This is a genomic window from Desulfotruncus alcoholivorax DSM 16058, from assembly GCF_000430885.1.
Taxonomy (GTDB): Bacteria; Bacillota; Desulfotomaculia; order Desulfotomaculales; family Desulfallaceae; genus Desulfotruncus; species Desulfotruncus alcoholivorax.
Genome location: NZ_AUMW01000002.1, coordinates 1 through 57,671, shown reverse-complemented (window position 1 = coordinate 57,671; position 57,671 = coordinate 1). Strand labels below are relative to the sequence as shown.

Sequence of the window (57,671 nt, the reverse complement as noted above, 5' to 3'; positions counted from 1 at the left end):
GCGCAATAAGGCTGGAGAGAACTTCCGCAACGGCTACAACTGTGCCGAATCCATTTTTGATGCTTTCAGGGAATTAATTGAACCAGATTTGGATAGAAAACTGGTCAGGCTGTTTACCGGTTACGGGGGAGGTCTGGGTCATGCCGGGTGTATGTGCGGCGCTCTCACAGCATCCGCAGCTATTCTGGGCATGCTGAAGGGCCGGACTTCTGCCGAAGAAGACAGAGAAGCCTGCTATGATTTGTCCAGGGGGTTCCATGATAAGTTTGAGGAGAAGTTTTCAGTAACCTGCTGCCGGGCGTTGAACCCGCATCCTTTTGACACTAAGGAACATTTGAGGCACTGCTTGAAAATTACCGGCAATACCGCCAAATTATTGACAGAATATTTAATTGAAAAGAACCTAATTCAGCAGAAAGCATAGGACTCATAGTTGTCTCAGCAAAGAAGGAGCCTGGGAATACAAGGCGAGGATCTAGCCGCGCAATACCTACAAAAGAAAGGGCTGGTAATTCTCGAGCGCAATTTCAGGTGCCGCCTGGGGGAAATCGATATTATTGCCAGACATGGCGACTGCATTGTGTTTATTGAAGTTAAAACCAGAAGCAGCGACAAATTCGGTTTGGCTCAGGAGAGTGTCACCAGGCAGAAGATCTATAAATTAAGGCGACTTGCGCAGGCTTATTTGGCCCAACGGTCGTTTTCGGGGCTGAATGTACGATTTGATGTGGTAGCTGTTAATTCAGCCCGAGAAACAAAGGTAACACATATTGAAAACGCATTCTAACAGGCTTAGACGCTTAAAATGTATTCTAAACACCTTTTTCTGACAATTAAAAGGCTAATTATTGTTTGTGCCCTCTCCGGGTTATAAAATTATGTTAATAATTTTAAGGAGGGCTAATTATGGCACCGTTAGCCAAAGGTAAAGAAGAGGTTTGTCTGGAATGCACACTTTGCAGCTTTTACTGGGGAGAAACTTGCCCCGGTATTAAGAGCTATACAATAGAGGATTGTATTGACCTTGGCAAGTAAAATCAGTGGTAAGGTTTATTTTACTACATGGCTGTGCATTAATGATTGAGGCAACTGGTACACAAGTAATGTGTTAATCAGTTGCTTTTTATATTATTTGGATATCCAAAAGTTGGAATAAAAATTAATCCTGAATCCGTGTTGCAACACCTATGCTGTTTTCTATGGGACGTTCAATGGCTCGTTGGGTGTGCATTACAATTTTATGCTGATTATTACTTCGCTTTTAAATGTCGTTTTCTTTTTTTACCTGGTAAAAGTTGTTGGGGACATTGCTATAAGAGAAAAAGCATTAACATGATAATAATGGTTTATTTTCACATGTTCAAAAATATATGCTGAATTACCAAAAGCCACCTGTGCTGGAATAATTAGAGGAGAAATTTTTGTCGGATGTACATTAATTCTACCGAGCAAAGGACTATTTGGCAGAAATGAGTTTGAGCAAGGCCACTTATTAATATAAAATAGTAGAAAATAATATTAATGGATGGGATTGAAACATTTGCTTGTAGAAAAAGACCTTGAAATAGCTAGCTTTGTAATTCTCAAAAAAGAGGTTTTACACAAAATGAAATTACGCGGCTGGTTTAAGCTAATAAAGGAAGTCTTAAACAAGTGACTGGACAGATAGTTATTGTTGTTAATCAGGTCATTATATTTACAATACTTATGTCAATAGGATTTATTGCAGCAAAAACAAACGTATTAACAAAAGATGCACTAGATTCTCTATCTAAGCTTATAGTTAAAATCATTCTTCCCACTTTGATATTTAGTATTGTTGCAAGCGGAGTTACAGCAAAGGAGTTTTTGATTAGCGGCAGATTTGCCATAGGGGTAGTACTTTGTTTTTCACTTCTTATCCTTGTCGGGATGGTAATGAGTAAGCTGTGCCAGCTTAAAGGTAAGACTGCAAATATCTTTGTGGCTCTTACGACCTTTGGTAATATGGGCTTTATGGGGATACCGCTTATCCTGGAAATATTTAAAGAGCCGGTTGCGCAGGTTTGTATATCTATTTACACAATAATTGACATGGCGCTGTTGTGGACATTTGGGGTTTACTTATGCAGCAGACATCAAAAAAGTTCAAATTCTTTGAGTGCTGTCAGAAATATGATAAATCCTACCACTGTTGCACTGTTTATTGCTTTTATCGTAAATATTTTTAAGATTCCGGTGCCGGATTTACTTATGAATTTAATCTCAGGAGTAGGAGGCACCAGCAAGTATTTAACTCTGATGTATTTAGGTGGCGCTCTGGCTTACGTTTCGGTGGAAAAAGTGATTAAAAAGCCAAGTATATTTGTTTTGCCGCTAGGAAAAATGCTGATAATGCCCATTATTGTATATTCTCTTCTAGGCTTTTTCTTGCCACAAACTCCAAGAGCAATTTTAACAATAATTGTCGGACTTCCGTCTATGACTACAGTTGCTATGATAGCCACATCCTATCAATCGGATGTTGAATATGCAACAGAAATGATTTTTGTTACTACATTAGCCAGTATAATCACCATTCCTATTGTAAGCGTTATAACAAGTATGATGTAATGCATCCATATTATCTCAATGACTAATAAATCAAATTCTTGCCGCTTTTACCTGTTAAACTAGCCTGAGAACCCCGGTCAGGCTAAACCATTATTAATCATCGTCAATACGCGGTTTGGTAGGGTCACAGGTGGGGTTTTTAATCTCTGAAACCATTGCAAGTTTCATAAGATAGTAGCATTCCTCCCGTAACATATGGTCTGTAACGAGTGGAGTAAGAATTGACGAGGCTTTTTTACTAAGAATAAGTTGCTGTAGCTCATTAAGAAAATCAGAAAAGTATTTAATTTGGTGTTCCGCTTGTGAATTAAAAAAGCTTAAGGCAGGAAACTGATTTAAACCTGTTCGAAATAAACCTGCCATTTCCACTGCTTTACTATAAAGGTCGTCAAACACCTTACTGAAATCAATACTTATCCTCGTAAGTTGTTTTTCGACTTCATCCAGGCTGCTGGTTATGTAGGACGCGTGACCTATTGCATCCAGCAGCCAGAGAAGGTGAAGGTGTACCGGGCTAAAAATCGGTAGCTCTTGTTTTTCCAGGTGATCTATAACCCGCAGGTACTCTTCTAATTCGTTCACCATATGGTTAACAAATGTGGGGGCTAAATGGATTTGAATATTCCCCGTTAGCTGTCGATTGATTATGCCAAGTTTAAAAGCCCTTAACTTTTTTGCCTGATTACATGCCTGTTGGGTCAGAATATCAAGCTGGGCGCTAAATAGGTATTTGCGTGCCTCAGCTGATAATTGATCAAAGATTGATATAAATTCTTGGGCTGTCTTTATTGTTTCAACTTCTTTGGGGGAAAGACTATTATAAATAAACCGGGCATGATCACCCAGTATTTGTAACCAAAACCGGTGTTCAAACAGAACTGAACCATCAAAAGATTGCCTGTTCATGAAAACCGCCTCTCCTGGTAAAATATACCGTATACTATGCTGCTGTATTGGTTAGTGATACTTATTAGGTACATTGGTGTACAACAAAAAATCCGTACCATCCCCGTACGGATTATATTCAGCAGCCATGTTCAAAGTCCGCAATTATTATCCCACCTACTAGTTGCTTACCATATTTATAGAATATTATTTATCCAGTCCCAAACATATTCAACTGCATCTTTCCATCCAGGTTTACCTATTAACCAATTAGCATGGTTTTCAAATTCTTTATAAGGAGAAATACTCATATTCATCCTTTCGCGTAAATTAGCAGAATGTCCAACGCTGACTAATTATTGCGAAAGGAGTTTTATTGCGGATAATAAACATATTAACAGGAGATTCATTGGCGATGATGGAAATATCGCAAGAACAAATTGATATTCAACAAACTTTCAGTTTTCATTCAGTTTTGTTTCAGTTGTAACCCAGATAATATAATCATATTGACGCTATAAAGGTGGTTGGCCGCAAAATGCAACAATTAAAGGGAATCAAAATATTATTAGTGGACGATGAGCCGAATATACTGCAATTTTTAGAGCTGGGTTTGCAAAATGAGGGATTTGAAGTACAGACCGCCCAAGATGGCATGACAGCCATCACACAGATGAAGCAATTCCAGCCCCATGTCGTCATACTGGATGTTATGATGCCCGGAATGGATGGTTTTGAAGTGTGCCGGATGATCAAAAAAATGGAGAATGTGGCAGTGATCATGCTGACGGCCAGGGACGAAGTGGATGACCGGGTGAAGGGTCTTAATCTTGGGGCCGATGATTACATGGTAAAACCCTTTAGTTTTGAGGAGCTCCTCGCCAGGATCTATGCCAGAATACGAAATCAATTTCCAAACTTATTCGGGGAAGTCATGATCGGGCCGTTTCATATTGATGACCGCCGTAAAGAAATCAGGTTCGAAAACCGGGTTTTGGAGCTTTCTCCAACAGAGTATGAACTCCTTAAATTTTTAGTTCTTAATCACGGGTTGGTTTTAAGTAAAACAATGATTTTAGATAAAGTATGGGGCTATGATTTCGCAGGAGAGGAAAATATCGTTGAAGTGTATATAAGGTCATTGCGGGATAAATTACACGACAAAGACCGTCAACTAATACGAACATTGCGCGGGTCGGGATACCGGGTTGATTTACCATGAACCAAAACAAAAGCACTCGATTTAAATCTTTTTTTGCTCCCAACTCACTCAGAATTCAACTGTTATCCCGGTCATTGCTGATCCTCGCCGTTTTGCTTGTGCTTATTGGCCTGCTGCAATATGTTTTTATGCAGGAGGTTATTTACAGAAATAAGGCTGCCAGCCTGCAGAGCCAGATCATGTCGATTCCCCGCTTTGCCTGGCAGTATCCCGGCACAAGCCCGTATAATGACACCGGGCGCCCCCCGCGTATTTTTATTCCAGAGGCAAGTTTAGCCTTTATAGATGTGGAGGGGAACTATTCCGTATTGTCGACCGGGCCCGGCGGCATCAAGCCTCCGAGATTGGATACCCAGGAGTATTTGGCTGAATTGAAAAAAATCCCCCGGGATGAACTACAAAGAATTCATGATGCCGGAGGAAACGGGCCCGGCAGCATGGAGCACCCGGGACCGGATACGCCGGAGCATTTGGATGTATGGAAGAAAAAGCCGGGGCCGAACTACAAAATAATTGATGCCGGAGGAGCGGAACAATTACTGGTACTGCAGCCGGTTATTGACCGCGGACAGCTGCTTGGCCTCGTTCAAGCAAGCACTTTGACCAGCCCGCTCAAGGAACTGCTGATTCGTCAACTGCTCACTTTTTTGTTCCTTTCGCTCATTGCCATGCTGATTGGTTTGCTTGGTTTTTCACCGGTACTCAAAAGAACTTTGGTTCCCTTATTTAACATGGTGGATACCGCGGAACAAATCGATGCCGGCAATTTAGCAAAGCGTTTCCCAACCCGGCAAGGACAGACGGAGATCGATCGTTTGGCGGAATCCTTCAACGGGATGCTGGAGAGGCTGGAAGCCTCTTTTGAAGCAGAGAGGGAGACCAAGGAACAGATGCGCCGTTTTATAGCGGACGCCTCGCACGAGCTTCGTACACCGTTAACCTCCATTCACGGATTTTTGGAGGTGCTGCTCCGCGGTGCGGCCAATCAACCGGACCAACTGCATAAAGCGTTAAAAAGCATGCACGGTGAATCGGAGCGCCTCAATAAATTGGTGCATGATCTTCTGCTCCTGGCCAAACTGGACCGCACACCCCGCCTCGAACTTACAGAGGGTTGGCTGGATGCGGTTATCCGGGATATGGAGCCGCAGCTGCGTATTCTGGCCGGCGGTAGAAGGCTTGACTTGCAGATCGAACCAAACATGAAATGCAAATATGATCCGGATAAAATGAAACAGGTGGTTTTAAATCTGTTTCATAATGCGGTGCAGCATACCGACCCTGAAAAGGGCCGGATCCGGATTTCATTGTCTAAAAAGAGAAGTGGTGTGGAATTGTCCGTGCATGATAACGGACCGGGGATCAGCGATAGCCATCTTCCCCACGTTTTTGACCGCTTTTACCGTATTGACACCTCCCGGACGCGCAAATATGGCGGGGCCGGGTTGGGGTTATCCATCACCAAATCCATCATCGACGCTCATGGAGGAACCGTTGGCGTTGAAAGTAAAGAGGGAGAAGGCTGTACATTTCATGTATGGCTCCCCGGATAAGCTCCAGTGTTTCAAAAAAATCATCCCGGCCCAACTTCAATTACGGCATTCTTACGCGGTTTTATCTGTGTATGAATGCCGTTGTTTTTTCAGCATATATTCAGCCATTATTCAATCAATGTTCAGTTATTATTAAGCGACAATTCAGCAATAGGGGTTATTATTGTAAAAGAAAAAGGCCCGGACATCACGTGGGGCTGCCTATAGCTGCAATAAGACAAGATGAATCAAAGGGGGAACCTGACAATGAGACCAAAGCAAGGCCGGCGTATAGACATAATCCTGACAGGCATTGCTGTATTAGCCGCTTTCTTAAATATTTACAATATCTGGAATAATCGGTACGCCAACGCCTATTATACTTCAGCCGTAACCAGCATGCTGCAAAGCTGGCACAATTTTTTCTACGCTTCCTTTGACCCGGCCGGGTTTGTAACGGTGGATAAACCGCCGGTGGCCTTTTGGATCCAGGCCATATTTGCCTATATTTTCGGAGTCCACGGCTGGAGCGTAATACTCCCACAGGCTTTGGCCGGCGTCGGTTCCGTTTTGCTGATGTATCGCTTGGTTAAGCCAACTTTCGGTCAAACGGCTGCCCGGCTCGCCAGCCTGATTATGGCATGTACGCCGGTTGCTGTTGCGGTGAGCCGCACCAATAATATTGACAGCTTATTGGTATTTACGCTCCTTCTCGCAACCTGGATGTTGTTTCGGGGGATTGGTGATCAGAAGCTGTTTTGGGTTCTTGGAGCCTTTGCCATGATTGGTGTCGGCTTTAATATGAAGATGCTGCAAGCTTACATGGTTGTACCGGCTTTTTACTTGTTTTACCTGCTTGCCTTCAAGCGCGAGTGGAAAAAGAAACTGGCCGTCCTTGCGGCGGCAACCGTTGTAATGGCCGGTGTATCCCTGTCCTGGGCGGTGGCGGTCGATTCGATCCCACAGGAAAACAGGCCATACATCGGAAGCAGTCAAACAAACTCCGTATTGGAGCTGGCTTTGGGCTATAACGGGTTATCCCGCCTTACGGGAATGAACAGGGGAGGCGCGGGTCGAAGCGCGACACAGCAGGACGGAAACAACATGCCCGGCCGGCAGCAAGTGCAGCAGGATGTCAATAACATGTCCAACCCGCCGCAAATGACCCAGTACGGTAACAACAGGACGGAGGGCACCGGTCCGGACGGTGCCGGAAGGCCGGGACCGATGCCGGGCGGTGGCGGACCTCAAGGACGAGGGGGCGGCGGTATGTTCGGAACCGGTCAGGCAGGTCCGCTGCGTCTGTTGCAAACCGAACTTTCCGGGCAAGCCAGCTGGTTGCTGCCCTTTGTAGCCTTCGCCTGCGCTGGCTTGCTGGCAGGCATTGGCCGCCGAAAGCCGCTCACCGCCAAACAAAAGGAGACCTTGTTTTGGCTGGCCTGGTTGCTTCCGGTTATGGCCTTCTTCAGTGTGGCGGGCTTCTTCCATCAATATTATCTGATCATGCTCGCCCCGCCCGTTGCGGCACTGGCAGGAGCCGGTTGGGTGGAGCTTTGGAACCAATACAGCAACAAAGAGGGCTGGAAAATGTGGCTGCTGCCATCAGGCCTTCTGATTAGCACGGCTTTTGAACTGTATGTTCTGCAGCCATTTCAAAAACAAATCGGCATGGGATGGTCAACCGGCATTGGGGCGGCGGGAACCGGGTTATCCCTGATATTGTTCCTTGCCGTAAAGAAAGAGAAACTGTCATCGATGGCCGCCATGGCCGGAATGCTGGTATTGCTGGTGGCGCCATTGTACTGGGCGGCTACTCCGTTGCTGTATGGCGACAACAGCATGCTGCCGCAGGCCGGACCGGTTCAACAAAGGGGACCAAATCAACCGGGGGGACCGAATCAACAAGCCGGGTCAAATCAACCGGATGGACAAAATCGACAGCGTATGGGGGGCGGGCCGGACTCCGGTATTAATACGAAACTGCTTGAATATCTAACCGAGAATAACACAGGGGAAACTTACCTTTTTGCCTGCACCGATTCCCACACTGCCGCGCCTTATATCATTGAAACCGGCCAAGCCGTCATGGCCATGGGAGGGTTTTCGGGCTCCGACCCTATTCTAACGGTTGACAAATTAAAAAAATTGGTGGCAGACAAAGAAGTGAAATATTTCTTGATACCTTCGGGCTCCGGCTTCGGAGGTGGAGGCGGAAGAGGCAGCAGTGAAGTGCTGGAGTGGATTCGGGCAAACAGCACGGAGGTCCCCCGGGAAGAGTGGCAATCGAACTTCACTCAATGGGATCTTATGGGTATGAGGAACGATGAGACATTATATATAATCGACCTTTAAAAATAAGTCATATGTTTAAAGGTTAGGGAGTTGATTTTATGAACTCTGAAGTGACCTATTCGATTGTTGTTCCGGTTTTTAACGAAGAAGAAGTCATTGCAGTTACCTATGAAAGATTAAAGAAAGTGATGGATAAAACGGGCCGTCCATACGAATTATTGTTTGTAAATGACGGCAGTGTGGATAAAACAGCTCAAATTCTCAGCCAAATATGCCAACAGGACACCAATGTAAAACTTATTAATTTCTCCAGAAACTTTGGGCACCAGATTGCCATCAGCGCAGGCATGGACAATGCCCTGGGGCAGGCCATTGTGGTCATTGATGCGGACCTGCAGGACCCGCCTGAGATCATTTTGCAAATGATCGAGAAGTGGCAGGAAGGTTATGAGGTTGTTTACGCCACACGAAAAGAGCGCAAAGGAGAAACCTTCTTTAAAAAATGGACGGCGGCCATGTTTTACAGGCTGCTAAGGTCCATAACGGATGTTGATATCCCGGTCGATACCGGTGATTTCAGATTGATTGATCGCAAGGTCTGCAACGTTATGAAAAATATTAAAGAGAAAAACCGGTTTGTACGGGGGCTGGTCAGTTGGGTCGGTTTTCGCCAAACGTCCGTCGAATACGTTCGGGAGAAACGTTTTGCCGGTGAGACCAAATACCCGCTTCGCAAAATGATTAAATTATCTTTGGATGCGCTGACCTCCTTTTCGCACAAGCCGCTCAAACTGGCAATTTACCTGGGGTTTTTATTTTCGTCCCTGAGCTTCCTCTATTTACTCTTTGCGATCTTTGAGAGACTATTTACACCCTATACCGTGCCTGGCTGGACATCCGTCATGGCAACCAGTTTATTTTTCAACGGCACCATCTTAACCATTTTAGGGATCCTCGGCGAGTACATCGGACGGATTTACGATGAGACTAAAGACAGACCGCTCTATATTATCAGCAGTAAAGCAGGCTTCGGCCGGGGAGGGGAATCCCATGAATAGCAGCGATCAGGCAATAAAACAAAACGCTCGCTCCCTGCTTCTCTTTTCCCTGGTGGGTCTGTCCAATACGCTCATTGATTATCTTGTGTTTTTTCTGCTGTACCACTGGTTCTACGATTATTACCTGGCGGTTCAGGTGATCTCTTACTGGTGTGGGATGGTAAACAGTTATCTCCTTAACAAGTATTGGACCTTTCAAAGTAAAAATGTCCCGAGCAGGGCGGAGATCTTGAAATTTGTCACGGTCAACGCTTTGGCCCTCTCGGTATCATCCATCACTCTTTATGTTGTCAGCCATAACTTTGGCTTTAATATGTTCATCTGCAAAACAATGGCTACGGGAATGTCCCTTGTTGTGAACTATACCGGCAGCAAGTATTGGGTGTTTAAAGATGAAAAATATTCTTACGCGAGGTGATAACAATGAAAATCCGCAAGGCCAGGCATTGGCACTGCCGTCATTTGCAAAGAAAGTTTAACCAGGGGAAGTAGGGATCATGCATTTCTGTTCGTCATTTGGGGCTTGACAGCTAAAAGCATTTCCTATAATATCCTTGTTAGTTAATTTAATATTTTTGTTTTACAGGTGCCCGGGAGGGAGAATAGGGAACCAAGTGAGATTCTTGGACGGACCCGCCACTGTGAGGGGAAGCTTGTTGCAAATGCCACTCCGTTTTGGGGGAAGGTGCAATTAAGCGATGAACCCGAGTCAGGAGACCTGCCTGTAAATTACCACGCTGCCTCGAGTATAGGTGAGCTTAGGTGAGGATGATGGCTAAAATCCACACCCGATTGGGATGTGGATTTTTTATTTTTTTACACAAATTTTAAGGAGGGAAAACCATGCAGGAAACAACGTATCAGGAAAAAGTTTTGGAGGTGGAACCTTATGGCATTGAACCGATCCCGAAAGAGGAACGGCACGGCCGGCCAAGTCAAATGTTTACCATTTGGTTTGCCATCAACCTGAACGTAGTCACCTGGTTTACAGGTTTTTTGGGGGTTGAGTTCGGGTTATCAATAAAGTATGCCATCCTGGCGATTATTATCGGCAATATTGCCGGAGCGGCTTTCCTGGCCTTAAGTTCATCCATCGGTGCGGAATTAGGCCAGCCGCTGATTCCTGCCAGCAAAAGAGCCTTCGGGAAGGCCGGCGTAATCGGATTATCCTTTCTAAACCTGGTGAATAACATCGGTTGGCTGGGAGTTAATCTTGTTCTTGCGGTTATGGCATTGCAAAAGATTTTGCCCTTGGGCTATCATTCCTCGTTATTGTTGATTACCGCCGTTACCTTGCTCGTCGCTGTGTACGGCTATAATTTCATTCACGCCTTTGCCCACTGGATGTCGTTGGTTACCGGCGCGCTGTTTGTTATCATGTCTGTGATAACCGTGCAAAACCTACCTGATATTTTGAGCCATTCGTCTTCGGGAACAGGTGGATTCAATTTGGGGATGTTCATCCTTGCCATAGCCGTTACGTTTTCTTACCAGATTAGCTACTGCCCCATCAGTACGGATTACGCCCGGTACCTGCCGGAAAATACACCGAAGAAAAAACTTTGGCAGTTTTCTTTTGGGGGAGCTTTGTCTGTTTGTATTTGGTTGGAAATTTTAGGCGCCTTGACAGCGACACTGGGCATGCATACGGGACCCATGGATTTCTTTGCCGGGCTGATGGGGGTGTTCACGATACCAGCTCTGATCACGGTAATTATCAGTATCCTGCCGGTCAATGCGATGGCCATGTACAGCGGGGGACTGGCTGCCTTGGCGATGGGTCTCCCGTTGAAACGATGGACTTCAGCCCTGATTACCGCCGGCCTCGGTGCGCTGATTGTATCCTTCGGGAGCGGTAAACTGGCCGATACCTATACCAATTTCCTGCTCCTGCTTTCATACTGGATCGCTCCCTGGCTGGGCGTGGTGCTGAGCGACTTTTATTATCACAAGGCCAATCCGTTGCGGAAAAATGATCCAAAGGGATGGATTGGCATTGCTTCATTTCTTTGCGGTGTGTTAATCTCCATACCTTTTATGAGTTCGGTTCTGTACACCGGGCCCGTCGCCAAAAACTACCTGGGGGGAGCGGACATTAGCTACTTCCTGAGTCTTTTTGTGAGCGTAGTGGTTTACCACGCGGCAGTGAAAATAACGCAACCGTCCGTCATGGCTGAAACCCATGCCGGGGTCAGGCACTAAAGTTATCTAAATCGCGAAACATGGTGGCATATAAGCCCGCCTTCCTTTAAAGGAAATGCGGGCTTTAGTTATCATATCACAATCCCAGGGCAAATGCCGGCCAGCTGATGTTCCTGGTCAACATGCTCAGTAAGATGAAGCACAACACAGCGCTGGGCAGCCGTATCGCCGAGGTACACAACGGCTCGTCGCTTTTCACGGGCGATGCCGGCCAGGGCGAGAGCAACATCCGGCGCTGGATTATTGAGAACGACTGGCTGGAGGCCGTCATCGCAGGACAATTATGCGTTTTTCGTCGAGGATCTTCGGCCGATCCAACTCAGCCGGTTTGATTTTGAACATACTCACCGGCACCTTGTTCACATGGTCAGGAACGATGAAGCGTTTCCAACCGGTATGTCTATGCGTTTTGTGAGAAGCATCCCGTGTACAACGTACTTCTTGAGGTAAATATTTTTCCGGGCATTCAAAATAACTGTTGAAATCTGGGCAGTAAATTGGTATTCTCATGTTGAGTTGTGGCTTTATGTCATCGTGCAGCATAGGGATTGATCCGCCAAATTCTGGATCCCTTTGTTGCGCCAACGATGACAAAGCCGTCTCCTGCTTGATTTTTGAAGCATGAGACGGCTTTTCTGCATTCATTGTCATTTTTCCTGCAGCATGGTATAATTTGTTACCCACCGCCATTGGCAATGATTCCATTACCGACAATTTGTATGGGCAGTAACATGTTATCTCTTGCGGTCCTTCATATCCACCCGCATTGTCTTTGGCCTTGGTAATCACGTGGAGCAGGCGCCGGCCATCTTTGCCAACACAGTCCCCGTCTATTAAAAAAGTCGGCCTCACCGCAAAGTAGGCATCCAAGATCACCATGCAGGGTTTTCAAGCGCCGGGCCAGGTTGCCGGCCAGGGAAAGCATCAGGGTAACAATGGTGACACTTTCCTCACCGTCCACTGGCTGCGGGCTTTTAATTTTGTTCTGAAAGAGATTTGTGCTAAAATGAGGAAATACAATAATGGACCCAGGAAGTCGGACAACGAAAAGCCAAATTTAAGATACAATTAACTTATGAGAAAACGTTGCACAGATGTTTTCAAGGCTCATATTCATATTGTTCTCGAGCTTACCCTTTGATATTATTGGGGTTGGAAAATACTATCGTCAATAATAATAAAATAAAAATACCAAGGAATGGAAAGGAGGTCCCTTTCTAATGGGTCCACTTTAAGCACCCATATCGGAGTCATCGGAGCTGAGGCTTTGATAAGGGCAAAAACCGTGCCCCGGTCTTCCTAGTAAGGTATGGTTTGGAGGGACTAATTATGTGCGAACTCATCGAGAATCAGATCGAGCGTTATGAAACGATGCTGAGGGAGATGTGGACTGAGTCGGCGAAGTATCTTGGAACGTTTTCTGTGAACCTTTTGGTGGAAAGGGTTGTGTGGGAGCTTTCCCAGGAGTATAAGGAAATAGAGTTGCTGCAGTACGGCCAGGATGGGATAACGTGCGCAGGGTTAGCTGCCGGTTTGAATAAAAACCCGGACTTGCCGGTCGATGATATGTTCGTGAAGTTTATCATCAGGTATTTAGAAATTCTGGCCAGGCTCCTTGGTCATGAAAAAACGGAAAAAATAGCGAAGAGGCTGAACGAAGAATTTGGCAGGATTCCTTTTGACTCCAAGGAGGAATGAGAGATGGATAAATTGCAAACGGGCATAAAGAACCTTGATCATATTCTTGACGGCGGTATACCTGTATATTCACTGAACATCGTTTCCGGCTCTCCGGGTAGCGGAAAGACGATATTTGTCCAAAACATTATATTTAATACCGCGAGGAATGGTCTCAAAAGTCTATACTTGACCACTATATCAGAATCACAATTCAAGATGGTAAGGCACCTGCAGGAGTTCGAGTTTTTCTCTGACGATTTCCTGGGGGACAAGGTTGTTTACGAGGATTTGGGAACTGTTCTGCGCAAACAGGGTGCGGACAAAGGGCTGGAGTACCTGACTCAAATGATCAAGAAACATCTGCCGGACATAGTTATAATCGATAGTTTCAAGGCCATAAGAGACTTCTTTTCGGACGAAAAGGCTTTTAAGGCTTTTGTTTTCGACCTGGCTGCTGCTCTATCGATATGGGAGGTCACTGTATTTCTCGTCGGCGAGTACAAAGAACAAGAACTGACGCTTTTGGGTGAATTTGCCGTTGCCGATGGGATTTTTCACCTTTACGGACAGGAAGAAAAGCGGTTTCAAAAAAGGTATTTGCGTATTCTGAAGATGAGGGGGGCCAATTTTGAGCAAGGGGAACACCTGTTTCAAATCAGCCATATGGGAATAGAAGTGTACCCGAGGATGAGGCCGGAAGGTGAAAAACTCCAGTACGAGGTCAGGTCGGTGAGAAAGGGATTCGGGATCACGCGCTTGGACGAGATGTTGTGTGGTGGGTTAACAGAAGGGACTATCACGCTCATTTCCGGTGGTACTGGTACGGGCAAAACCGCGCTTGCCCTTAAGTTCTTACTGGAGGGGGCGGAAAAAGGCGAAAAAGGACTATTCCTTTCTTTTGAAGAGCCTGCGGCTCAACTTCAGGTTGTTGCCCGTCACCTGGGATGGGAGATAGATAGATATCTGGCCGAGGGTCGACTCGATATCAAGTTTATTTCTCCCATAGAACTGGACGTAGATAAGCACGCTTTTGAAATACTGGACATGGTCAGGGAAAAGAATGTGGAGAGGTTTGTCATCGACAGCATCTCTTCTTTTGAAAGCAGCGTTTCTGATATACAAAAGTATAAAGATTATCTCTGGGCGATAGGACAGCAGCTTAAAAGGCGGCATATCACTACCATATTCACGGCGCTCAACGAAGAACCCTTTTCACCGATCGTAGTAACGAAAGCTCAAATATCTTTAATGACCGATAATATAATCATTCTGCGGTACGTGGAAGATGGTTCAAACATCAAGAAAGTCCTTGGCATCCTTAAAGCCCGTGGAAGCAACCACGACAAGGCCCTGAGGGAATATGAGATTGCCCCGGACGGAATAAATATTCTCGGCAAATTAGATAGAGCAGATATGTTGAGATGAGGTGCTACTAGATGCCGGCAAACCTTCTCCTTAGCATTTCGGTAAAATACTGGCAGGATTTTCAGGATACGCTGGCCAAGGTTATGGATGCAAACATTTACATCTTTGATGTAAATGGCGGCTCTTTTTCCCGGTTCAGCCGGCCCGTCGAATTATGCCAGGAGGTAAATAAAGGAGGAAAGATCAGCAACGAAAAATGCATCAATTTTTATAAGTCCGCCCTCGGTTCGTTAGAAGATAAAGACATGCTTACCTGTCCTTACGGGATTAGACTTTATGCGTACCGCCTGGGCACCTACGCCCAAAAGATAGGGTTCCTTGTCATTACTCCTACCAGGAACGAAACCCGGGTGGAAGGTGAGGAAAAAAATACTTTTGTCACCAAAGCAAATAGCATTTACCAGACGATAAATGAAATTCTTAAGGCCATCCTGGAAAAAAATCTGTTGGGATTACGGAGGCTTGAACTGAACAGCATCTACGAAATCAGCCGCCTGATGACTTCGATCGTCGAACTGGACAAGGTCCTGGACCTCATAACGAATTCGCTGATCATAATTTACAAGGTCGAGCTGGGTTTTGTCGGCCTTCGAGAGGGTGATAAAATCAGGGTTGCGCAGGCTAAAGGTGAATACGGCCACCTGTTGATTGGGAAAGAATGGCCGATGGTCCAGCCGTTGATTGAGCAGGTATTTTCAAAAGTTGAGCCGTCAACTCTGCGTATTGAGGAATTAATGACGCTACCGGGTCTCACCGGTTTAGAGGTTGCTCCCGGGAATGAAATCATGGTTTACCCCCTCTGGACTGCTTTGGGCGCCGTCGGGCTGTTAGGTATAGTGGCCCCTGTTTCCCTGGATGACAACGGTAGCAAAAACCTGCAGATATATGCGAACTTCGCCGCGGTAGCCCTGGCTAACGCGAAGCTTATACACCGCCTGGAAAGAGAAGCCGAAACCGACTTCTTGACCGGTTTCTTTAATAAGCGTGCCCTGCGAAACTTACTGATCGTCGAAATTGAGAGGACAACAAGGTACGGTACCCCCCTCTCGGTTATTTTCCTGGATATAGATGACTTCAAGACTTACAATGATACCTTTGGCCACGTGGCCGGCGATGTGGTGCTGCAGAAGACGGCAGAGATAATAAGAAACTCCATCAGGCTGGTGGATATTGCGGGCCGTTACGGGGGCGAGGAATTTGTAATCATTCTACCAGGGACAAAAGAGGAAGGTGCTGTAGCAGTGGCGGAAAGAATACAGAAATCTATAGAGGCTTTTCCTTTCCCTCGCCGCCAGGTTACCGCAAGCCTGGGGATAGCCTTAGCGAAAAACAACGATTCTGTTGATTCTTTGCTTGAAAGAGCGGATCAGGCCTGCTATCAGGCGAAGAAACAAGGGAAAAACCGCTTCTGCCTGGACCCATCGTAACAATATTCCCTTCAATTGCTTGCGGGAGATATTGAAAGCAGCGTACAGCAAAATGATATAAGCCCTTTTGGTACTCCTGCTACTGGCGGCTATGAGGAAAACTCCTTGATCCGAGAACAACCCCCTGGGGTTGAAGGGAAAAGACCCTCTGGCCGAAGCTATAAAAATGAGAGGGGTGTTGACATTGTCCGGAATACCTAAAGGTGCAGAATTCAGCGAAGACGAAGCTCGCTTTTTAAGCGTCCTTCGTACAAGCCTTGCCCTTGCCATGGACCGGGGTCTGGAGGAAAACGCGGCAATGCTCAAGAAGCTTATTGAGGTCGGGCAGCTGATATCTTCCAGTTTAGAAATGGACATGGTCATTGAATATACGTTGCAAAGCCTGAAGGAGGTCGTAGGTGCTAAGTGGTGTGTGCTGGGGCTGCGTGACAAAGAAACAGGAGAAATGGTGCTGAAGGTGAGCCCGGGACTCAGCAAGGAATTGCAAGGAAAGGCTGAGCGAGTGCCGGCAGAAGGTACGCTCTTGGGCGAGGTGCTGAAAACGGCGCGGCCGCTGATCGTGGAAGATTTGGCAAAGTACGATCGTCCTTTGCGCCTGCCATATTGTAGCAAGGATATACGTTCGGTTGCCGTGGTCCCCGTACAGGCCAGGGGAAAGACACTGGGTACGCTGATAGTATACATGCCTTTACCTAACCGCTGGGAAGAAAATGAGGTCGGTTACCTGTCGATCATAGCCAGTCAGGTGGGCCTGGCGATAGAGAACGCACAGCTTTACGAATCGTTACAGGAATATTACATGAGCGTTGTAAGGGCGCTGGCCGCAGCGTTAGAAGCAAAAGATAAGTACACGCAGGGCCATTCTTTGCGGGTGGCGCGGTGGGCGAAGGCTGTAGCTGGAGAAATGGGGCTTTCTGACAAAGAACAGGAAATGGTTTATATAGGGGGTCTCTTACATGATATAGGAAAGGTTGGGGTAAAGGAGGATATACTGCTCAAGACGAGCGGGCTTACACCTGCAGAACAAAAGGTAATACGGTCCCATCCGGGCGTGGGAGCAAAGATCCTAGAACCGGCAAATCTTCCTAAAGAAGTAGTTGAAGCGGTTCATTACCACCACGAAGACTATGGCGGCGGTGGTTATCCGGAAGGCATCGCTGGTGAAAAGATACCCCTTCTGGCCCGGATCATCAGGGTGGTGGACTCTTATGACGCCATGAATTCGGACAGGCCTTATCGCAGGGCGTTTTCCCAAAAGTGGGCAATAGAGGAACTAAGGCGTTGTTCCGGGAAGCAGTTTGACCCGGCAGTGGTAGAAGCAATGAAAAAGGTTTTAGAGCGAGATGAATCGACACGCACCTAAAGATTCGCAAAGACGGCCGATTATGTTTTTTACACGCACGTACCTTTAATTGAAAGGAGTAGGTTAAAATGGATAACAACCGGGTAGAAATGCTTGTTGAGGAGCTGGAGGCTGGTAGTAAGCACGAAGAGAAACTATGGCGCAAACTTTTGCCGGGAGTTGTTTCGGGTGCCACCGGAAATAATTTGCGTGAGACGATACGGGAACCCTTGTTTGGGTTGCTTCATGAACTAGGAGAAACGGCGCTGGGGGTAAAGCTAAAGCTTGTTATCGAGCGTACACCAACTTTTCCGGCAGCCGAGCTTTTGCCGCTAGTTCTAGAGCTTTGTGGTGAGCTGCGCCACGACAGCGAGCAGGCTGTTCGCGAGCTTGAGCGCATACTTTCGGAGCTGGCAACGCCGATTATCCGCATTTGGAGGGAGATACTGTTGGTGCCGCTGATTGGTGGCCTGGATAGTGACCGGGCGCAGGGTATGGCAGAAAGGCTTTTGGATCGCGTCAGTGCCACGCGGGCCAAAGTGGTAGTTGTGGACGTCACCGGGGTCCCCACGATTGACACTGCAGCGGGTGGTTTTCTTATCGAAACGTTTAGTGCAGTGAAGCTACTGGGAACGGAGGTTATCCTAACCGGCCTTAAGCCCGAAATCGCCCACACACTGGTTAAGCTGGGGATCGATTTCCGCATGGTGGCGATAGCGCGTGACCTTGAAGATGCTCTACGCCAGGCTATAGCCATGATCGAGGAAGATAGGAGCCGGCAGAGGAAAATCGTATGGGCGCGGGGCAGTAATTTTCCAGGTGAAGGTGAAGGTGGAGAACACGATGGCATTTAAAGAAAAGGTGGTCCCAACCATAAGGATTGGTGATTCTTTGTTGGTGCCCATCCAGATAGACCTGGACGATAAGACTGTGGAGCAGCTGCAAGCACAGCTATTGGCGGAGATTCAGGAGCACAGGGTACGGGCGGTTATTCTGGACGTACGGATGGTGGAGGTAATCGACAGCTATATATCCTATACTCTTACGGAGACTGCTGCCATGGCCCGCCTGATGGGTTGCCGCACGGTGATCTGCGGTATTCAGCCTCCTGTGGCCCTAACCCTGGCACAAATGGGGATAGAACTGCAAGGTTTTTGGGTTGCCCGTGACCTCGAACACGCTATAGGTATGGTATGTTCACCTTGAGAGAGGGGTAGTGAATCTTGGCTGGGAAACTAAGGGAGTTGCTGGATATTTCGGAAAACGACTTTGACGTGGTGGTGCGCATCTCCCGGGAAGAAGATATTGCCATAGCCAGACAGATGGCCAAGCAACTTGCCCAAGAGCTTGGTTTTTCTCTCGCTGATGTAACCAAAGTAGCCACTGCGGTTTCTGAGCTTGCACGCAATATCTATCGCTATGCACAACCTGGTAAAATAATGATCCGTAAACGGCCCGAGGAGAGAGGTGGGCCTGCCATACAGGTGGTGGCGGCTGATCGTGGTCCGGGCATCGAGAGCGTAGAAAGGGTTCTGACAAAAGGCTATACGACACATGAGCGCAGTCTGGGCATAGGCTTGTCGGGAATAAGGCGCCTTATGGATTTTTGTGAGATTGCCTCCGAAGTCGGCACGGGTACCGTGGTGAGTGTGGAAAAGAGGAGGCGCAAGTTTTGAGATTTCAAGTTGAAAAACCGGAAGCTGACGAGCAGGTACGAGAAGGCTCCGGGTGGGAGGTATTCGCTTATTCGCGTCCCCACTGGCGGGAGAAGGTAAACGGCGACCTTTGTTACACTAAAGAATTTGGTACCCACGCACTTGTAGTTGTAGCAGATGTGCTGGGCCATGGGGAGGGAGCACACCGCGGGGCGGTGGTCCTGGCGCAGGCGATGCCACGGGCCACGGGTGTTTTGCAGCAGACATACTCCGTTCTGGAAGAAGCGGCTTCACAGACGCGGGGATGCGCTCTTTTCCTGGCCCTGCTTGACAGGAAAGCGATAGAATACATCTTGGTCGGAAACATCAGAGGGTGGGTACTGACGCGAAAAGGTACGGAGGTCCTGGTGGGACAGCCGGGCATTGCAGGCAAAAGAATGCTGAATCCTGCCATCCGCCGGCTGGAGCTGCCGGGGCCTGCTCTTCTTCTGGTTTGTACCGACGGGATCAAGCGCAGCTTTTCGCCCGTAGGATTGCAATGGCTCCGGGAAGAATGGGAAGGGGAAGAAACAGCATGCCGTGTGGTAGAGAGATACGGCATCGCTGAAGACGATGCCAGCGTGCTGGTAGGGAGGAGGTATGTCTAGTTGCCGGGGGAATTCTATTCAACTTACCGCAGTTATCTTGAACGTTATATGTACGAAGGGGCTACGGAGGGGGTGCTGCTGGAAGCGTACCAGGATCTGCCGCGCTGCCTGGACGAGAGCGAGGTGCAGGCCGCCAGCATCTTGGACGTGCATACACGGGCACTGCGCGAGGTTTTGGGAATCAAGCGGGACAGCGACAACGTGCAGTGGATATACATAGGCCGGGCGACCGAGTTTTTGGCCCAGATCCTGATAGTTATTGATACGTTCTTCCTCCAGCTGAAGGAAAGGGTTGAGCGCGATCACCTTACCGGGCTTTATAACCGGCTGGCCCTTTATCGTTTGCTTCCCCGGATGCTCGAAGAAGCACAAAAACAGGGTAAGCCGCTTGTTGTGGCCATGCTCGATTTGGATGATTTTAAACAAATAAATGACCAGTACGGCCACCAGGCTGGTGACGAAGCACTCCGTTCCGTAGCTGGTTTTATCAAAAAAAATTTGCGGAATGATGACTTGGCCGTCCGCTTCGGCGGTGAAGAATTTGTAATTGTCCTTCCGGCGACGGATTTTGCTAATGCCAGGATTCCCCTGGAACGGATTCAGTCCCAAATAGCAGCGGAAAGGATACTGCCGGAGGTGGAGGGGCTTACGGTAAGTATAGGAGTTGCCGGGTATGCCGGCCGTGGCTCTGTCGATCCCGACGAGCTAATCCGGCAAGCGGATGAAGCGATGTATCGAGCCAAAGGATTGGGCAAAAACAGAGTGAACATTGCCAGGGGCGATGATGGGGAGTGAGCGTACATGAGGTTTTCAAAGGGAATGCTGGAGCTTATTGAAGAACTAAAATTCCAGGCTGGTCAATTGCCCTTGGATTGGGTAGAGGTTACTGGAAAGGCGGCGCAATCATACGTTGACCGGCTGCGGACCTTGCTGGAGCAGGCAGGGCAAGAGGCGAACGAGGCGGAACTGCGCGGAGCAGCGAGCGACTTATTGGCGTTGTTTGCTGGAAAACATGACGAGGAACTCTTGCGGCGGCGTATAGAACTCGGAAGAAAGCTGGGCGTTGCAGAAGTGTCGCTGGAGCAAATGGTAACAGCCTATGGGTTCTTTTTCGGGCGTTGGTGCGACGAACTGGTCCCGGTTATCCATACCCTGGAGAGAGAACTGAAAAGCTTTAAGTACGGCGGAACTTCGTTGCTTATTGACCTCGGCCTGCTGCTCCTGGGATACAGGGGAGAAGTAGCGCGCCAGATGCAGATGTTTTCGACAGTAGATGTCCTTACAGGCCTTTTGAGCCGCCGCAAGTTTGAAGAAGAGTTGCAGCAGGCAATCGAGTTTGCGCGGTGCACAAAACGAGAGTTTTCTTTATGCTGGATAGACATTGATAATTTTAAGCTGATTAACGACGTTTACGGTTATACCGTAGGGGATATTGTACTTAAGATTGTGGCTGGCTTCCTGCGGGAGTCGTTCCCCGACGCCTTTACTATTGCACGCATAGGCGGTAACGAGTTTGGGGTTATGTTGATGGATACGGGTCCTGCTGAAGCGCTGGCAAAGGCGCAGGTGCTGTGTCATGGCATTGCCGAGTTGCAAAGTCGTCCTTTGGGGGATGAGGGCATTTTCATTACAAGCAGTATTGGCGTGGCTTCGTACCCCTACCATGGGCAAGCGCTGGCCGACCTTATGTTAGCCGCCGAGGTCGCTCAGGTAACGGCCAAGAGGAAAGGGAGGAACCGGGTGCAGCTCATAGATGCGGTCGACGATAGTACTAATCCTACTGTGGTTCACGAGAGAATTCTTCTCTTGCAAGAAGCTCTGCGTTCGAAGGAGTGCATCGTCCCCTTTTATCAGCCGATTGTAGATTTAGAGACTGGCAAGCCATTAGCTTACGAAGTGCTTGCTCGCGTGAGGAGAGGTGAAAAGTTTCTTTCTGCCGGGCTTTTTATAGAGGCGGCCGAGCAATCCGGCCTTATGAAGGATATTGGTAGTATCGTCATAGAGCAGGCCATGCGGGAAAAAAAGAGCTCTTGGGCGAAGGACAAGCTTTTCTTTATTAACTTCTCCATGCGCGAGGTGGAGAACAGAGAAACTCCACAGTTCCTGGCTGACCTGTTCAACCGCTACGGCATACGTCCGGAAGAAATTGTGGCCGAAATTACCGAGCGAGAAGCCGTGCTTGATATTAATGCCATGCAGGCTTTCGTCAAGGAGCTGACAGATCTTGGTGTGCGCCTGGCGGTCGACGACTTTGGAAGCGGTTTTTCCTCATTTATTTATCTTCGTTACTTTGACTGTTACTTTGCCAAGATTGAGGGCTCCCTGGTGCGTGAGATAACCAGGAGTGGACGCTCCAGGATGATTGTAGAAAACATGGTAAAACTTTTGCAAGGGCTTTCGATAGAGGTGGTGGCCGAGTTCGTTGAGAACCGTGAAACAGCTGAAATTTTGCGCCGTGCCGGCGTTCGATACGGGCAGGGTTATATTATCTGGGCATGCCCTTACGGTGTCCTGGTAACGGGGATTAGCGTCAATGTTTAATTTCTGCGCCGGTTTCACCGGACAAGGGCAGCGGCAATGAAATTGGGGGGGCCATAATATTCCCGGCCGGCGAATCTAATCAGCACGGTATCAGGCCGCATTCTTCCAGATGCTTCCCCCTTCCTTGCCGGTAAGAAATTCAATAAACGCCCCGGCCAGGTTTTTTCGCTGGGAGTGCCTTGCTGCCGCTACCGCAAATTCGATGGGAACGCCTTTTGAGGATGACCGGTTTGGGAGAGTCTCTTTCTTCCCATATCACTACCGTGGCCTCGCTGTAAAAATCGGCGTAGGCGGGGTTGGAAAGATTGATTCTCGAAGGCAACTGTTGCGCATTCCACATATTCTGGAACTACATCCTGGTCCTGATCCTCTCAACGGCCCTTTCGGTGTTTTCCCTGGTACCGAAGGCGGTTAACCTGAAGTATCCCTCTCCGTTTGCCCCAAAACCGGCACCGGGGGTCCCCACCACGTTGGCGACCTTCATTAGCTTATCGAAAAAGTCCCATGATCACCCCGATGCCTAGTCTGATAATGCCGGCGTCAGGGTTGTCCTTTCTATATAGCCCCAGGGAAGCGGTACGCTATCAAAGGTTTGCAACCCTTTGTCCTGCACAGTCGGAAGTGAACCTCCCCACCTATATGGATTCATTTAGTTTTTACTAAAACCAAGTGCAGACAGGGCAGCGCCCAGCGCCGCTGTTATTTCCGGCTCCGGAGGAACCGAAAGAGTGCAGCCCAAATGCCTGGCCAGGGCGTTGACCACACCATTGTTACGCGCCACTCCGCCGGTAAAAACAACTTCCTGTTCCAATCCTGTCCTGGCGGTCATCGAGGTTACCCGAGCCGCCACGGAATCGCAAACTCCGGCTACGATATCAGGCTTGGATTTACCGGCAGAGATATGAGAGATAATTTCGGATTCGGCAAATACGGTGCAAATTGAGGATATGGGACAGCTTTCCCCGGCCCGGGCCGCCAGGTCACCCAGTTCTTCAACCTTTACCTCCAGTGCTCCGGCCATAACTTCCAGGAAGCGGCCGGTCCCCGCTGCGCATTTATCGTTCATGGCAAAATCAGCAACTTTTCCGCCGGGCAACAGCTTTATTACCTTACTGTCCTGCCCGCCAATATCAATTACAGTTCTGGCCCTGTTGAACAAATGGGCTATGCCCCTGGCCTGGCAAGTGATTTCCGATATCTCCCGGTCAGCCGGAAAAGTGACCCGGCCATAACCGGTGGCAACAGTTGCAACCACTTCACTGGTTTTTAGCCCGTTGTTTTCCAGCAAACCCGCCGCCAGGCGCATTGCTATCTCTTTTCCGCTATATCCGGACCTGCCGGTTGCCCGGCCCACGATTTCTGCTGCATCATTAATTAAGACAATCTTGGTAGTGAGTGATCCAATATCGACGCCCAGATAAAATTTTGCCATTTATTACACCTCCGGTCTGGTCAATCACTTAATGTTTCTAAAAACGCCTGGACCCGGTTGCGTATGGGTTCTTCTGCGAAAGCCCGCGGGTCAGCCATATCCGCCTCGACCACCAAACCGGGCACACCGGTTTCCTGCATGACCCGTTTTCGAATAACCTCTTGCACTAACGAATAAGGTTTGCAAGAACGGTTGGAATGCATTACAAAACCATCAGCTTTAAATTCTTTGATCAGGTCAATAATTTGCTTGGCCCGGAATTCCGGTGAGCGGTTTAAAAAGACTTCGGTATATGTAGCCGCCAGGCTCTCCAATGGATCCCCCGGCGCTATTTCCATGGACCAGCCTCCAGTGTATGTGTCTGTTACAAAACAGGCGCCCCGTTCGGAAAACATTTTGAAAAATTTAAACATGTTGCTCCAGATGGCAATGTTATCCCAAACCAGGCGGATCTTTTCCTCTTCAAGTGCGCTTTCTTCACGCTCCACCCTTTTCTTCACTTCATCCTTAAGCAACCTATAATAATCCGCAGCCTCCCGGGTGCCCCGCAAAACCACAATCGGTGCCATATGGATAAATAAATCGGGGCCGTTTAACGGTGAAGGCTTGGCCCGGCACAAACCTCTAATTTCCTTCCAGAGACCGACAGCTTCATTGCTTAAATCACTGATTTTGCCCAATTCCCCGGGGTTGAAATTCCGGCCTGTAAGCTTTTCCATTTGTGAAATTAAATCCTTGAATTGCTCTAAAACATACTCTTTGGCGTGGTCTGTCATGTCTCCGGTCAGAAACGGCGTGTCAATGACGATGAGCGGCACTTGAAAATGGCGGGCCAACGCTTCATACCACTTAAGCACCGTGCCGCAAATGTTGTTGCAGGCAACCACCAGGTCCGGCTTGGGTAGCCCCTTCATCGGGGCAATGTCTGCTTTTAATACTGAACCAATGTTGGAGGTGGCGTAGGAGCAAAGGTCGGGCGAGTAGCCGGCGGCTTCAGCCTCCTGGCAAAGCCCCAAAGTGGCTTTGCTGGTGCTGCAAAGCGCCCCATACTGCTCGGGGTAAACAGAATGTATTTTAAAGGCCCTGAGCAATTCAACAGGCGCACCGCTGGTTACCCAGGCCAACGGCCGTTTGAGCGGTCTGCCCCAGAGCCGGTGATAACGGGAAAGAGCGTAATACCTGGTTATTAACTTTTTTAATTGAGCAGTGCTTTCGAGTTGTTTATAACGCCGCTGTTGTCCCATGGCTGATTTCCCTCTCCTTTCATATTTGTATTTATAGACTTTCGATGAATGCTTGCAGCCGTGTGCGCTCCTGACCGCCAACACCGGCGCCTTCCAATTCCATAACCAGCACCTGAATGCCCGCGTCCCGCAGGCCCTTGGCCAGTGGAACCGCATCCCAGGCATGGGGGTCGCAATATTTTCTGATTAATATTATCGCTGCTGCCGCCCCGCGCCTGCGGGCCAGGCTTTCAAGATAATTTAATCGTGTATCCAATCCCCTGTTGCGGCAGGGACAGGGTGGCATTTCTATGTAGCGGTTGATCAATGTTTGCATCAGATTTTCGGTTTCCTCTTTTATTGGAGGCTCAATGAAATGACGGTATCCGGTACAGGTATCGTCAGCTACAACCCGGCCGCCCAGTTCTTCCACCATGCTGAAGAAACTGTCGTTTTCCAGTACGGCGCCCGTTACCAGCAGCTTTTTGCGGGCGCCGGCTTCCTCAGCCTTTTCCTTAAGTACCGGTAATGCATTTTGCAGCGCGGAGACATACTCCTCCCGCGGCATTACCTGTCCAGCCCGCAGCAGTGCGGACACCAGCTGTGAAGGCAGCATTGGCCGCAATTGGTCAAGTTCCCCGGCCAGTTGCCTGACCTGCCGGCAAAGTTTTAAAGCAGCGGCAACTTCACTATTGCCGGGGTTGCTTTTATTGAGTTGGCCAAGAGCGAATAATAAGTTTTCAGCTTCTATCCGGAAATATTTGTCGGCGCCTGGTGCTCCAAGCATTACCGGCGGAACTATCATATAAGTTTTATCCTGGCTTACAATATCTTTCCAGATCCCACCGAGGCATTGCATAGTATCGCAGGTATGGACAAAACCATAACCGGCCAGGTCATCATAAGTGCCAGGTTTGGCCAGGCTTAAAGTGCCTTTGGCCAGCGAACAGCAGTATGCCGGCAGTTCCGCCGGAGTGCCCTGAAGGGAGGAGGGGAAAAGGCGTAAAGGTTGCATGCCTGCAGCCAAAACCAACTCTTCCGGCAGATAGCTGCAAAAAAAACCATAAAACTTACGGTCCGGGTAACGTTCCCTGCGTTTATCTCCATTCAAACCAGCTTCATCGATTAATAAATCAATCTGATCAATTCCCTTAAATTTCTGATCCATGTTTAACATCTTCAGACCTCCAGATTATGATTTGGTTGTCTCAGTTTCCTTTTCTCTTAAGGATCTTTTAAGAATTTTACCTATGGCTGTTTTAGGCAATTTATCGCAAATTTCTATTTTACGTGGAACTTTATAAGGCACCAGGTGTTCTTTGCAAAAGGAAATAATATCTTCGGAACGCGTCACGCTGCCTTCCTTCAAGGTTATAAACGCTTTAACCATTTCGCCCCGGTAATCATCCGGCACTCCAATTACCGATGCTTCACGCACGGCCGGGTGCTGGTACAAAACGTCTTCCACCTCTCGCGGGTAAACGTTAAACCCACCGGTTATAATCAGATCTTTTTTGCGATCTACTATATAAAAGTAGCCGTCCTTGTCCATGCAACCAAGGTCGCCGGTATAAAGCCAACCGTTTCTAATGGTATTGGCAGTTTCTTCGGGCCGGTTAAAATAGCCCAGCATCAGGTCAGGGCTTTGAATTACAATTTCACCAATTTCCCCTGTGGGCAGTTCCTTTTCACCCGATTCAACATCTACGACTTTCATTATTGTGTCCGGGAAAGGAATGCCGATGCTGCCGGTTTTATTTATTCCACGGTAAGGGTTGGCGCATTTTGCCGTAACTGCTTCCGTCAGGCCGTATCCCTCCATCAGCTTTCCTTTGGTTAGCTCTTCAAATCTCCGCTTAACTTCCGGGGCCAGAGGCGCGGCGCCGACAAAGCATCCTTGAAGGGAGGAAAGATCATATTTTGCCAGACGGGGATGGTTGATTAATGCGATGTACATAGTGGGCACACCGGCAAATAGAGTTGGGCGAAAACGATGAATTGTTTTTAACGTTTCTTCAACGTCAAATCGAGGTAAGAGAATTATAGATGCTCCTGCGATAACGGGTGCGTTCATGCATACGCTCATGCCAAAACCATGGAAGACGGGAAGAACGGTTAATAGCCTGCTACCGGTCGATATACCCACCCAGGCGATGTTATGGTGTGCGTTAACCACCAGCGCGTAGTTGGAAAGCATAACACCCTTGGGTTTTCCTGTGGTCCCGCCGGTGTATATAAGGACGGCGGGCTCATTAAAAATATTAACTCCGGGAGAACTGATCAGTTGTGCCGGCTCTTTGAGCAAATCTGAAAACTTGCCGCATTTAGCCAGCGTGGCTTTAATTTCAGGGGCGATTTTTTGTTTTAAAGGATACAGCAAGTTTTTGGGCAACGGTAAAAAATCACGCATAGAGGTGTAAAAGGTATGTTCCAACAGGTGGTGTTTTCCTTCTGTCCGGCACCGGTTCCTTACAGCTTCCAGCCTGCCGGCCAATAGGTCCAGGGCAATGGCGGCCTTAACGCCACCGTCCTTAACAATATGTAAAAGTTCTGATTCAGTGTTGAGGGGGTTGGTGGGAACAACTGTTGCGCCAAGCATGAGCAGAGCATAATAACTTATAATGTATTGCGGGCAATTGGGAAGGAGCAGGGCAACCCGGTCACCCGAACCAATGCCTTTATTCATAAGGGCACAGGCTACGCTGTCAACGTATTCTCCCAGTTCCCGGTAAGTAATTCTTCGGCCTAAAAAGTACAGTGAAATTACATCAGGCTTATCACGGATCGTTTTTGAAAATAGTTCAAACACCGGAACCTTAGGATAGTTCAGAGTTTGTGGAACATCCCGGTCATAATGCCCGGCCCATGGGAGAGATCCTGTCGCAGGTGGATGCGCCAATATAATCAACTCCTTTACATTTTCTAGGTTAACAGTACGTTGAACGCTCCTTTAAGATGTCGTTCCATTTCTTTGTAAGCCTGTTCCTCATTTCCTGAACATATGGATTGTGCAATTAATTGGTGGCCGTCGGCACATTTTTTTCTTCGTTCAGGGTATAGGTGCAGCGCATGGGCGTATTTTTTCATAATAATCCACATAGAGGAAGCAACAGAAAATAACACCGGGCTTTTTCCCAGTTGTGCCACCAGTAAATGAAATTCCTGGTCCAAGTTGGTGAATGTGTCTATATCGTCATTGTCGGGCTTCATCTGCCGTACAAGCGCTTTGAGCCGGGCAAGGTCTTCTTCCCCGGCCCGGCGGGCTGCAAGCCTGGCCATGCTGGATTCAACGGTTACGATGGCTTCGCATACTCCCTGCAAGGATTCCTGATCCAGGCCGTCTTCGGCCAAAAAGCGAAAGACTACCGCTTCCAGGCTTGATTCCCTGGCCGGATCGCGTACAAAAACTCCCTCGCCAATTCGCTTTTCTACAACCCGCATAAATTCAAGTACCCGCAGCGCTTCCCGCAGTGATCCGCGGTTCACACCAAGCTGGGCAGCCAATTCCCGTTCGCCGGGCAGCTGTTGTCCCGGTTTGTAATATCCTTCGGAAATGCTTTGCATAATTTGGCTGGCAATTTCCTCGTATAGGTTCCGTTTCTTAACTTTATGCAGCATGATCAATCACCAGAGCATTGGAATAGTTGAATGGTTGACTGGTTCGACCACTAATAAGCTTAAATTAACACAACTGCCATTTAGCGTCAAGTTAAAAGCGCACGCATTGGTGAAAATGACAGGTGTGCGTTTTACTTACCGCATTGGTATTATCTCCGCGTACTGGCCCGGATCAAAATTAACATCATATTCAACATCTGAAAATACATCTGGATAGCCTTTTTTCAGGTATAACAGCACGGGGATCATAATTTGCTTTAGCCCGGCAGGCGAGCCGGGTAAGGTTGTTATTTCAAGTAGTTCCAGCCACTGGGCTAGGGTGTATCGATATATTAGCCTGGTTTTAGTGGCCCCTGCCGTTATTTCCGTGGGAAACTTAAATTTAGTTTCTCCGTCAAAAACCCTTTGGGTTGCAACTGGTAAGGGAACTTGCACGTCCTTTCCATATACTGCTATGGCAATGATCTCTAAGTTGTTGAATTCGCCGGAATATTGCTTTTCCTCACTTAATTCCTGGATCAAAAGCACAGGTTTGCCCATTAATCGCACTCCATTTCCTATATTGCTAGAACCTGATTCTAAAATCAGTGAAGTGTCCTTCTGCAGGTTGCTCATTAACTTCAATACCGGTAACGCTGGCATTGGGTGACCCGTGATTGCACCATTCCAGCATATTGTCAACAGCTGCCGGGTCTCCCTCAAATACTGCCTCAACCCGGCCGTCCGGAAGGTTTTTTACCCATCCTTTGATCCCCAATTGTTCCGCTTGTCTGCGGGTGTATTCCCGGTAATACACTCCTTGCACCCGCCCGGAAATATAAACATGCTTCCTGACCATATGTTTCACCTTTCTTATGCATTTTATCTTTGTCCTGCTGTACGACGGGCTATTCATTTTCCTCCTGCAGGTGTTTTTTATTAGCAGCGGGTAATTGCACAACAAGTGCCGCTAAAATAATCAGGCTTGCTCCAAGTATTTGAACAGTCTCCAGCACCTGGCCGAAAACAAAGTAGGCCAGGATTGCGGCGGCTACAGGTTCAATCGTGGCTACAATGCTGGCCCTCCCGGGCTCGGTATTTTTCAAAGCTGTATTAAAGCAAAAATTTGCAAACAAGGTAGGCACCAGGCCGATATAAAGAATTGTAAACCATACACCGGCGTCATAACCCCTGAAGAAAACAGCTGCGGGAAAATGCAGTAATGATAAAAACAACAGCCCAAAGCCCTGGGAGTAAAGAATAACTGTCCATGCATGATAATCGGTGGACGTTTTTTTACCAAACAGGGTGTAGGTGGAATAGAAGAATCCAGCCAGCAATCCCATAACAATGCCGGTTTGATTTAATTTTAAATTATTGACGTCGTAGGCTTTTACCACCAGGACACAGCCAAGGATAGTCAGGAAAACGCATAAAACTTTAATAGTGCCGATTGATTCCTTGAATAAAAAGCGGGAGAGGATTACGACCATGGCCGGTGAGGTATAAAGCAAAACGGCCGCAACCGCAACACCGGTTTGATCAATCGCATTAAAATAAGAATAATAGAAAAATGCCACACTAAAGAGGCCATAGAGAACAAAAATTGGCCAATCTCTCCGGTTAATGAACATGCGGGACCGGTTAAAGATTAAGCAGATTAGAAAAATGGCTATAAAGCAAACGGCACATCTAAACCAGATTAAATCCTGTGGTTCAAAACCATGATTAAACAATACCTCTCCGGCGATACCGATGCTCCCCCAGGTGATGGCCGCAAAAACAATTAACAGGTAAGATAAGTTCATTTTTTCACCGGCAACTAAAGATAATTATGAAGCAACTTCTTCAATGCTTATTATATTCCTGCTTTAGGCGGGTTATTTTTTAAGCTGATAACGGGGACTTAGCATAAAACCCACGCACAAGGCGTGGGCGTTTTGACTAATCCTCATTAATGAGAAGGGGAGGAGTTTTAATTATCCATAGAAATTTCATTCAGTTTGAAGCAGCTAATGGTTTTCTAATATTCGTTTTTTTGATGCGGCTCTCATTATTAACGATGATTTCGACTTTCTTTAGGAGAGACGAAGCATGGTCAATTTCCCTTAATACAATTCCCAGATAGTTCCGAGACCATTTTATATGCTCGGCTTCTTTAGCTAATTGGGTATAACCTTTGATAATAGTCATAGAATCTATGAGTTTGTACAGCAAATCGTTTTTGGGTGATTGGGTCATCGGCTCTCCCTCCTTTTAAAGAATAATAAACTGTAAATATTAACTGATGATTACAAGGTTATAACAAATTGATTAATATTCAAAGGAAGGCATTAAAAAAACGGTATGCGGCGGGAGGGCGGGTAAATGCGCGCTCCTTTTTAATGCTTATATTACAGATAAATGCAGGGATTTCCATTTTCTTCGGCGAAAGAATTTGTCGGAGGGATTGGTAATGCTGACAATTGTAAGAAGCCTGGCGCTAAACGGTCTCGACGGGTGTATCGTTCAAGTGGAAGTGGATGTATCAAGTGGTCTGCCCGGGTTTGATATAGTGGGATTACCTGACGTTGCCGTTCGTGAGGCAAAAGACCGGGTTAGAGCGGCCATTAAAAATGTTGGCTATGAGTATCCTCCCAGGAGGATAACCGTTAATTTAGCTCCCGCTGACTTAAAAAAAGAAGGCCCGGTTTATGATCTTGCCATATCCCTTGGCATACTGGCCTCAACGGAACAGATAGACCCGGTGCTGCTGCAGGGTTATGTGTTTTTAGGCGAACTTTCTCTGGATGGCTCGATTCGCGGTGTTAACGGAGTTTTGCCCAGGGTGGCGATGTTGCCTTCCGGCGGATACCACCGGGTGGTTGTGCCTGCAGAGAATGCCGATGAGGCCGCGATGGTGCAGAATATAGAAGTTTATCCTGCGCGCAGTTTGGTGCAGTTAATTGACCACCTGAAAGGTGAGGAACAAATACCTCCTCATTTTGTAAATACGGAGGAGTTATGGAAAGAAAATGGGTATAAGGCGGACATGTCTGAGGTCAGGGGACACCTGGCGGTTAAGCGGGCTTTGGAAGTAGCCGCGGCAGGGGGACACAATGTGCTAATGCTGGGCTCACCCGGCTCCGGCAAAACCATGCTGGCCCGCCGCTTGCCAGGTATACTCCCGTCACTTGCCCCCGCCGAGGCTCTGGAAATAACCAAATTATACAGCCTCGCGGGTCTGTTGCCTCCCGGCCGGCCTTTAATTACTGAACGTCCTTTCAGAGCCCCTCATCATAATGTTTCAACCTCGGCTCTGGTCGGTGGGGGAAAATACCCCAGACCGGGAGAAATCAGCCTGGCCCACAGGGGGATTCTTTTCCTTGATGAAGTGGCGGAATTTAGACGGGATGCCCTTGAAGCTTTGCGTCAACCGCTGGAAGATGGCATTATTACTGTTTCAAGGGTACATTCATCAGTTACTTATCCAGCCGGAATAATGCTGGTTGCTTCTATGAATCCTTGTCCGTGTGGATTTTTAGGTGATCAGGAAAAAGAGTGCTCTTGTACTCCCTTGCAGGTGCAGCGATACCTGAATCGTCTGTCCGGGCCGCTGCTGGACCGCTTTGATTTGCAAGTAGATGTTCCCCGCCTGTCATTTAACGACCTGGAAAACAGCGCTCATGGCGAAAGCTCCGAAGCTATTCGACTGAGGGTTAAACAAGCCAGAGCAGTCCAGATTGAACGGTTTGGAACTGAGATGACCAATTCCGAAATGGCTCCTGCTCAGATAACAAAATATTGTCCATTAAATCAAGAGGCCCTACAGCTGCTTCGTTCTGCTTTTGACAGGCTGGATCTGAGCGCCAGGGGCTATAATAAGATAATTAAAGTATCCCGCACTATTGCAGATCTGGCCGGGGAGAAGGAGATTAAGGTTGAACATATAGCCGAGGCAATTCAATACCGCGGTATGGAAAGAAAATATTGGGGCTAGTTTTGAGATATCTTCTTCAGTTTGCTTATTGCTTCTTCTGGATCCTGGGTGGCTAACTTTGCAAAGGTTTTTAAAATTACTGTTTTAGAAGGAGATGCATTTACAGAGAAACTGACATGGCTACAAAACCAAAGCGAACTGGACATAAAAATAATTTATGTTAAGCAAGAAATGGGAAGGGTGATTAGAAAATGAACGGTAAAATTTTAGCCAGTGAAATAGTGACTACTGATGTTATCACTTTTAAACCCGTTCCCAAAAGAACGGGTTTAAAAATAACTGTTATAACAGACATATGTGTATTAACTGTTTACATTTAATCTTCCAAAGTAAACTCCCAGGCGCAGTAACACCCTTCCTCAGGTTGGTCGGGCGGACAACAGATGCAACGGGTTTTAATCCGCGGGTCAATGGTTTTGGCGAAACCGCTGTATTCCACAATGCCAACCGGCTTACAAGGGAAAAAGGGCATTTTTTTGCGTTCTCTGGCGTTCTGCACCCTGCAGTTAATCATTCTGAAAACAAGTTTATTCGGTCCTTCCCAAATGGTCTCTTGCTGGTTAATAAAGGCGTAGAGACGAAATCTCAGCGCCTGGTCCAGTGCCTTCAAACCGCCCTGCTCCGGTAGGTTTAAAAACTGCTTAATTCTGTTAGCCTCAATTACTGTGAATTTCTCCCAGGCAGCGGCATCAGCTTCAATAGCTTCTTCCATGCCACGTTTCTTTTCTACGGCTTGAAACCACAGGCCGTCATGGGCGAGCCAGCGTTTGCTCAAATCTGTTACGAATTCGACCAGTTGCTCCTTTGTTAAATCCTGGATATTGTTGATTGGCAACGTAACTCCTCCTTCCTGTTAACGGGTATAAAGATTTAAATTTATAAATGAACTAATGCAAAGATCATGCCAAAATAATATGGCAGGCAGCTGTTGATACAAGTTGACAGTGTGCTTGCTAATTTTGCTGTTTAATGTAACTTATTTATAATTTTTCAAAGTTTTAAAGGAATTAGTGGAATGAATGTAGTAATTAGTGAAATTTAGCATGGTATTTGTATTTGACGGGCCGAAAGAAGGGAACTGTGTGAATATTGATTTTCGTGATACTTTTTATTCTTCACCTCTTCCAATTTATGTTTTGCAGGATGGTTTTTTCAAACTGGTAAACCCAATGATGGCAAAAATTTCGGGTTATTCTGTTGAAGAACTTTTGGACATGCCCTTCGAAAAGCTGATATATCAGGAAGACCGCCATTATGTGGTCACAACTGCCATGAGAAGGCTGGCCGGGGAGAATGTATCCAATGAATATGAATTCAGGGCAGTTAAACGATCGGGGGAAATCATATATGTAAGAGGTTATTTTTCTGTCATTGACTACAATGGCCGCCCGGCGGTATTGGGCCAGGTGATGGATATAACTGAACTGCTTAAAAACGAAAAAAAATATAAGAATATTTTGGAAAGTATCGAAGACGGGTATTTTGAGGTGGATCTTTCCGGCAACCTTACCTTTTTCAATGATTCTTTATGTGAGATTTCCGGGTATACCAGAGAAGAATTTATTGGTATGAACTTCCGACAGTATACCTGCGAAGATTACTCCAAAGAGTTATATGAAACGTTTAATAAAGTCTATCGTTTGGGTGAACCCGTTAAACTCTATAACTGGAAAATACTCAGAAAGGATAAAACAATCCGGTTTGTTGAAACGTCCATTTCACTAATTAGAAACACAGAGGGAGATAAGACAGGCTTTCGTGGTATCGTCAGGGACGTTACCGAACAAAAGTTGATGGAAGAGGAATTGGGCCTGCAGCAGGCCTTTTTTAAAAAGCTGTTTGAAAGTTCGCCGGAAGGAATTTTAATTCTGGATCCTGCGGATAGAATAATCAATGCCAATAAGGGCTTTGAAAATATATTCAAGTTTCCGGTCAGTGAAGTGATTGGCCAAGATGTCGACGATTTATTGGTGCCCGAAGGATTTGAGGATCAATCGTCTAAACTTCTGGACAGTGCACTTAAGGGATATGTGGGTCAGATTGAAACCGTCCGGAGGCGCAAAGACGGCGTTTTAATAGATGTTTCCATACTTGTTTATCCTATTGTGGTAAATGGCCGGACAATGGGCATATACGCTATTTATAGTGATATTACCCAACGCAAAAGGGCGGAAGAAGAGCTGTTCAAGCAAAAAGAGCAGTTGGCGGTAACCCTCAACAGCATTGGTGATGCTGTTATTGCCGTGGATATGTTGGGACGAATTACTTTGATTAACCCTGTTGCTGAAAATCTCACAGGCTGGAGCAGGCAGGAGGCGGTTGGTCGCCACCTGGACGAAGTTTTCCTGATTATTAATGAATACACCAGGGAGCCCGTCGCCAGTCCGGTGGACAAAGTCTTAACCAACGGGGAGATTGTCGGTTTGGCCAACCATACCGCGTTAATTGCCCGTGACGGCAGCGAACGTTCTATCGCGGACAGTGCCGCCCCGATCAGGGATGCCAACGGAAAAATTTTGGGTGTAATACTGGTTTTTCGAGATGTGACGGAGGAAAGGCGGCTGAACGAAGCTCTCAGATCCAGTGAGGAGCGGTTCAGGTTGTTGGCAGAGCATGCCAAGGATATTATTTACCGCATCAAACAATACCCGGAACCTGTTTTTGAATATATAAGCCCGGCGGTTAAAGATATATTGGGATACGCACCTGAGGAATTTTATACAAATCCATATCTGGGCGGCAAAGTTTTTCACCGGGATGACAAAGAGATTCTTAAAAGGACCCTTACCGGTAAAATTGATTATTCTAAAACTTCAGTGATCAGGATGGTCCGCAAGGATGGCCGGGTTATCTGGTGCGAGCAGCACAATGTTCCAATTTACGATGAAAGCAAAAGGTTAATCGCTATTGAAGGCATCTCCAGGGATATTACCGAGCGCAGAAAAACGGAAGAGTCTTTAAAGGAAGTTGTTCTTGGAGTTTCGGCTTCAGTAGGGGTTGAGTTTTTCCGGTCTCTGGTTTATCACCTGGCCAAGGCTCTTGAGGTTGATTATGCTTTTGTTGGCGAGTTGATGGCGGAAGAAATTGGAGCAAAGTCTGTTCGTACAATTGCTGTTTATGCTTGGGGAGAGATAGTTGACAACTTCCGGTACCTGCTTGCAGGCACGCCCTGTGAAAACGTTTTGGAGAATGGAACATTTTATTATCCTCATGGCGTAAGGGAAATTTTTCCGGACAGTGAGTTTATTGCACAATACGGGGTGGATAGTTATTTGGGAACCCCCATTCTTAATAGCAACGGTAAGGCCGTGGGGCTGATTGCTGTAATGAATAGTAAGCCTCTTAAAAACCATCGACTTGTTGAATCTTTATTGCAAATATTTTCTGTTCGTGCTGCAACGGAGCTTGAACGCAATAAGGCGGAAGCACGCATGAATTATCTAAGCAGGCATGACCAGTTAACCGGTTTGTATAATCGCAGTGTATTCGAGCATCATATGGTGCAATTTGAACATGAACAATACCAGCCCGTAGGGATTATTGTCTGCGATGTTGACGGCTTGAAACTGGTAAATGATACGATGGGGCACGATAAGGGCGACGCGTTACTTGTGGCTGCAGCCGGTGTGATTAAGAAATCTTTTAGGGAAAATGATGTAATCGCCCGGATTGGTGGAGATGAATTTGCAGTGCTTTTGCCCAACACGAACGAGAAACAGGTGGAAAAGGCCTGCCAGCGGATTAGGGATGCTTTTGCCAGGTATAATGCCGAGAACCCCGAGCTGACTCTCAGTATATCGGTAGGATTTGCAGTTGGCAAGGGTTCAACCACTCTGACTGATCTTTTTAAGAAAGCTGACAATAACATGTATCGTGAAAAACTGCATCGCAAGCAAAGTACCCGCAGCGCGATCGTGCAAACCTTAATGAAAGCCTTGGAGGCCAGGGACTTTATAACCGAAGGGCACGCGGACCGGTTGCAGGATTTAGTTGTTCGTATTGCAGCCGCCATTGGCCTGTCTGACCAAAGTATTGCCGATCTTCGCCTGTTGGCGCAGTTTCATGATATCGGAAAAGTGGGAATTCCGGACCGTATTTTGTTTAAGCCCGGCCCTTTAAATGAAGAGGAAAGATTAGAAATGAGAAGGCATTGTGAAATAGGTCATCGCATTGCGTTATCGGCGCCGGATCTTGTCCCAATTGCGGATTGGATTTTAAAACACCATGAATGGTGGAATGGTAAGGGTTACCCGCTAGGCTTAAAGGAAGAGGAAATTCCGATGGAATGCCGTATTTTGGCTATTGCCGACGCCTATGATGCTATGACCAGCGATCGCCCGTACAGGAAAGCGCTGTCTCATAACCAGGCTGTGGTAGAGTTGAGAAGGTGTTCCAGGACTCAATTCGATCCGGCACTGGTAGCCAGTTTTATCCATATAATAGAAAATGAAAATAATATTAATGCTGCTGCTTATGAAATAAGGTGATAAAGTTAAAATATCAAGCGCATATTATAACCTTTTTGGGGTAATGTATTGCACAAGCGGGAATGTACATAACCCTAATGCCGTAGCATCAGCGGAATACCACCCTCTTTGTTTATTCGAGATAGTAAGGTTGGGGGTGATCAATCTGGTAGAAGCGTCTAAACAACAACTTAATGACTTAATTGGTTACCAGGACGGCTCAGTTGTTAGCAGGACTCTGATCGACAAAAAGGCCGGGACGGTAACTTTGTTCGCCTTTGACCAGGGACAGGGACTCAGCGAGCACACAGCTCCTTTTGACGCGATGGTTTATCTGGTTGATGGTGAGGCCGAGGTGGTTATATCGGGTAAAGTAAACCATTTAAGAGCCGGCGAAATGATTATTATGCCCGCCAACCAACCACACGCTTTGAAGGCTGTAAAAAAATTTAAAATGATGCTGGTAATGATCAGATCATATGAAGTTTAAGCTTTTGTCGTTGCGAGCGTAGCGAAGCAATCTCAACTGTTTACTTTTGCTTGGCGAATAATCGGTAAAATGAAATATAAAGAGGCCCGTTGTTTTGACGGGCCTCTAACACGTGGAAAGCACGGCCGGCGTTTCATACGATTGGAGCGAGTGGATTCATTTGCCATGAACTTGAAGGTCTATTATAATCTATGTAGCTTAATTAATTGACTGGCGGAGGAAAGATGAATAAAACCAGAAAATGGCTGGTGAGAAAAACAGAACCGGTTCTACAGCTTGTATTTGCACGAAAACTGGGGGTATCACCTTTGATGGCCCAGTTACTAATCAATAGAGGTATTTATACGCTTGAAGCGGCCAGGGAATTTTTGGAAACACCTGTGCGGAGGCTTCACCCGCCGGCGCTGATGAAGGATCTGCCTGCTGCCGTTGAGATAACCATGAAAGCTCTGCGGCAAGGTAGCAAAATTCTTGTCTACGGTGATTACGATGTGGACGGAGTAACCGGAACCGCCTTGCTGGTGGAAATTATCCGCAGGCTGGGAGGCAACGTCGAGTATTACATTCCCCACAGGGTTGAAGAGGGTTATGGCCTGTACGCCCGGGTACTGCAAAAATTCCATGAGTCCGGGGTTGATCTTGTCATCACTGTGGATTGCGGCATCAGCGCGGTTGCCGAGGTAGAAGCGGCAAATAGGAGCGGGGGGCCTTTAATCATTATCACAGATCACCATGAACCTCCCCCGGTATTGCCTGCCGCGGCCGCGGTGGTCAACCCGAAGCGGGCGGATTGCAGCTATCCTTTCAGGGACTTGGCCGGCGTGGGAGTGGCTTTAAAATTCGGGCAGGCACTGCTTGAACGGTCAGGTCTGCCCAACGCCTGGGAGGAATACCTGGACCTTGTATGCCTGGGTACAGTAGCTGATATTGTTTCTTTGACGGGGGAGAATCGCATTCTGGTCAGACATGGCCTTCCGCGCCTGGCCGGCAGCCAAAGGCCGGGTTTGCAGGCGCTGTTTGCCGTGGCCGGCATTAAGAAAGAAGCGCTGGGCACCAGGGAAGTAGGATTTATATTAGCACCAAGAATAAACGCTGCCGGGCGAATGGGTGACGCTTCGCTGGCAGTGGAACTGTTGTTATGTAAAGAACACGAAAGGGCTATGGAAATTGCGGCCTGTTTAAACAGGGAGAACCAGGAGCGGCAGCAGATGGAGACATTGGTTTTGGCGGAAGCGCTGGGTATGCTGGATGGGGAACCGTGGCTGGCTGAACAAAAAGTGCTGGTGCTGGCTTCTCCCAACTGGCATCCGGGCGTAATCGGGATCGTGGCGTCAAAATTAACAGACCGGTTTTATAAACCTGTTTTGTTAATTGCCTGCCAGGAGGATGGCCATGGCAAGGGGTCGGCCAGAAGTATCGAAGGGTTTAACCTGTACCAGGCACTGGAATTCTGTTCCGAGACTTTGCTGGGCTTCGGCGGGCATGCCATGGCTGCCGGTTTTTCGGTCGAGATCAACAAGATTGACGAATTCAGGGACAAAATCAACAGTTATGCCGAACAAGTTTTGAATGATGAAATACAAAGCCCTGTTCTAGAGCTTGATGCACTGGTATCCCTTGAAGATATTACCTGCGATCTGGTTAACGAAATTGAACAGCTGCAGCCTTACGGACATGGAAACCCCGGCCCGGTGTTCGGTATGTCAAAGGTTAAACTGGTGAATTGCCGCGGTGTGGGTAAGAAGAATGCCCATTTGAAAATGCTGTTAAGCCAGCAGAATAAAATTATCGACGGAATCGGTTTCAATCTTGGTAAATATGCTGAGGAACTGGCAGCAGGGAGGGAAGTAAGTGTTGCGTTTACTCCTTCCGTAAATAGCTGGCAGGGCAGGCAAACCCTGCAGGTTGAAGTTAGGGATTTGCAGAAACCTGGTACGGGTGAGGCTGCGGAAAATTCAGGCTACCGGTCACTCCAAGATGACAGCATGCGGTTGGCGGGTGATCTGGTTTTAGTGCCCGAAAGCCTTGCAGGCGCGTTAAAAAAAATTCTAATCAACCAAAACCACAATATCCCACCCGAGTTGGAGATATTAAAGGCCGTATTTAGTGTTGTTGCTGTTCCTGCAACAGCACCGCCCAAAAACGGCTCGGAGCGATGCAGAGTTGGTCGGACGGGAATTATTTCACGCTTTGCTGTAAAAGACGGGCGAACAATTTTACTGGTTAATTGTGCCCGTCAAACTTTGCAAATCTTTCGTCACCTGAAGGATTACAACCGCGGATGTGCCGAAAAACTTGCCTATATCCACGGCTTTATGCCTCCTGAAGCTGCACTTAATGAATTAGCGTGCATCGAGCAGGGCGAAACAGGCGTAGTTGTGGCTACTTATGGCTCAATTACTCAACTTGACAAGTGGGGCAAAATTTTCGGCAGAGCTATTCTTATAAGCCCGCCTGCAACAGAGATGGACTGGGCGGTGGTTAAGGGTTATTCCGGAAAACTGGAAGCGTTATACACAACAGAGGACTGGGAAGAAAACCGCGGGCACCTGGAGGAGATTGCTCCGGAACGGGACGTACTGGCTTTATTTTACGCTCTATTAAGAGCGAATGCCCGGAAGGGAGAGGGTGAATTCCGTAAATCCGATGTTATTGCCGCGTTAGTCAGGGAAGGAGTTAATATTTCTTCGTGCATAACCCTTGCAGTAGCGGCAGCCGTATTTGCCGATTTGAACTTATTGCAATATCGGTGGCAAAACGGTATGCTAAAATATAAATTATTGCCCGCCGGAAACCAAAAAAAGGATCTAATGGAATCACCAACCTATGACGGTGTCCGTAACATAAAGGTAAAAGGTTTGGATTGGATAAACAGGGCGCTAAACTAAAGCGGGGCGTGAACTATGAATTTGGACGACGTAATCCAAAAAGTAATACATTATAATCCCAATGCCGACCTGGACGCTTTAAGGCTGGCTTATACCTTTGCTGAACGGGCGCATGACGGGCAGAAGCGGATTTCCGGCGAGCCTTACATTAACCATCCCCTGGCCATCGCATTTATACTTGCTGATCTGGAAATGGACGTGGATACGTTAATGGCCGGGATGCTGCACGACACTGTTGAGGACACCGGGGTTACTTTGGAAGACCTGGAGAAGAACTTCGGGCCGGAAGTGGCGAAACTGGTGGACGGGGTCACCAAGTTAAGCCGCCTGGAATACCGGTCCAAGGAGGATCGTCAGGTTGAAAACCTGCGTAAAATGTTTCTGGCCATGGCCCGTGATATCAGGGTGGTCTTGATTAAGCTGGCTGACCGGCTGCATAATATGCGCACACTGCAATTCCACCAGGAACATAAACAGCGGGAAATTGCGCTGGAAACCCTTGAGATTTTTGCCCCTTTAGCCCACCGTCTTGGTATCTACCGGCTTAAATGGGAGTTGGAGGACCTTGCTTTTCGTTTCAGCAACCCTGAAAAATATTATGAACTGGCCGACCTTGTCGCGCGAACACGTGATAAGCGTGAGGAGTATATAAACTATATCATCGATATTTTAAAAGCAAAGCTTAAAGAGGTTAAAATAAACGCAGAAATTTTAGGCCGGCCCAAAAACCTTTATAGTATTTATCAGAAAATGGAAAAACAGCAGCTGGAGTTTAACCAAATATATGATGTTATGGCAGTTAGGGTGCTTGTAGATTCCGTGCGTGATTGCTATGCCGTGCTGGGAACCGTTCATACCATGTGGGTGCCCATTCCCGGCCGGTTTAAGGATTATATTGCCATGCCCAAATCCAACATGTACCAGTCATTGCATACAACGGTGGTTAGTCCGCAAGGAGATCCGCTGGAAATCCAAATTAGAACCTGGGATATGCACCGTACCGCTGAATATGGCATTGCCGCTCACTGGAAATATAAAGAAGGAAGGGGCAAAGACGGTGACTTTGAACGCAGGCTTAGCTGGCTCAGGCAAATTCTGGACTGGGAGAAGGATTTAAAAGACGCCAGGGAATTCATGGAGAGTTTAAAGATAGATATATTTGCCGATGTGGTGTTCGTATTCACACCTAAAGGCGACGTTATGGAACTTCCAGGCGGATCAACTCCGCTTGATTTTGCCTACAGGGTGCACACCCAGGTCGGGCATACCTGCGTGGGGGCTAAAGTAAACAATAAAATTGTACCTCTTGACTATACGCTTAAAAACGGCGACAGGGTGGAGGTGTTGACCTCCAAACAAAGCCACGGGCCAAGTCGCGATTGGTTAAAGATTGTTAAAACCTCTCAGGCCAAAACAAAAATAAGACAATGGTTTAAAAAGGAGCAGCGGGAAGAGAATATAGCCAAGGGCCGGGACTTGCTGGAAAGGGAGATTAAAAAACAGGGCCTTGATGCTGACCTGATCAAGAATGATAAACTACTTGAGTTTGGAAAAAAAATGAACCTGGCGGACCTTGACGATGTTTACACCGCTGTCGGTGACGGCACCTTTTCCGCCGCCAGCATTGTTAATAAGCTGCGGGAAGAAACTTACCGGGAAGAAAAAAAGGAATCGGCCCGTAAAGAATTGGAAGCTGTGCTGCAACAGGAACCGCGGGCCCTGCCTTCCTGGGGTAAACCAACCCAGGGTATCCGGGTGCGTGGTGTTGATAATTTACTGATCAGGCTGGCGCATTGCTGTAACCCGGTACCCGGGGACGAAATTGTGGGTTATGTTACCCGTGGCAGGGGGGTTTCTATTCACCGTGAAGACTGCCACAATGTAGAGTCTTTGCTCAACGACCCCGACAGGCTGGTGGAAGTGGCCTGGGATAAAGATTTCCACTCTCCCTTCCAGGTGCGGCTGGAAATCGAAGGAACTAACCGGGCCGGTTTCTTGAACGATATTATGTCTGTTTTATCGGAGATGAAAATCAATGCCAACTGGGTTACCGCCCGGGGCCGCAAGGACAATACCGGAGTTGTTGAAATGCTGTTGGAAGTGAAAAATATTGAGCAACTGGACCATATTATGGGTAAATTCAGCCGGGTCAAAGATGTATACAGTGTGCACCGGAGGGGTAAATCAATGATCAAAGCGAGGGAAAACAATTGAGGGCGGTGGTGCAAAGAGTTGCCGGCGCTGCCGTTAGCGCACCAGGCAGGGAAAGACACGCCATCGGCCGGGGTTTGATGGTGCTGCTGGGCGTGGGCAGGGAAGACAATTTGGGGGATGTGCGTTATCTGGTGGATAAAACCGTTAATCTGCGGGTGTTTGAAGACGGTGCCGGCAAGATGAATCTGTCCGTTCAGGATATTGGCGGGGAGCTTTTGGTGGTGTCCCAGTTTACTTTGTATGGTGATTGCCGTAAGGGCCGCAGGCCGGGCTTCAGTGATGCGGCGCCACCGGAACGGGCACGCGAACTATACCTGGAATACGTAAAAGAAATTGAATTAACGGGCTTGAGGGTCGCTTCCGGCTATTTTCAGGAACACATGCTGGTGGAAATTATGAATGACGGCCCGGTAACATTATTGCTTGAAAGTAAAAAAAATTTTTAGAAAATTTTACCGGAGGGGAATATGATATTAAAAGCACTGGTAGTAGGGATGTTAGGCACTAATTGTTATATTATCGGCTGCGAGAAAACCGGCATTGGAGCAGTGGTGGATCCGGGGGCGGAAAGTGAGAGGGTGCTCGACGAATTAAAAAAGTTAAATTTAAACTGCCGGTACATAATTCTTACGCACGGTCATATGGACCATATTGGAGATGTTGGAGAGGTCAGGGCTGCCACCGGGGCCCTGGTGTTGATTCATGCCGCGGACGCTGGCAGGTTAGTTAACCCCGGCCGTTTTTCTGCTTTGCCTGTTGGGGAGATCAAGCCGGGGAATGCCGACCGCACTTTGCAGCATGGGGATGAAATTGAGGTGGGCACCATTAAGATCAAGGTTATCCATACGCCTGGTCATACTCCGGGTGGAATTTGCCTGGATATCGGGAATATCTTAATTACCGGTGACACCCTTTTTGCTGAATCAATTGGGCGGACTGATTTTCCCGGAGGCAGTTATACCGATTTAATCAATTCAATCAAGGAACGACTGCTGGTTTTTCCGGACGAGACCGGGGTTTATCCCGGGCATGGACCTTCGTCCACCATAGGGAACGAAAGGCGGTTTAACCCTTTTCTACAGTAAGGCTTGGAGGGATTATTGTGATATTAGAGGGTTTTGGAGTAGGGCCGATGGATGCCAATTGCTATATTATCGGCTGCAATGAAAAACGCGTTGCGGCGGTGGTTGATCCCGGGGCCGAGGGTAAGCGCATACTTGCCAAACTGGAGGAAATTAAATTAAAGTGCCAGTATATTATTCTTACTCACGGACATATCGACCATATTGGCGCTTTAAATGAAGTGCGGCAGGCAACCGGCGCAGAGGTGCTCGTTCACAAGAACGATGCTCCAATGTTAACCAATCCGGCTCACAATTTATCGTTGTTTATGGGTTCAGCTATAAAATGCAAACAAGCCGACCGGTTGCTGGAAGATGGTGACCGGGTGAATGTGGGGAATGTTAACCTGGAAATATTACATACTCCGGGACATACTCCGGGAGGAATCTGTATTAAGGTTGGCAACAATTTGATCACAGGAGATACGCTTTTTGCGGGCTCCGTAGGGCGTTCTGATTTTCCTGGCGGCAACCACAATGTAATGATTAAATCAATTAAAACAAAACTGCTGCAATTCCCGGATGAAACTAAAGTTTACCCCGGACACGGGCCGGCTTCCACCATAGGGGCAGAGAAAAAGTATAATCCGTTCTTATAACCGCAATTTTTTAGGTAGACCCCATGCCGATAACGCGGCGCAAGCAGAAGGGTGAAAATATAGTTAGCCGGTCATTGCGAGGAGCGAAGCGACGAAGCAATCTCAATTATAGGAAAGTGGACACACCCAGATTGCTTCGTTGCTCTCGCAATGACAGTAACGGAAATTGCGCAGCGCGCGGAGGGGACCGCCGGCCCTTTTTCCCTTGTCCCTTTTTTCTAATCTGCCTTTGCATTAACCGTTGAGAAATATGTCCCTGATCGAATATATTTTTCAGTGCACTCACAAGTAAATCCTTTTATTTAGTAATTTGAAAAATCAAAATTGCAGGAATATTAAGTTTGCTCCTAGTATTTATATTAATGGGGGTGTCTGTCTGATGAATAAAACAATTATTGGAGCATTACCGGGCGATCATAATTTAATGAACTATAGTGAATTAGTGCTCAATTTTAACTTTGAAGAATCAATAAGAGAGTTTTATGGTGAAGCAAAAGAGGCCAACATTAGTTATCATGTTCTGGAAAAAAATATCTCCAGGGGGTTGGGAGACAAGATAGCTCTTTATTATGAAGGAGATGAAAGGCAAGAAAGCTATACATTCTCTCAACTGCAAAGGCAAGTGAATAAGTTTGCTAATGTGCTGGATAAATGCGGTCTGGGCAAAGGAGACAGGATTGCGTTGTTTCTGCCCCGCACCCCGGAATTATACATAAGCTTTCTGGGGGCAGTTAAAAAAGGTTTGGTAGTGGTTCCAATTTTTGAAGCTTTTATGGAAGATGCAGTTAAAGAAAGACTTCTGGATAGTGCAGCTGCCGCGCTGGTAACAAACGCTGATTTATTGGCCCGCGTGCCGAAGCAAGAATTACCGGAGCTCAAGACTATTTTGTTGACCAAGGGGGGCCAGTATCAGGGAACGCTTGATTGGCACTCGGAAGTTGGTATGGCTTCTTCCGAGTCCGGCTATTGTCCTGTAGACAGGGAAGATCCCCTGTTCATACTGTATGCAGCCGGTGCGGACGGTCAGCCCAAGGGCTTGGTTCATGTGCACGGTTGTGCTCCCGGCTTATGGGTTACAGCAAATTGGGTGCACGATTTAAAAGCTGATGATGTTTACTGGTGTACTGCCGACCCCGGCTGGATTACGGGAATAGCTTATGGCTTTCTGGCTCCCTGGCTGCATGGTGTTACTGTTTTGGTTAAGGGGGGGCGTTTTGATGCGGCACGGTGGTGTGAGGTGCTTCAAAAGTACCGTGTCAGCGTTTGGTACAGTGCTCCTACAGCCTTTAGGATGATTATCGCGGCAGGCAAAGATACTTACGGTAAATATGATCTGAACAGGTTGAGGCATATTTTAAGCGTGGGAGAACCGCTTACGGAAGATGTCATGCAGTGGAGCCAGGCTGCCTTTGGTATTCCGATCTACGATACCTGGTGGATGAGCGAAACCGGGATGAATATGATTTGCAACTTTCGATGCCTTGATATTAAATTGGGATCGATCGGAAAGCCGGTTCCGGGGATTAAGGCTGCCGTGGTGGATGACCTGGGGAATGAACTGCCGCCCTATCGCATCGGAAACCTGGCCATCAAGGCCGGCTGGCCTGCCATGGCACGGGATGTATGGGGCAATCATCAAAAATATTTGGAGTATTTTCGATTAAAGCCCTGGTTTATATCCGGGGATGCTGCGTACATGGACGAGGACGGTTACTTTTACTTTCAAGGCCGGGTGGATGGAATTATTAATACTGCCGGGGAAAGGGTCGGACCGTGGGAAGTTGAAAAGAAATTAAAGGAGCATCCGGCTGTTAAAGATGCCGGTGTAGCCGGCAAGCCGGATAAGATCAGGGGTGAAATCGTTAAGGCTTATATTGTGTTAAACCAGGGTTTCACCTGGTCGGAAAATTTGGCCCAGGAACTGCGTAACTATGTAAAAACCGGCCTTGCTGCTCATGCTTCACCCAGGCAATTTGAGGTTAAGGAAAGCATACCCAAAACCCCGGACGGTAAAGTTGACCGTAAAGTGCTCCGGGGCTGGGCGTTGGAATTAGGAAAACGTTAGTGGTCCCGCTTACGTTGGGGACATACCTCCATCCCCAAGGCTTGACCCTTAAGGGGAGGTGTGTCCCCTTTCCTATTTTGACACCCGCAGTGGGTGTCATGTCTTTTTTGGTAACCCGCACCTTCAAGGGCGTCTATCATCTGCTGCCTGATGCTGTCCAGATATTGACGACGCAACTTTTGCTGCTCTTCTTTTTCCTCTGCGGTTAATCCTTCATAACGTTCTTTCCGGGCCAGGTAGTTGATCCGATTTACCAGTTCCATGCTGGTCATGGTGTATCACCTCGTATTTTGCATTATACCACCCGCTTATAAAAAACGCACGTTCAAGATCAAACAAACCGGGTATCTACTTAACTAAAGTAGCCTTATTTGTCATTGCGAGGAGCGAAGCGACGTGGCAATCCCAGCTTGAGATTGCTTCGCTGCGCTCGCAATGACAAAAGCGTTGCACTCGCAGCAAAAGTGCTGCAAATGGGTTTATCGTGCTCAGGTTGACAAAAATCACGATATTACATAAAATTGGATTGGTATGCACAAGCAGGCTTGCAGGCCTGCCCTCCCGTTTCCTGCGCGGATACGGGAGTTTTCTGTTGGTTAAAGGAGGAACAACTATGCTGACTACGCGTCCGCGAGGGACCGCAGACATTTTACCGGGGCAGGTTGAGAAATGGCAGTATGTAGAGAGTGTTGCCGCCCGGGTTTTCAGAGATTACGGGTACCGTGAAATACGCCTCCCCATTTTTGAACATACCGAGCTGTTTATACGGGGTGTGGGGGAAGATACCGATATCGTGGAAAAGGAAATGTACACTTTTAAAGACCGGGGTGGGCGGAGCATTACCCTGCGTCCTGAAGGGACTGCGGCTGCGGCCCGGGCCTACCTGGAAAACAAGCTTTATGCCGGCCCACAACCCGTAAAGCTATATTATTCAGGCCCCATGTTTAGATATGACCGCCCACAGGCCGGTCGTTACAGACAGTTTCACCAATTTGGGGTGGAAGTGTTTGGCTCGCATCACCCTGCGGTGGACGCGGAAGTAATGGCATTGGTGATGGATTTTTATGGCAGGTTAGGGCTGAATGATCTGGAATTGCATGTTAACAGCGTGGGATGCCCGAACTGCAGGCCCGGGGTGCGCAGGGCGCTGCAAGAATATTTCCGCCCGTCACTGGAGGAACTATGCCCCAATTGTAAAAACAGGTATGAGCGCAACCCGCTGCGTATACTTGACTGTAAAAGTGAAAGATGTGCTGAATTAGCTAAAACGGCACCCACAACAGTTGATTGTTTGTGTCCCGATTGTGAACAGCACTTTTTGCAGGTTCAACAGTATTTGCGCGATTTAGGTGTTCCTTTTGTATTAAACAAAAGTTTGGTTCGCGGTCTGGATTATTATACCCACACCGCTTTTGAAATAATGGCTCCGGATATTGGCGCACAAAGCTCAGTAGGCGGAGGCGGGCGGTATAACGGGCTGGTTGAGGCCTGCGGCGGACCATCCATACCGGGCATAGGAGCTGCGCTGGGGATTGAAAGAATTATATTGGCCATGGAAAACAGGGGGCTGATACCTGCAATCAAAGCCGGACCGGATGTATTCCTGGCCACTGCCGGAGATGAGCCGGCCAGGGAAGGCTTTAAGCTCCTGGCGGAACTCCGGGCTGCGGGTGTTGCTTCCGACATGGATTACCAGGGACGAAGTCTTAAAGCCCAGATGAAGTATGCCGCAAAGGTAGAGGCGCTTTATACCATTATTCTTGGCGAAGAGGAAATGGGGCGCGGCTGCGTGTCGTTGCGCGACATGGCGGCGGGCAGCCAGCGGGAAGTTGCCAGACAAGACGTGATTAAAGTTTTAAAAGAACTATTAAACGGCTGCTGTGACTGACGAATTTTTTTGGAGGTTTATAAAATGATTGACTCAATGCAAGGCATTAAACGCACCCATTACTGCGGGCAGCTATCCGCCCGTGAGGAAGGCCAAATTGTGACACTAACAGGATGGGTAGATACTCGTCGTGATCACGGCGGCCTGATTTTCGTAGATTTGCGGGACCGGACCGGTTTGATTCAGGTGGTTTTCAGCCCCGATATTAACCGGGAATCTTTTGAAAAGGCAGAGGGAGTGCGCAGTGAGTACGTGCTTGCTGTCGTCGGCAAGGTTAGGCTGAGGCCGGAAGGAACAGCCAATCCCAATTTGAGCACCGGAGAGGTTGAAGTAATGGTGGATGAGCTCAGAGTGCTCAACCGCGCCAAGACCCCGCCGTTTTACATTGAAGACGGGATTGATGTTGATGAGAACCTGCGCCTGCGCTACCGGTACCTGGACCTGCGCCGCCCTGAAATGCAGCGTGCCATGGAACTTAGATACCGTGCCAGTAAATTAGTTCGTGATTTTCTGGATAAAAACGGTTTCTGGGAAATTGAAACACCCATGCTTATCCGCAGCACCCCTGAGGGGGCCAGGGATTACCTTGTGCCCAGCCGCTTGAATCCCGGGCGTTTTTACGCCTTGCCCCAATCTCCCCAGCAGTTTAAACAGATTTTAATGGTTGCAGGCATGGACAGGTATTATCAAATAGTAAAGTGTTTCAGGGATGAGGATCTGCGGGCCGACCGGCAGCCGGAGTTTACCCAAATAGATATAGAAATGTCCTTTGTTGATGTTGAAGACGTTTTATCCCTGATGGAGGATATGATTGCCGGGCTGTGCCGTGCCATTACAGGTATAGAAGTTGCCACACCCTTTATGCGCCTGACTTACCGCGAGGCGATGGATCGTTTTGGATCGGACAAGCCCGATACCAGGTTTGGCATGGAACTGGTGGATATAACTGATCTTGCAGGCAGGTGTGACTTTAAGGTATTTAACTCTACGGTGGAAAACGGCGGTGTGGTCAAGGGGATCAACGCCACCGGCTGCGGCAGTTTCAGCCGCAAGGATATTGATGATTTGACAAAATTTGTTTCTATCTACAGGGCGCGCGGCCTGGCTTACTTTATTGTCACCCCGGAAGGAGTTAAGTCCCCCATCACCAAATTTTTCAGCGACCGGGAAATTCAGATCATTATTGATCGAATGCAAGCAGCCCCCGGTGACCTGCTGTTATTTGTAGCCGACAATCCAAATGTGGCTGCAACCGTGCTGGGGGCATTGAGGTTGCATTTAGCGGAGCGGATGAACTTGATTCAGGCGAACAAGTTTAACTTCTTGTGGGTTACCGATTTTCCACTGCTTGAATACGACGAGGAAGAAAACCGTTGGGCAGCAATGCACCACCCCTTCACTTCGCCGCGTGAAGAGGATATCCCGCTGCTGCAGACGGACCCGGGTAAAGTCAGGGCCAGGGCGTATGACATGGTGCTGAACGGTGTGGAAATTGGCGGGGGCAGCATTAGGATTAACCGCCGGGACGTGCAGGAAATGATGTTTGATGCCATAGGTCTGTCCAGGGAAGAAGCATATGAAAAGTTTGGGTTTATGCTGGAGGCTTTTGAGTACGGTACCCCGCCGCACGGTGGCATCGCCTTTGGCTTTGATCGGCTGATCATGCTGCTGGCCGGTAAGAAAACTATCCGGGATGTAATTGCTTTTCCAAAGACAGCAAGCGCCACTGATTTAATGACTATGGCACCGGGACCTGTGGATGAGCGCCAACTGAGGGAATTAAGCATTAAAACCGTTGTAAAAAAATAGAAAAAGCTGTGCGGAGTCGCATTTGTATAAAAAGTAAATAACTAGAAGAAAATATAAAAAATTAATAACCGATGTTAGCCCTTGCTTTAAAAGTCGAAAACATGTTAATATAAATTCACATTAATAAACACACCCTGCGGTGTTCGTGACCCCTCGAAGTTTTGAGCCAACACTTATTGTATGGGAGTCCGGCTCTGGCTGTGTAATGTATACCTCAAGAGGAAGGGGGACACACCTCTTTCTGAGGAATGTCCCCAATTACGGTAAGGAACACACCTCCTTCGGAGAAGTTCCCCAATTATGAGGAAACAGGAAGCACTCAGGAGGACACCCACCTGTTTGAGAACAGGTTCAAGAAAACTTTGAGGATACCCTCACGGCACAGTGGGGTTATAACCGTACTGTTTTATTCAAGTTTCCAGGGTCAACTTTGGTTGATGACCTGGAAACTTTTTATTAATGTTTACAAAACGCGTGGTGTTTTCATGAATTATGAAATTTTTCGCCGCTGTGAATACTTAATCGGCAGATCGGGATTGGAAAAACTGTCCGTCAGCACGGTTGCGATTTTCGGACTGGGTGGCGTCGGGTCTTATGCAGCGGAAGCACTGGCCCGGGCAGGGGTGGGAAATTTAATTATTGTTGATTATGACACTGTGGATATTACTAATATCAACAGGCAATTACACGCTTTGAACAGTACGGTTGGCCAGCCGAAAACCGGTTTGATGGCTTTACGCTTGCGGGAAATAAATCCCGGCCTGGTTGTGGACGCCCTGCAATTGAAATTCAGCCCGGAAACGGCTGCGGAAATATTTAACGGGAAAAACATAGATTTTATCATCGATGCCATTGATGATGTAGAAAACAAGGCGGCTCTGATTAGGGAAAGCGTTAACAGGGGGGTGCCCATTGTTTCGGCGATGGGTGCGGGCAATAAATTGGATCCGACCTCATTTAAAGTATCAAGTATATGGAAAACTACTGTCTGCCCGCTGGCCAGAGTGATGCGCAAAAAACTCAAAGCTGCGGGAGTCAACGCTGATATACCCGTAGTTTACTCCATGGAATGTCCTCGTCCAACAGCTGTAGCAAATACAGGCGAAAAGCAAGTCCCGGGAAGTATTTCTTTTGTGCCGCCGGTGGCGGGTTTTATTCTGGCAGCGTATGTGGTGGATAAGTTGCTCTCTCTGGATATTTTTTCCGACAGGTGAATTGACATTTTCTTACCGGGAATATTATAATTGACATGGACAAACGGGTGAATACTTAAGTTTGGTAATCACATATAATAGATAGGCCGGGGTTTGTAAGGTAAGTAATTCTTAAAATGCTATAGCAGCATGGAAAGAATGGTAGTTATGCATTTAATAATTAAGTAACACAGGGATTGCGAAAGGAGAGAGTATTGTGGCAAGCGACAAGATTAGTATTTTAGGGGAAGCTAATTTTAAGGATTTTGTTAGTGGTTCGGACATTCCTGTATTAGTTGACTTCTGGGCTGAATGGTGCGGACCCTGCAAAATGATTGCCCCTGTCGTTGAAGAAATTGCTGTGGATAATGAAGGCAAATTGAAAGTCGCCAAACTTAATGTGGATGAAAACAAATCCGTGCCAACTCAGTTTAGTGTCGTGAGCATCCCAACACTGATCATTTTTAAGGATGGCAAAGAAGTTGAAAGAATTGTAGGCTTTAGAACTAAAAAGGAACTGCAGGCCATTGTTGACAAGTATGTGGCTTAATCGCACCCAATAATGCTTTGGTGCGCTCGCAATGCGGAACCGCCAATAATAAATAATAATGGTGATTATATAGCTATCAAGGCCGGGAACTGGTGTTTCCGGCTTTTATCATTTATCAGCGGAAGGCCCCCACTTCTGCATCCGGCTGTATGCTCATAAAGTGGGTAATAAATGACGGTTACCATCAAGAACATATGTTCCAATAGCTAACATTTTATGATACAATGAAAATAGACAAAACGCGAGGAAAAGGGGTGTAAGGGGTGAACCCAATGGAAGATTTATTCCGGCAAGCGGCGTCCCGAAATATGGCTAAATCGGCCCCCCTGGCGCTGCGCATGCGTCCACAGACCCTGGAAGAATTTGAAGAGCAGACCGGTATAGTGGGCCCGGGACGCCCCCTGCGGCAGCTGATAGGCAGCGGGGCGCTGCAATCAGTAATCTTTTTCGGGCCGCCTGGCACGGGCAAAACAACGCTGGCCCATATTATTGCCGGTATGACCAGCGCCCATTTTGAAAAAATTAATGCTGTCATGGCAGGGGTTGCGGATATTCGCAGGGTGGTGGATCAGGCCGGGGACCGTCTCGCCATGTACGGGCGGCGAACAGTCATGTTTATTGACGAAATTCACCGCTTTAACAAAGCCCAGCAGGACGCTTTACTGCCTTTTGTAGAGGACGGTACTGTTATCTTGATTGGCTCGACAACAGAGAACCCAATGTTTTCGGTTAACAGGCCGCTGTTGTCCCGGTCACTCATGTACCGCCTGGAGTTGTTGTCCAGTGCAGCCTTGTCCAGGATCGTTCACAGGGCGCTTTTGGATAAAGACCGTGGTTTGGGCGATTATAATGTTGACCTTAGCGGCGATGTGCTCAAGATTATCGTAAACTTTGCCAACGGGGACGCCCGGACTGCATTAAATGTGCTGGAAATGGCTGTTCTAACCACACCGCCTGGAGATAACGGGGTTAGGGTAATAACAGAGGACACCGTTCGCAATGTATGCCAGAACAGGGTCATCCAGTTCGACCGGGAAGACGAGCATTATGACGTCACCTCCGCGTTTATTAAAAGCATGCGGGGGTCAGACCCCCAGGCCACCTTGTATTGGCTGGCCCGGCTGCTGCATGCCGGCGATGACCCGGTTTTTATCGCCAGAAGGATAATGATACTTGCGGCTGAAGACGTGGGGCTGGCTGACCCGCAGGCTCTTGTTATTGCTGCTTCGGCGGCCCAGGCGGTGGAGCGCATAGGCATGCCGGAAGCAAGGATAATCCTCGCCGAGGCTGCTGTATATTGCGCCCTGGCCCCTAAAAGCAACGCGGCGTATATGGGAATCGAATCCGCCCTGGAGGCGGTGCGGGGTGAGCGTGCAGGCGCCGTGCCGCTGCACCTCAGGGATACCAGCTACAGTGGTGCCAAAAAGTTAGGTCACGGAAAGGGGTATCTATACCCGCACAACTACCCGGGACACTGGGTACAGCAGGAGTACCTCCCTGATAACTTGAAAAACAAGGAATTTTACCTCCCGTCGGAACAGGGCCGGGAAAAGGAATTGAACGAAAAGCTGCGTAAACTGCGCAGTTAAACCTGAGTAAAAAAGTAGGTTTTCTAATTGACAATATCCGATCGGAATGCTAAGATATTATTGTTTAATTCCGAGTTGAAAAGTCTGATTTAAAAGGGGGTGGGAAATTGCGTCTGTCCACTAGGGGACACTACGGACTGAAGGCAATGTTTGACCTGGCCCAACATTATGGTTCTGAACCCATCCCGTTAAAAACGGTGGCCGAGCGACAAAATATATCGGATAACTACCTGGAACAATTAATAGCTATTTTGCGCAAAGCCGGCCTGGTAAAAAGTATCCGCGGCTCCCAGGGGGGTTATATATTAGCCCGCGAACCGGGTAATATAACAGTGGGTGATATCATCAGGGCTATGGAAGGCCCCATAGCGCCGGTTGACTGCGTCAGTGAAGTTGAGCCTGCTGAGTGCACCCAGGCCGATTCTTGCATCACCAGAACCGTTTGGGCCAAGGTAAGGGACAGGCTGGCGGAAGTGATGGACTCTATAAGCCTGGCCGATATGTTGCGCGATGCTGAAAACTTACTGGAGAACAAGCAATGATTAATCCCTTAAAGGAGGAACTTAGCTGTGCGCAGAGTCTATTTTGACCACAGTGCAACGACACCGGTCCGCCCGGAAGTTGCAGAGGAAATGCAGAAATTTTTAGCTGACAACTTTGGCAATCCAACCAGCCTGCATTATTTCGGCCGCCAGGCCCGCAAAGCGCTGGAAGAAGCCAGGGAAAAGGTGGCGGCTTCAATTGGGGCAAAGCCGGAAGAAATTATTTTTAACAGTGGCGGCACAGAATCAGATAATATGGCCATTCATGGTGTTGCCATGCTCAACCTAAACCGCGGTAACCATATTATTACCTCGGCTATCGAGCATCATGCCGTTTTAAATACTTTTAAAGCGCTGGGTAAGCAGGGTTTTACGGTAACCATATTGCCGGTGGACAAATACGGTATGGTCAGTATAGATGACCTGTCAAATGCTATTACCGATAAAACAACATTAATCAGTATCATGCACGCCAGCAACGAAGTGGGCACCATACAGCCCATTAAAGAGATGGCTGCGCTGGCTAAAGAAAAAGGTGTCTTTTTCCATACGGACGCCGTCCAGAGCATGGGCAAAATTCCAGTGAATGTTGACGACCTGGGTGTGGATTTGTTATCGATTAGCGGCCATAAAATTTACGGGCCTAAAGGTGTTGGCGCGCTTTATGTGCGCAAGGGCACCCGTTGGAAACAATCACTGTTCCATGGTGGGGCACAAGAAAGACTGCGCCGTGCGGGCACCGAAAATGTGCCGGGTATTATTGGCCTGGGCCGGGCCTGTGAGCTGGCTGTTCAGGAGCTGAAAATGGAGTCAACCCGGTTGGCCGGACTGCGGGATAAACTAATCAAAAACGTGCTGGATAATATTGCTTACACCAGGCTTACAGGCCATCCAACGAAGCGGCTGCCAAACCATGCCAGTTTCTGCTTTGAATTTATCGAGGGTGAGTCGATGCTCTTGAGCCTTGACATGAAGGGGATTGCTGCTTCCAGTGGCTCCGCCTGTACCTCCGGCTCTTTGGAGCCATCGCATGTATTGCTGGCCATGGGTATACCCCACGAGTTGGCCCACGGCTCCATTCGCATAACTCTGGGGCGGGATAATACTGAAGAAGATATTGATTACTTTATGGAAGTTATGCCTCCAATCGTGGAAAGATTAAGGGCCATGTCTCCGCTGGATCAGGAAAACGAATTTGTTATGGAAAGCAGCTGTGCTGCGTGCAAGGCCAGTACCTCCTGTCACAGGTAAAGTTATATGTGTGGCAATCTATTTGCCGTCATGGTTAATCTTGTATAAATACTGGAGTTCAAGTAAAAAATATTCCGGGGAGGATGCGGGGTATGTATACAGAAAAGGTAATGGACCATTTTGAAAATCCGCGCAATGTAGGCGAAATTCCGGATGCAGACGGGGTTGGCCAGGTTGGTAATCCCACCTGTGGGGATATCATGAAAATCTACTTAAAAATCAAAGATGGAATTATCGAAGATATTAAATTTAAAACCTTTGGTTGCGGCGCCGCCATTGCAACCAGCAGTATGGTAACCGAAATGGCCAAAGGTAAGACCATTGAGGAAGCTCTTAAATTGAGCAATAAAGCAGTGGCAGAAGCCCTCGGGGGACTTCCGCCCAAAAAAATGCACTGCTCCAACCTTGCAGCAGATGCATTGCATGCGGCTATAAAAGATTATGAAAGCAAACAAAAATAACCGGGTGGTAAGTTACAGATGAATGATTCCGGTAAACTTGTAGTTGTAGCTATGAGCGGCGGCGTGGACAGTTCTGTCACCGCCGCTCTTTTAATTGAACAGGGCTATAGGGTAATTGGTGTTACCATGCAGATTTGGGATCCCGGTCAGACCGAGGTGGCCGGGGATTTTGTCGGCTGCTGCTCGCTTTCTGCGGTGGAGGACGCCCGGGCTGTGGCAAACAAATTGGATATACCCTATTACGTGCTAAATTTTCACGATTTATTTAAAAAGACTGTGGTGGACGATTTTTGTCGGGAATACCTGCGCGGCAGAACACCAAATCCGTGCGTGGTTTGTAACCGTAAAATCAAATTTGAAGCTTTGCTGAGAAAAGCCATGTCGCTGGAGGCCGATTACGTTGCGACCGGCCATTATGCCAAAATTGGCTATAACCGGGACACCGGGCGATATACGATTAAAAAGGCGCGGGACTCGCGTAAGGACCAGACCTATTTTTTATACACCATGACCCAGGAACAACTGGCTCACACTTTAATGCCACTGGGTGATTATACCAAGGATGAGGTTCGGCGCATGGCTGCCGAAAAGGGCCTAAAGGTGGCTGAGAAACCGGAAAGCCAGGAAATATGTTTTGTAACCGATAACGATTATCGCAATTTTTTAAGGGAAAATGTTGGTGATGAGATTAAGCCGGGCCCGTTTCTTGACCTGGAGGGAAAGGAAATCGGGCGCCACGAGGGCATTGCCTTTTACACTATCGGACAAAGGCGCGGCTTAGGCCTGGCCATGGGAGAAAGAGTTTACGTTGTAGGTATTGACCCTGCCCGAAACGCAGTGATTATTGGGACCGAGGATGCGTTAAACAGAAACAGCCTGATCGCAGGCAACTTGAACTACATAGCAGTGGAAGGAATAACAGGTGTCGAAAAAGTGGAGGCCCAGATACGATACAATAGTAAGCCTCAACCAGCTGCATTAACACCTGTTTCAGGTAACAGGCTGAGGGTTGATTTTGACCGGCCTCAAAGAGCTATCACACCGGGGCAGGCAGTTGTTTTTTATCGCGGCGAGGAGCTACTGGGTGGCGGAACCATAGAGGCTTTAACGGAATAAATTTTCTCGGGCATCCTTTCTCTTGGGTGCGTATATCAGTTGGGGACATTCCTCCGAAGGAGGTGTGCCCCCTTTCTTTATTCATCACTAGCGGGGATCCACCTGACCTCCAGGCATACTTTATCATTATCCAAAGGTCACATGAGGGATAATTAGTGAGTGTGGATTTATTGCAACCCGCACTCTTTTATTTGGGCGAAATTCGAGGATTTTCAACAAAAATAAAAGAACGGTGAAAATTTGTTATAATAATTTAGCCCCATTGGTAGAAATTACTTGTTGCAGGGCAAGCAACAAAGTGATATATTAATAAATGTCGCCGCGCGAGTGGCGGCGGGGAAAAGGATCACAGGACGGAAATGGCAGCGAGTCGACCAGAAAATACCGGTTGACCGCAGCCGACCGGATGTGATACTATAAAGATCCGGCCGAGAACGCCGGTTGGTCCTTGAAAACTAAACAGAGTTGAGATGCGATTGCGCGCGAGCGCAAACAAAGCAAACGAACCTCGTCAAAGCAAAAGCTTTGAAGAGTAATTTCAAACGAGAGCAAAGATTAAACTCTTTATAAAAAAATACATTGAGAGTTTGATCCTGGCTCAGGACGAACGCTGGCGGCGTGCTTAACACATGCAAGTCGAACGGAGAATAGCAAGAAGCTTACTTTTTGCTAGACTTAGTGGCGGACGGGTGAGTAAC

At 47.7% G+C, this 57,671-nt stretch carries 51 protein-coding genes, 1 rRNA gene, 1 other RNA gene, 2 pseudogenes and 1 riboswitch (1 of these 56 running past the window's edge); of the genes and pseudogenes, 41 read left to right on the top strand and 14 right to left on the bottom strand.

The window, feature by feature from the left end:
* The 4 genes from H569_RS0101585 to H569_RS0101560 form a co-directional block, all read left to right on the top strand.
* A protein-coding gene (locus tag H569_RS0101585; protein ID WP_027363532.1) for a C-GCAxxG-C-C family protein crosses the window boundary here: on the top strand, window positions 1-424 show its 3' portion. 26 nt of this gene lie to the left of the window's left edge; only the last 424 of its 450 coding nucleotides appear in the window; the start codon falls outside the window, past its left edge; it ends in the stop codon at window positions 422-424.
* A gap of 9 nt (window positions 425-433) precedes the next feature.
* Window positions 434-787, top strand: a complete 354-nt coding sequence (locus tag H569_RS0101580; protein WP_027363531.1) for a YraN family protein — start codon at window positions 434-436, stop codon at window positions 785-787.
* Window positions 788-906: 119 nt separating this feature from the next.
* Window positions 907-1,035, top strand: a complete 129-nt coding sequence (locus H569_RS23290) for a hypothetical protein (protein WP_257720076.1) — start codon at window positions 907-909, stop codon at window positions 1,033-1,035.
* Between the two features lie 618 nt (window positions 1,036-1,653).
* Entirely contained in the window at window positions 1,654-2,592 is a 939-nt protein-coding gene (locus H569_RS0101560) for an AEC family transporter (RefSeq protein ID WP_027363530.1), read from the top strand.
* A 93-nt stretch (window positions 2,593-2,685) separates the two neighbouring features.
* On the opposite strand, the gene H569_RS0101555 is transcribed toward H569_RS0101560, so the two are convergent.
* Entirely contained in the window at window positions 2,686-3,498 is an 813-nt protein-coding gene (locus tag H569_RS0101555; protein ID WP_027363529.1) for a DUF2935 domain-containing protein, read from the bottom strand.
* Window positions 3,499-4,015: 517 nt separating this feature from the next.
* On the opposite strand from H569_RS0101555, the gene H569_RS0101550 reads away from it, so the two are divergent.
* The 7 genes and pseudogenes from H569_RS0101550 to H569_RS22985 form a co-directional block, all read left to right on the top strand.
* A complete protein-coding gene (locus H569_RS0101550) occupies window positions 4,016-4,699 on the top strand; it encodes a response regulator transcription factor (RefSeq protein ID WP_027363528.1) in 684 nt (227 codons plus the stop codon).
* Entirely contained in the window at window positions 4,696-6,252 is a 1,557-nt protein-coding gene (locus tag H569_RS0101545; protein WP_027363527.1) for a sensor histidine kinase, read from the top strand. The genes H569_RS0101550 and H569_RS0101545 overlap by 4 nt, the downstream gene beginning before the upstream one ends.
* 246 nt (window positions 6,253-6,498) lie before the next feature.
* On the top strand, window positions 6,499-8,583 hold the full coding sequence (locus H569_RS0101540) for an ArnT family glycosyltransferase (RefSeq protein WP_027363526.1): 2,085 nt from the start codon (window positions 6,499-6,501) through the stop codon (window positions 8,581-8,583).
* Window positions 8,584-8,621: 38 nt separating this feature from the next.
* Complete coding sequence (locus tag H569_RS0101535) at window positions 8,622-9,581, top strand: glycosyltransferase family 2 protein (RefSeq protein WP_027363525.1); 960 nt, start codon at window positions 8,622-8,624, stop codon at window positions 9,579-9,581.
* Complete coding sequence (locus H569_RS0101530; RefSeq protein ID WP_027363524.1) at window positions 9,574-9,999, top strand: GtrA family protein; 426 nt, start codon at window positions 9,574-9,576, stop codon at window positions 9,997-9,999. The genes H569_RS0101535 and H569_RS0101530 overlap by 8 nt, the downstream gene beginning before the upstream one ends.
* 149 nt (window positions 10,000-10,148) lie before the next feature.
* Window positions 10,149-10,321, top strand: a riboswitch (cobalamin riboswitch).
* A 103-nt stretch (window positions 10,322-10,424) separates the two neighbouring features.
* Complete coding sequence (locus H569_RS0101525) at window positions 10,425-11,783, top strand: purine-cytosine permease family protein (RefSeq protein ID WP_027363523.1); 1,359 nt, start codon at window positions 10,425-10,427, stop codon at window positions 11,781-11,783.
* An 83-nt stretch (window positions 11,784-11,866) separates the two neighbouring features.
* Window positions 11,867-12,058 (top strand): annotated as a pseudogene (locus H569_RS22985) (SAM-dependent DNA methyltransferase); the annotation flags it as partial.
* Here the strand turns inward: H569_RS22985 and H569_RS22390 are convergent.
* Window positions 12,051-12,662, bottom strand: a complete 612-nt coding sequence (locus tag H569_RS22390) for a hypothetical protein (RefSeq protein WP_027363522.1) — start codon at window positions 12,660-12,662, stop codon at window positions 12,051-12,053. The pseudogene H569_RS22985 and the gene H569_RS22390 sit on opposite strands and share 8 nt — an antisense overlap.
* Window positions 12,663-13,112: 450 nt before the next feature.
* On the opposite strand from H569_RS22390, the gene H569_RS0101510 reads away from it, so the two are divergent.
* The 10 genes from H569_RS0101510 (at window position 13,113) to H569_RS0101465 (ending at window position 22,500) form a co-directional block, all read left to right on the top strand.
* On the top strand, window positions 13,113-13,481 hold the full coding sequence (locus tag H569_RS0101510) for a hypothetical protein (RefSeq protein WP_027363520.1): 369 nt from the start codon (window positions 13,113-13,115) through the stop codon (window positions 13,479-13,481).
* Window positions 13,482-13,484: 3 nt separating this feature from the next.
* A complete protein-coding gene (locus H569_RS0101505; protein WP_027363519.1) occupies window positions 13,485-14,888 on the top strand; it encodes an ATPase domain-containing protein in 1,404 nt (467 codons plus the stop codon).
* An 11-nt stretch (window positions 14,889-14,899) separates the two neighbouring features.
* Window positions 14,900-16,315 (top strand): GGDEF domain-containing protein, encoded by a 1,416-nt coding sequence (locus H569_RS0101500; RefSeq protein WP_027363518.1) that lies wholly within the window; start codon window positions 14,900-14,902, stop codon window positions 16,313-16,315.
* 175 nt (window positions 16,316-16,490) lie between these two features.
* Window positions 16,491-17,678 carry a GAF and HD-GYP domain-containing protein gene (locus H569_RS0101495; protein ID WP_238492445.1) on the top strand — a complete coding sequence of 396 codons (1,188 nt, stop codon included), beginning with the start codon at window positions 16,491-16,493 and terminating at the stop codon, window positions 17,676-17,678.
* Window positions 17,679-17,746: 68 nt separating this feature from the next.
* Entirely contained in the window at window positions 17,747-18,511 is a 765-nt protein-coding gene (locus H569_RS0101490) for an STAS domain-containing protein (RefSeq protein ID WP_027363516.1), read from the top strand.
* The gene (locus H569_RS0101485; protein ID WP_027363515.1) at window positions 18,501-18,863 is read left to right on the top strand and encodes an STAS domain-containing protein; all 363 of its coding nucleotides are present in this window, start codon (window positions 18,501-18,503) and stop codon (window positions 18,861-18,863) included. The genes H569_RS0101490 and H569_RS0101485 overlap by 11 nt, the downstream gene beginning before the upstream one ends.
* 17 nt (window positions 18,864-18,880) lie before the next feature.
* On the top strand, window positions 18,881-19,333 hold the full coding sequence (locus H569_RS0101480; protein ID WP_207637508.1) for an anti-sigma regulatory factor: 453 nt from the start codon (window positions 18,881-18,883) through the stop codon (window positions 19,331-19,333).
* Complete coding sequence (locus H569_RS0101475) at window positions 19,330-19,959, top strand: PP2C family serine/threonine-protein phosphatase (protein WP_027363513.1); 630 nt, start codon at window positions 19,330-19,332, stop codon at window positions 19,957-19,959. The genes H569_RS0101480 and H569_RS0101475 overlap by 4 nt, the downstream gene beginning before the upstream one ends.
* Entirely contained in the window at window positions 19,960-20,754 is a 795-nt protein-coding gene (locus H569_RS0101470) for a GGDEF domain-containing protein (protein ID WP_027363512.1), read from the top strand.
* Window positions 20,755-20,760: 6 nt separating this feature from the next.
* Complete coding sequence (locus tag H569_RS0101465) at window positions 20,761-22,500, top strand: putative bifunctional diguanylate cyclase/phosphodiesterase (RefSeq protein ID WP_027363511.1); 1,740 nt, start codon at window positions 20,761-20,763, stop codon at window positions 22,498-22,500.
* 349 nt (window positions 22,501-22,849) lie between these two features.
* Here the strand turns inward: H569_RS0101465 and H569_RS22120 are convergent.
* From H569_RS22120 to H569_RS0101410, 10 genes and pseudogenes are all read right to left on the bottom strand, one after another.
* Window positions 22,850-23,008: pseudogene (locus H569_RS22120) on the bottom strand (LL-diaminopimelate aminotransferase); the annotation flags it as partial.
* Window positions 23,009-23,149: 141 nt separating this feature from the next.
* Window positions 23,150-23,932: an acyl-CoA dehydratase activase gene (locus tag H569_RS0101450; RefSeq protein ID WP_027363510.1), complete on the bottom strand. Its 783-nt coding sequence runs from the start codon at window positions 23,930-23,932 to the stop codon at window positions 23,150-23,152.
* 20 nt (window positions 23,933-23,952) lie between these two features.
* A complete protein-coding gene (locus H569_RS0101445) occupies window positions 23,953-25,176 on the bottom strand; it encodes a 2-hydroxyacyl-CoA dehydratase subunit D (protein ID WP_027363509.1) in 1,224 nt (407 codons plus the stop codon).
* 31 nt (window positions 25,177-25,207) lie between these two features.
* Window positions 25,208-26,332 carry a 2-hydroxyacyl-CoA dehydratase subunit D gene (locus H569_RS0101440; RefSeq protein WP_027363508.1) on the bottom strand — a complete coding sequence of 375 codons (1,125 nt, stop codon included), beginning with the start codon at window positions 26,330-26,332 and terminating at the stop codon, window positions 25,208-25,210.
* Between the two features lie 15 nt (window positions 26,333-26,347).
* A complete protein-coding gene (locus H569_RS0101435; RefSeq protein ID WP_034629153.1) occupies window positions 26,348-28,054 on the bottom strand; it encodes a long-chain-fatty-acid--CoA ligase in 1,707 nt (568 codons plus the stop codon).
* 23 nt (window positions 28,055-28,077) lie between these two features.
* Complete coding sequence (locus H569_RS0101430) at window positions 28,078-28,773, bottom strand: FadR/GntR family transcriptional regulator (protein WP_027363506.1); 696 nt, start codon at window positions 28,771-28,773, stop codon at window positions 28,078-28,080.
* A 135-nt stretch (window positions 28,774-28,908) separates the two neighbouring features.
* Window positions 28,909-29,313 carry a hypothetical protein gene (locus H569_RS0101425; protein ID WP_027363505.1) on the bottom strand — a complete coding sequence of 135 codons (405 nt, stop codon included), beginning with the start codon at window positions 29,311-29,313 and terminating at the stop codon, window positions 28,909-28,911.
* Window positions 29,314-29,338: 25 nt separating this feature from the next.
* Window positions 29,339-29,611, bottom strand: coding sequence for an acylphosphatase (locus H569_RS0101420; RefSeq protein ID WP_027363504.1), 273 nt, complete (start codon window positions 29,609-29,611; stop codon window positions 29,339-29,341).
* Between the two features lie 49 nt (window positions 29,612-29,660).
* Entirely contained in the window at window positions 29,661-30,560 is a 900-nt protein-coding gene (locus H569_RS0101415) for a DMT family transporter (RefSeq protein WP_027363503.1), read from the bottom strand.
* Window positions 30,561-30,750: 190 nt separating this feature from the next.
* Window positions 30,751-30,993, bottom strand: coding sequence for a hypothetical protein (locus H569_RS0101410; RefSeq protein WP_027363502.1), 243 nt, complete (start codon window positions 30,991-30,993; stop codon window positions 30,751-30,753).
* A 214-nt stretch (window positions 30,994-31,207) separates the two neighbouring features.
* Here H569_RS0101410 and H569_RS0101405 point away from each other — a divergent pair, with 214 nt between their 5' ends.
* Window positions 31,208-32,731, top strand: coding sequence for a YifB family Mg chelatase-like AAA ATPase (locus H569_RS0101405; RefSeq protein ID WP_027363501.1), 1,524 nt, complete (start codon window positions 31,208-31,210; stop codon window positions 32,729-32,731).
* Between the two features lie 316 nt (window positions 32,732-33,047).
* On the opposite strand, the gene H569_RS0101390 is transcribed toward H569_RS0101405, so the two are convergent.
* Window positions 33,048-33,566, bottom strand: coding sequence for a DUF6125 family protein (locus H569_RS0101390; RefSeq protein WP_027363500.1), 519 nt, complete (start codon window positions 33,564-33,566; stop codon window positions 33,048-33,050).
* 247 nt (window positions 33,567-33,813) lie between these two features.
* Here H569_RS0101390 and H569_RS21130 point away from each other — a divergent pair, with 247 nt between their 5' ends.
* The 8 genes from H569_RS21130 (at window position 33,814) to acsA (ending at window position 46,574) form a co-directional block, all read left to right on the top strand.
* On the top strand, window positions 33,814-37,218 hold the full coding sequence (locus H569_RS21130) for a PAS domain S-box protein (protein WP_051273114.1): 3,405 nt from the start codon (window positions 33,814-33,816) through the stop codon (window positions 37,216-37,218).
* A gap of 43 nt (window positions 37,219-37,261) precedes the next feature.
* Window positions 37,262-37,687, top strand: a complete 426-nt coding sequence (locus tag H569_RS0101380; protein WP_081410832.1) for a cupin domain-containing protein — start codon at window positions 37,262-37,264, stop codon at window positions 37,685-37,687.
* Window positions 37,688-37,911: 224 nt separating this feature from the next.
* Window positions 37,912-40,575, top strand: a complete 2,664-nt coding sequence (gene recJ / locus H569_RS21125; protein WP_051273110.1) for a single-stranded-DNA-specific exonuclease RecJ — start codon at window positions 37,912-37,914, stop codon at window positions 40,573-40,575.
* A 15-nt stretch (window positions 40,576-40,590) separates the two neighbouring features.
* Window positions 40,591-42,789, top strand: coding sequence for a RelA/SpoT family protein (locus tag H569_RS0101370; protein WP_027363498.1), 2,199 nt, complete (start codon window positions 40,591-40,593; stop codon window positions 42,787-42,789).
* On the top strand, window positions 42,786-43,235 hold the full coding sequence (gene dtd / locus H569_RS0101365) for a D-aminoacyl-tRNA deacylase (protein WP_027363497.1): 450 nt from the start codon (window positions 42,786-42,788) through the stop codon (window positions 43,233-43,235). The genes H569_RS0101370 and dtd overlap by 4 nt, the downstream gene beginning before the upstream one ends.
* A 21-nt stretch (window positions 43,236-43,256) precedes the next feature.
* Window positions 43,257-43,874 (top strand): MBL fold metallo-hydrolase, encoded by a 618-nt coding sequence (locus H569_RS0101360; RefSeq protein ID WP_027363496.1) that lies wholly within the window; start codon window positions 43,257-43,259, stop codon window positions 43,872-43,874.
* Window positions 43,875-43,891: 17 nt separating this feature from the next.
* Window positions 43,892-44,509 (top strand): MBL fold metallo-hydrolase, encoded by a 618-nt coding sequence (locus H569_RS0101355; protein ID WP_027363495.1) that lies wholly within the window; start codon window positions 43,892-43,894, stop codon window positions 44,507-44,509.
* A 379-nt stretch (window positions 44,510-44,888) separates the two neighbouring features.
* Window positions 44,889-46,574 carry an acetate--CoA ligase gene (gene acsA / locus H569_RS0101350; RefSeq protein WP_027363494.1) on the top strand — a complete coding sequence of 562 codons (1,686 nt, stop codon included), beginning with the start codon at window positions 44,889-44,891 and terminating at the stop codon, window positions 46,572-46,574.
* Here the strand turns inward: acsA and H569_RS18875 are convergent.
* Window positions 46,571-46,846, bottom strand: coding sequence for a DUF896 domain-containing protein (locus H569_RS18875; protein WP_034629150.1), 276 nt, complete (start codon window positions 46,844-46,846; stop codon window positions 46,571-46,573). The genes acsA and H569_RS18875 overlap by 4 nt on opposite strands.
* A gap of 341 nt (window positions 46,847-47,187) precedes the next feature.
* Here H569_RS18875 and hisS point away from each other — a divergent pair, with 341 nt between their 5' ends.
* The 11 genes from hisS to H569_RS0101295 form a co-directional block, all read left to right on the top strand.
* Window positions 47,188-48,462: a histidine--tRNA ligase gene (hisS, locus tag H569_RS0101340; RefSeq protein WP_027363493.1), complete on the top strand. Its 1,275-nt coding sequence runs from the start codon at window positions 47,188-47,190 to the stop codon at window positions 48,460-48,462.
* A gap of 24 nt (window positions 48,463-48,486) precedes the next feature.
* Complete coding sequence (aspS, locus tag H569_RS0101335; RefSeq protein ID WP_027363492.1) at window positions 48,487-50,271, top strand: aspartate--tRNA ligase; 1,785 nt, start codon at window positions 48,487-48,489, stop codon at window positions 50,269-50,271.
* A 128-nt stretch (window positions 50,272-50,399) separates the two neighbouring features.
* Window positions 50,400-50,666: non-coding RNA, 6S RNA (gene ssrS, locus H569_RS21610), on the top strand.
* A gap of 90 nt (window positions 50,667-50,756) precedes the next feature.
* A complete protein-coding gene (locus H569_RS0101330) occupies window positions 50,757-51,485 on the top strand; it encodes a tRNA threonylcarbamoyladenosine dehydratase (protein WP_027363491.1) in 729 nt (242 codons plus the stop codon).
* 196 nt (window positions 51,486-51,681) lie between these two features.
* The gene (gene trxA / locus H569_RS0101325; RefSeq protein ID WP_027363490.1) at window positions 51,682-52,014 is read left to right on the top strand and encodes a thioredoxin; all 333 of its coding nucleotides are present in this window, start codon (window positions 51,682-51,684) and stop codon (window positions 52,012-52,014) included.
* A gap of 272 nt (window positions 52,015-52,286) precedes the next feature.
* The gene (locus tag H569_RS0101320) at window positions 52,287-53,603 is read left to right on the top strand and encodes a replication-associated recombination protein A (RefSeq protein ID WP_027363489.1); all 1,317 of its coding nucleotides are present in this window, start codon (window positions 52,287-52,289) and stop codon (window positions 53,601-53,603) included.
* Between the two features lie 107 nt (window positions 53,604-53,710).
* Complete coding sequence (locus tag H569_RS0101315; protein ID WP_027363488.1) at window positions 53,711-54,145, top strand: RrF2 family transcriptional regulator; 435 nt, start codon at window positions 53,711-53,713, stop codon at window positions 54,143-54,145.
* Between the two features lie 27 nt (window positions 54,146-54,172).
* Complete coding sequence (gene nifS / locus H569_RS0101310; protein WP_027363487.1) at window positions 54,173-55,396, top strand: cysteine desulfurase NifS; 1,224 nt, start codon at window positions 54,173-54,175, stop codon at window positions 55,394-55,396.
* Between the two features lie 92 nt (window positions 55,397-55,488).
* Window positions 55,489-55,857, top strand: a complete 369-nt coding sequence (gene nifU, locus H569_RS0101305) for a Fe-S cluster assembly scaffold protein NifU (protein WP_027363486.1) — start codon at window positions 55,489-55,491, stop codon at window positions 55,855-55,857.
* Between the two features lie 18 nt (window positions 55,858-55,875).
* A complete protein-coding gene (gene mnmA / locus H569_RS0101300) occupies window positions 55,876-56,973 on the top strand; it encodes a tRNA 2-thiouridine(34) synthase MnmA (RefSeq protein WP_027363485.1) in 1,098 nt (365 codons plus the stop codon).
* A 575-nt stretch (window positions 56,974-57,548) separates the two neighbouring features.
* Window positions 57,549-57,671, top strand: a 16S ribosomal RNA gene (locus H569_RS0101295); the annotation flags it as partial.

Bases quoted from the DNA above. Each gene is read 5' to 3' on its own strand.
- H569_RS23290 (WP_257720076.1), top strand. From the start codon at position 907: ATGGCACCGTTAGCCAAAGGTAAAGAAGAGGTTTGTCTGGAATGCACA.
- H569_RS0101555 (WP_027363529.1), bottom strand. From the start codon at position 3,498: ATGAACAGGCAATCTTTTGATGGTTCAGTTCTGTTTGAACACCGGTTT.
- H569_RS0101550 (WP_027363528.1), top strand. From the start codon at position 4,016: ATGCAACAATTAAAGGGAATCAAAATATTATTAGTGGACGATGAGCCG.
- H569_RS0101545 (WP_027363527.1), top strand. From the start codon at position 4,696: ATGAACCAAAACAAAAGCACTCGATTTAAATCTTTTTTTGCTCCCAAC.
- H569_RS0101540 (WP_027363526.1), top strand. From the start codon at position 6,499: ATGAGACCAAAGCAAGGCCGGCGTATAGACATAATCCTGACAGGCATT.
- H569_RS0101535 (WP_027363525.1), top strand. From the start codon at position 8,622: ATGAACTCTGAAGTGACCTATTCGATTGTTGTTCCGGTTTTTAACGAA.
- H569_RS0101530 (WP_027363524.1), top strand. From the start codon at position 9,574: ATGAATAGCAGCGATCAGGCAATAAAACAAAACGCTCGCTCCCTGCTT.
- H569_RS0101525 (WP_027363523.1), top strand. From the start codon at position 10,425: ATGCAGGAAACAACGTATCAGGAAAAAGTTTTGGAGGTGGAACCTTAT.
- H569_RS22390 (WP_027363522.1), bottom strand. From the start codon at position 12,662: ATGGTGATCTTGGATGCCTACTTTGCGGTGAGGCCGACTTTTTTAATA.
- H569_RS0101510 (WP_027363520.1), top strand. From the start codon at position 13,113: ATGTGCGAACTCATCGAGAATCAGATCGAGCGTTATGAAACGATGCTG.
- H569_RS0101505 (WP_027363519.1), top strand. From the start codon at position 13,485: ATGGATAAATTGCAAACGGGCATAAAGAACCTTGATCATATTCTTGAC.
- H569_RS0101500 (WP_027363518.1), top strand. From the start codon at position 14,900: ATGCCGGCAAACCTTCTCCTTAGCATTTCGGTAAAATACTGGCAGGAT.
- H569_RS0101490 (WP_027363516.1), top strand. From the start codon at position 17,747: ATGGATAACAACCGGGTAGAAATGCTTGTTGAGGAGCTGGAGGCTGGT.
- H569_RS0101485 (WP_027363515.1), top strand. From the start codon at position 18,501: ATGGCATTTAAAGAAAAGGTGGTCCCAACCATAAGGATTGGTGATTCT.
- H569_RS0101465 (WP_027363511.1), top strand. From the start codon at position 20,761: ATGAGGTTTTCAAAGGGAATGCTGGAGCTTATTGAAGAACTAAAATTC.
- H569_RS0101450 (WP_027363510.1), bottom strand. From the start codon at position 23,932: ATGGCAAAATTTTATCTGGGCGTCGATATTGGATCACTCACTACCAAG.
- H569_RS0101445 (WP_027363509.1), bottom strand. From the start codon at position 25,176: ATGGGACAACAGCGGCGTTATAAACAACTCGAAAGCACTGCTCAATTA.
- H569_RS0101440 (WP_027363508.1), bottom strand. From the start codon at position 26,332: ATGTTAAACATGGATCAGAAATTTAAGGGAATTGATCAGATTGATTTA.
- H569_RS0101430 (WP_027363506.1), bottom strand. From the start codon at position 28,773: ATGCTGCATAAAGTTAAGAAACGGAACCTATACGAGGAAATTGCCAGC.
- H569_RS0101425 (WP_027363505.1), bottom strand. From the start codon at position 29,313: ATGGGCAAACCTGTGCTTTTGATCCAGGAATTAAGTGAGGAAAAGCAA.
- H569_RS0101420 (WP_027363504.1), bottom strand. From the start codon at position 29,611: ATGGTCAGGAAGCATGTTTATATTTCCGGGCGGGTGCAAGGAGTGTAT.
- H569_RS0101415 (WP_027363503.1), bottom strand. From the start codon at position 30,560: ATGAACTTATCTTACCTGTTAATTGTTTTTGCGGCCATCACCTGGGGG.
- H569_RS0101410 (WP_027363502.1), bottom strand. From the start codon at position 30,993: ATGACCCAATCACCCAAAAACGATTTGCTGTACAAACTCATAGATTCT.
- H569_RS0101405 (WP_027363501.1), top strand. From the start codon at position 31,208: ATGCTGACAATTGTAAGAAGCCTGGCGCTAAACGGTCTCGACGGGTGT.
- H569_RS0101380 (WP_081410832.1), top strand. From the start codon at position 37,262: ATGTATTGCACAAGCGGGAATGTACATAACCCTAATGCCGTAGCATCA.
- recJ (WP_051273110.1), top strand. From the start codon at position 37,912: ATGAATAAAACCAGAAAATGGCTGGTGAGAAAAACAGAACCGGTTCTA.
- H569_RS0101370 (WP_027363498.1), top strand. From the start codon at position 40,591: ATGAATTTGGACGACGTAATCCAAAAAGTAATACATTATAATCCCAAT.
- H569_RS0101360 (WP_027363496.1), top strand. From the start codon at position 43,257: ATGATATTAAAAGCACTGGTAGTAGGGATGTTAGGCACTAATTGTTAT.
- acsA (WP_027363494.1), top strand. From the start codon at position 44,889: ATGAATAAAACAATTATTGGAGCATTACCGGGCGATCATAATTTAATG.
- H569_RS18875 (WP_034629150.1), bottom strand. From the start codon at position 46,846: ATGACCAGCATGGAACTGGTAAATCGGATCAACTACCTGGCCCGGAAA.
- hisS (WP_027363493.1), top strand. From the start codon at position 47,188: ATGCTGACTACGCGTCCGCGAGGGACCGCAGACATTTTACCGGGGCAG.
- aspS (WP_027363492.1), top strand. From the start codon at position 48,487: ATGATTGACTCAATGCAAGGCATTAAACGCACCCATTACTGCGGGCAG.
- H569_RS0101330 (WP_027363491.1), top strand. From the start codon at position 50,757: ATGAATTATGAAATTTTTCGCCGCTGTGAATACTTAATCGGCAGATCG.
- H569_RS0101320 (WP_027363489.1), top strand. From the start codon at position 52,287: ATGGAAGATTTATTCCGGCAAGCGGCGTCCCGAAATATGGCTAAATCG.
- nifU (WP_027363486.1), top strand. From the start codon at position 55,489: ATGTATACAGAAAAGGTAATGGACCATTTTGAAAATCCGCGCAATGTA.
- mnmA (WP_027363485.1), top strand. From the start codon at position 55,876: ATGAATGATTCCGGTAAACTTGTAGTTGTAGCTATGAGCGGCGGCGTG.